The sequence below is a fragment of the Streptomyces sp. NPDC057486 genome (assembly GCF_042802415.1).
Taxonomy (GTDB): Bacteria; Actinomycetota; Actinomycetes; order Streptomycetales; family Streptomycetaceae; genus Streptomyces; species Streptomyces yanii.
Window position 1 is genome coordinate 1 of sequence record NZ_JBHVEE010000093.1, and the last position, 40,464, is coordinate 40,464.

Genomic DNA, 40,464 nt, shown 5'->3' on the forward strand with positions numbered 1-40,464 from the left:
GGCCGTGACACACGCTCGGTGTGCCACGGCCCGCGGCTCTGTCTCTCTGCGGTGTCGCGCGGTCAGGCAGACTTCCTGCTGTCCCGCGGGTGCACGGCGATGTTCATGGCTCCGGAGCGCAGAACCGCCAGCCTTTCGGCCAGCACCTCCTCAAGCTCCTCGCGTGTGCGCCGCTCCATGAGCATGTCCCAGTGCGTACGCGCAGGCTTGCCCTTCTTCTCCTCGGGGCCATCCCCGTCCACCAGGAGTGCCATGGCGCCGCACGCCTTGCACTCCCACTCCGGCGGAATTTCCGCCTCTACCGAGAACGGCATCTCAAATCGATGTCCGTTCTGGCATGCGTACTCCACCGCCTGGCGCGGGGCCAGATCGATGCCGCGGTCCGTCTCGTAGCTGGTAACCACGAGTCGCGTGCCGCGGAGAGCTCGCTCACTCATGAATCGTGCCTCCCGGGCTTGTCGCCCACAGGACAGGTGTCGCTGTCGTCGTCATCCGGTCAACGTCCGGTCGGCGGCAAAGATTCCCGTTGCCGGTCATGCGTCGCCCGTCGTGCCGCTGCTTTTTCAGGGTTGGGTACCCAACATTGCCCGGTTTGTCACATTCGGTAGAAGTTGTCACCCAACGGTTTGGCTTCTTCCACTCGCAGTAACGGTCCTCCGGGCAGGCCAAAGGCGTACACTACCGGCCTTTCACTTCAACGTCTAAATCCGTTCAGGAACGGGATTCCCCGCAGCCGCAACGGCCTGCCGCACGGGCACCCTCGCGAGCAGCACGGAACCGACCGCGAAGAAGATCACCAGAGAGATGATCGCATCCCGATAGCTGCCGGTCAGCTGATACGCGAGACCGAACACCAGTGGCCCCAGCCAGCTCAGTCCGCGGTCGCTCATCTCGTACGCGGAGAAGTATTCCGCCTCCTTGCCGCGGGGCACCAGATGCGAGAACAGCGAGCGGGACAGCGCCTGGCTGCCGCCGAGGACCAGGCCGATCGCCGAGGCCAGCAGATAGAAGAAGACCGGGGCGTCCGAAGGCAGGAAGTATCCGGCGACGAGGATCAGGGTCCAGACGACGAGCGAGGCCAGGATCGTGCGCTTCGCCCCGTACACCCGCGCCAGCCGGCCCATGCCCAGGGCCCCGGCCACCGCCAGCACCTGCACCAGCAGCACGGCCGTGATCAAGGATGTCTGGTCGAGGCCCAGCTCCTCGGAGCCGTACACCGACGCCTGGGAGATCACGGTCTGGATGCCGTCGTTGTAGACGAGATAGGCGAGCAGGAACGAGAGCGTGAGCGGATGGCGGCGCATGTCGCGCAGGGTCGCGAGCAGCTGCCGCCAGCCGGAGCCGACCGCGCCCTCACCGCCCGGCGCCACCCGCCGGTCACGCAGCCGTCGCAGCGGTACGACCGTGAAGGCTCCCCACCAGACCCCCGCCGACGCGAGGCAGATCCGTACCGCGTCGGACTCGGAGAGACCGAATGACTCGTGGCCCGTGTAGAGGACCAGATCGAGGACGAGGACGAGCGCCCCCGACGTGTAGCCGAAGGCCCAGCCCCGGGACGAGACGGCGTCGCGTTCTTCGGGTTCGGCGATCTGCGGGAGATACGCGTTGTAGAGCACCATCGACACCGAGATCGACGCGTTCGCCACGATCAGCAGGAACGCACCCAGCAGGTAGCGGTGGCCGTCCAGGAAGAACATCCCGGTCGTCGCGGCCGCCCCCACGTACGCGGCGGCCGCCAGCAGTGGCTTCTTGCGCCCCGTGCGGTCGGCGGCGGCGCCCGCGATCGGCATCACCACCACCGCCACCACGATGGACATCGAGACCGCGTAGGCGAAGAGCGAACCCGCGCGCACCGGGATGCCGAGCGGGTGCACGAAACCGTCGGCGTCGGCGGCGGCCTTGGCGATCGACGTCAGATAGGGGCCGAGGAACACGGTGAGAACGCTGGTCGAGTAGACCGAACACGCGAAGTCGTAGAAGTACCAGCCGCGTTGTTCGCGTCTGCGGTCCGCGGCGTCGGCACCGTCGTTGGTGCGTTCCGGCGTCGGTTCAGCGGTGTCGGCGGTCTCGGCGCTCAACCCGCACCCCCCTCGTATCTCCCCGTGGGGACGCCGCCGGGCCGGCGTCAGGCCCAGGCCCCCCGCTCGCTCAGCACCGTGCGCAGCGTCTCGATGTGATCGGTCATGATGCCATCCACACCGAGATCGAGGAGAGCTGCCATCCGCTCCGGTTCGTTCACCGTCCAGACATGGACCTGGAGCCCGCGCGCATGGGCCTCCCGGACGAAGCGCCGGTCGACCACCCGGACCCCGTTCTGGCTCTCCGGGACCTGCGCGCACACCGCTCCGGCGCGCAGTGCGGCCGGTATGCCGTACGAGCGCAGCCGCAGGCCCAGGACGCCGCGGACGCCGTACGAGGTGGCCAGCCGGGGGCCCGCGAGGCGGTGCGCCCTGGCGACCCGGGTCTCCGAGAACGAGCCGACGCACACCCGGTCCCAGGCGTCGGTCCGGCGGATCAGGTCGATCAGCGGGACAAGGGCCGGCTCGGCCTTGATGTCCACGTTCCAGCGGGCCTCGGGAAACGCCTCCAGCAACTCCTCGAACAGCGGCAGCGGTTCACGGCCTGCCACCCGGGCCCGCCGCACCTCGCTCCACGGCAGGTCGGCTATCCGGCCACGGGCGTCCGTCACCCGGTCCAGGGTGGCGTCGTGGAAGGCGACCAGACGTCCGTCCGATGTCGTGTGCACATCGGTCTCGAAGTAGCGGTAGCCGGCATCGGCGGCCCGGCGGAACGCGGCCGTGGTGTTCTCGATCCCGTCCGCCGCTCCGCCTCGGTGGGCGAACGGGATCGTCGCGGGATGGTCCAGGTAAGGGTGGCGTGCAGAGGTCACTTCGGCAGTATGGCCTTCTCCGATGACGGGACGGTGACGGCGGTGGTGCCGGACACCGGCGCGGGAGCGGCGGTCTCGTCGGCCGGCTTCGCCCCGGGGACCGCGAAGAAGCGCAGGAACAGCTGGGCGAGCGGGCCGATGGACAGCGCGTACAGGACCGTGCCCACGCCCAGGGAGCCGCCGAGCAGGAAGCCGGTCGCCACCACGGCCACCTCGATCGCCGTACGGACCAGGCGGACGGAGCGGCCGGTACGTCGGTGCAGTCCGGTCATCAGGCCGTCGCGCGGCCCGGGGCCGAACCGTGCCGCGATGTACAGCCCCGTCGCGACACCGTTGAGCGCGATGCCCGCAACCATGATGACGATCCGGGCCGCCAGACCGTGCAACTCCGGGACGAGGGCGAGCGTGCCGTCCATGGCGAGGCCGATGGCGAAGACATTGGAGACCGTGCCGAGCCCGGGACGCTGCCTCATCGGTATCCACAGAAGGAGGACCGCCGCGCCGACGATGATCGCGACGACACCGATGGACAGCCCGGTGCGCTCCGAGAGGCCCTGGTGCAGCACCCCCCAGGGTTCGAGTCCGAGCCCGGCGCGGACCATGAGCGCCGAGCTCGCCCCGTACAGGGCCAGACCGACGTACAGCTGCATCAGCCGCCGTGTGAGGTGCGCCCGGCGGGGGACGGCGGTGATGGACAAGATGTGCTCCCTCGTGTGGTGGTGGTGGACTGCCGCATGACACTCTGTGGCAGGGGATTGGCTGCCAACTATGGCCAATCCGAGGAAGGTGGACTGATTTACATGGCGCAGTGGACTTCGGCCGTCGGTGCCGCGCAGCTCGCCCGGCAGCTCCAGGCCCAGCAGCAGAAGCCGATGGGTCCCGGCGCCCGCAGGCCCCCCGCCTATCGCGCGCTCGCCGACGGAGTCCGGCTGCTCGTCCTCGAGGGCCGGGTGCCGGTCGCCGCCCGGCTCCCCGCCGAACGCGAGCTGGCGCTCGCCCTGTCCGTCAGCCGTACCACCGTTGCCGCCGCCTACGAGGCGCTGCGGGCCGAGGGATTCCTGGAGTCCCGGCGTGGCGCGGGCAGCTGGACCGCGGTCCCGGCAGGCAACCCCCTGCCCGCGCGCGGCCTGGAACCGCTGCCCCCGGAGTCGCTCGGTTCGATGATCGACCTGGGTTGTGCCTCGCTGCCCGCGCCCGAACCCTGGCTGACCCGCGCCGTCCAGGGCGCCCTGGAGGAGCTGCCGCCGTACGCGCACACCCACGGCGACTACCCGGCCGGGCTGCCGGCGCTGCGGCAGATGATCGCCGACCGCTACACCGAGCGCGGCATCCCGACGATGCCCGAACAGATCATGGTCACCACCGGTGCGATGGGCGCGATCGACGCCATCTGCCACCTCTTCGCCGGGCGCGGCGAGCGGATCGCGGTGGAGTCCCCCTCGTACGCCAACATCCTTCAGCTGATGCGGGAGGCGGGCGCCCGGCTGGTGCCGGTGGCGATGGAGGAGGGGATCGGCGGCTGGGACATGAACCGCTGGCGGCAGGTGCTGCGCGACGCGGCGCCCCGGCTCGCGTACGTCGTGGCGGACTTCCACAATCCCACCGGCGCGCTCGCCGACGAGAGCCAGCGGCGGGCCCTGGTGGACGCGGCCCGCTCCGCCGGGACGGTCCTGGTCGTCGACGAGACCATGAACGAGCTGTACCTCGACGTCGATGTCGAGATGCCGCGCCGGGTCTGTGCGTTCGACCCGGCGGGCAGCACCGTGCTCACCGTCGGCTCGGCCAGCAAGGCGTTCTGGGCAGGCATGCGGATCGGCTGGGTGCGGGCCGCGCCGGACGTGATCCGCAGTCTGGTCTCCGCCCGCGCCTACGCCGACATGGGCACACCCGTGCTGGAACAGCTCGCCATCAACTGGCTGATGCGCACGGGGGGCTGGGAGGAAGCGGTGGAGCTCCGCCGCGGTCAGGCGCGGGAGAACCGGGACGCGCTGGTCGCGGCGGTGCGCCGGGAGCTGCCCGAGTGGGAGTTCCAGGTGCCGCGCGGCGGGCTGACGCTGTGGGTGCGCACCGGCGGACTCTCGGGGTCACGGCTGGCCGTGGCGGGCGAGCGGGTGGGGGTGCGGGTGCCGTCGGGTCCGCGATTCGGCGTCGACGGCGCCTTCGAGGGGTACGTACGGCTGCCGTTCACGGTCGGCGGTCCGGTGGCGGACGAGGCGGCGGTACGGCTCGCGGCGGCGGCGGAGCTTGTGGGGTCGGGGGCGAGCGCGGGAGCGGAGGCGCCTCGCACGTTCGTCGCCTGACGGCCGAGGCGCAGCGGAAGGGGTCGTCCTCGTACCGGACGTACTCGGGTGAGCCCGACAACGTGGCGAGCGTGCGTGCCGGGCGTCGCGGGGCGGGCGGGACTTCAGGCATACGCCCTAGTCGCGGAGCGACATCTGCTCGGGGGTCAGGGCGATCTCCGCGGTCAGTGCGTTCTGCGGGGTCAAAGGGGTCGCAGTCGCCGGAGTCGCCGGATTCGCCGGATCCGGAACGGTCGCCTCGATCGGCGTCTGCCCCGTGGGCAGGAGATCGAGCACCGCCTGGCGGTGCGCCTCGCTCGTCGCGTCGTCGTACGGATCGGGCGTGGCCGGAACCTGGAGCCGCAGCACCGGACCGGTACCGAGCCGGACGTACCCCCGGCCGGGCGGGACGTCCGGGGTCGGTGTGGTGTGCGGCTCCAGGCCGAGCACCGTCTGGATCTGGTCGCGGGAGCTGTGACCGAGCACGACGCGGGCTCTGGTGTGGGTCCGTACCGTCTCGCTGAGCGTGTCCAGGCTGTCGAACTGGTCGGCCAGCACCACGGTGACATTGGCCGCGCGACCGTGCCGCAGCGGCACCTGCAGAAGCCCCTGCGGGTCGGGCCTGCCGTCGGCGGCCGCCAGATGACCGAGGACGCTGGGCCGGTCCAGCAGGATCCAGAGCGGGCGCCTGGTGTCCTCGGGTACGGAGTGCCCCGCCTGCCGGGCCCGGTTGGCGGCGATCAGCCGCCGCTCCGTCTCATGGGCCGCCCACTCCAGGCTGGTCAGCGCGCCGGCCGGTCCGCACTCGACGGCCAGCACGCCGGCGCGCCCGGTCAGGCAGGCGTACTCACCGGTTCCGCTGCCTTCGATGATGAGGATGTCGCCGTGCTGGAGCGCCTGGATGGCGATGGAGCGCATCAGCGTGGTGGTGCCGCCGCCGGGCTGCCCGGCGATCAGCAGATGCGGCTCGGTGGAGCGGGCGCCGGTCCGCCACACCACCGGGGGCGCGTCCCGGGTCGTGTCCCCGTCGGTCACCGGCACGGTGCGCTGCACCGCGTCGTTGTCGGTGAACCCCAGCACCGTCTCGCCCGGCGCGGTGACGAAACGCTGTGCGGCGATCGAGGTGGGCAGTGCGTCGAGCACGCTCATGACGAGCTGGTTGCCCTCCTCGTTCCAGGCGAAGTGGTACTCGCGGCCACGGCCCGACTTGGCGTGCAGCAGCTGTTCGATCCGGGTGCGGGAGGCGGCCTCGCCGTCGGTGAAGTATGCGGGGTACGAGACGTGGAGCCGGGTGACGCGCCCGTCGCCGTCGAACTCGTAGCCGCTGAACGCCTTGGCCCAGTCGCCACCGTGGGCGAACAGCGGGCTGGGGTCATCGGCGACGGAGAAGTACGGCACGAGCGCCTCGTACAGCGCCTGCAGTCGCCCCGTCTCGGCCTTGCCGGGACCGGTCCTCGCGGGCGTGCGTTCCCGCCCTTTCCATGCGGCGGCGCCCATCACAGTGACCAGGGCGAGCAGCGGCCCGTACGGGATGAGCACCACCACGAGTACGCAGGCCGCGATGAGGAACAGGATGGGATTACGCCGCTCCTTGGGCGTCGCGGCCCACTTCTGCCGTCCCGCACCTGCCAGCAGCCGCAGACCACGAACGACCCTGATCAGCGGGTGGAGGACGTCGGTGGCGTTGCCGGCGGCCGTGCGCGCGAACTCGCGACTGCGAGTGATCGAAGCGCTGCCGCTGCTCAGAATGCGGGGAAGGGGTCGCCGGGCCACGTCGGTTCTCCTGAAGGGGGTGGGAGCGGTCGCGGCGGGTCAGAACTTGATCCCGCCCAGGAGGCTGGCCAGGCTCGCGCCGCCCGCCGTGATGCTCGGTGCGATGGCGGTGCCTGCCAGATAGAAGCCGAACAGGGCGGTGACGAAAGCGTGCGAGCCCTTCAGACCGTCCTTCCTGAAGAACAGGAAGACGATGATGCCGAGGATGACGACGCCAGACATGGAAAGGTTCATGAGTGGTTCTCCTGTTTGGGGGACAGTCACCATGAGTCCTTCCAGGCTCACAAAAAGTATCTATAGGATAAAAGCTGCAATTGGGTGAAAACTCGTTTTTTTCACTGGACTGGCCGACAGGGGAACGCGGTGCGGACGGAACTTCCGGTTACGCGCACCGTTCCGGCCTCGCGCGACGTGATCCTTTGCCGCGGCCGGGCCGCGGCATGTGCGCCGCGGAGCAGTACCCTGTCGATTCACTCGTACGGCCCCCACGGCGTACCACCCCCCTGGCCGACAGCAGCGAAACCCGTTAATGGAAGGCGGTCCGTCCGATGAGCGAAGCTCCCGACCCCGAGGTCGTCGAGCTGGCGACCAAGGTCTTCGACCTGGCACGCCGCGGGGAGACCGAGGCGCTCGCCGCGTACGTGGACGCCGGTGTGCCCGCGAACCTCACGAACGACCGGGGCGACTCGCTGCTCATGCTCGCCGCGTACCACGGGCACGCCCCCGCGGTCGCCGCCCTCGTGAGCCGGGGAGCCGACCCGGACCGGGCCAACGACCGCGGGCAGACGCCGCTCGCCGGAGCCGTCTTCAAGGGCGAGGGCGCGGTGATCGAGGCGCTGCTCGCCGCGGGCGCCGACCCGGACGCCGGCACACCGTCCGCAACGGACACCGCACGCATGTTCGGCAAGGCCGACCTGCTGGAACTCTTCGGCTCCCGTTGAACGGGTTCGCCGTAAATGTGGTCGCGGTGGCGAAATGGCTGGGTCATCATGACGTCGCGGGCCCGATTCGGGCCACCGACGAGAGGCAGAGGAAGATGGTCTACAGCAAGCAGAAGACGGCGGTCGGCCGATCATGTTGCTGCGCGGCGTAGTGCCCACCCGGCACTTGGAACTGCACAGTCCCGGTTGCGTCGACAGCTTGATGTGAGGCATCTCCCATGTTCGATCCGTTCATAGCGCCGAGCGGCACCCTGCTCGGCCTGCTGCAGAGGGGCCGCGGCGACGGCACGCTCCACGCGCTTGCCGCACCGCGCCCCGAGGCCCTCGCGGCGCTCAACCACTGTGTCCTGAGCGATCCGCGTCACGACTGGCAGGTCGAGAACCGCTCCCTCTACTACGCACGCCTGTATCTCGACCTCGACGGCGGCATCGAAGAGATCGAGCGGCACCTCTGCGATCCCGACGACCACCTCGACACCGACGACTCGCGGACCGGCCTGGCCCTCGCGGTCCTCGGCCACCTCGCCTCGTACGGACGCGGCGACGCCCTGGCCCTCCTGCGGCGGTACGCGGCGACGGGTGCCAACTGGGCGTGGGCCCTCGACGAGCTGGCCCTGCGTGACGACGACGCCGGGCTCCGTTCCCTCGCCGTGCCCGTCCTCGGCCGGTTCCCCGCCACCGAGGAGGGCGCCGCCGAACTCGCGGCCGCCGTACGGGACGCCTTCGAACCCCGGCCCTGGCGGCTGTGGGCCGACGACCCGCGTGAAGCGGTCGGCGCCCGGGTCAGGGCCGCCTCCGAACAGGGCTCGTTCGACCGCTGGCAGCGGCAGATGCGGCCCGGCGGCCCACGCCCCGGCTGGAGCGTCCAGGCCGTGTTCGACTGGGCCCAGCAGGGACTGGACCGCGGCAGCGTCCTTCACGTACCGGCCGCCCGCTGCCTGACTGCCGTCGCCGGTCCCGAGGACCGGCCGTTGATCGTCGAGACCGCCCGAAGCGGTCCGGACGGCGCCCGATGCGCTGCCCTGCACTACCTCTCCGAGGCCAGGGACCCCGCTGTCCTCGACCTCATCGAGGCCGCGGCGGTCAGCCCGTCGAGCACCGTCGCCGACGCGGCCGTCGCCGCCTTCGAGCGGATGTGCGGCGACGCGGCGGTGGACCGGGCCAGGAACTGGGCCCGACGGCCCGACGCTCTCGGCGCCTCCGCCGCCGGCGTGCTCGCCTGCCGGGGCGTCGCCGAGGACGCCTCCCTCGTCCTCGCCGCCCTGCGCGACGCCGTACGCGGCGAAGGACCGGACGCACCGCGCCTGTGGACCCTGGTCGACGGCACGGGCCGACTGGGCATCGCCTGCGCCGCACCCGTCCTGCGCCATGTCTACCGGGAGACGTCCTCCTCCCATCTGCGCGGCCGGGCGGCCCGCGCGCTCGCCGCCACCGACCCCTCCTTCGCCACCGGCTTCGCCGTCGAATGCCTGTGGGACTGCGAGGAGTCCACCCGCGAGGTCGCCGCACTCCATGCGGAGACCGGCGACATCAGGGTCGCCGAACGGCTGCGCCGACTGGCCGCCGACCCGGCCGAGGAGGCCGAGGTGCAGACCGCGGTACGCAGCAGGATCGGGCCTGACGCCCCCGCTGTCTGACCCGCTCCACGCACAGCAGGACGCAGCGCTTCGGGGGAGCGCGGCGTACCCGCCCACGGACGTCCAACGCTCATGGGACGTTCCCCGGGGGGAAAGATCCAAGTCGGCCCAGTCACGTCCGGTGCGACGACAACACGGGTATGCGTGTCGTCATCGTCACCGAATCCTTTCCGCCCGATGTCAACGGCGTGGCCCACTGCACCCTGCAGACCGCTCGGCATCTCGCCGCGCGCGGCCACGAACCGCTCGTCATCGCCCCGGCCACCGCCGGCGCGACGACCACGTCCCGCTCCTCCTCACCCCCGAACCCGGGCACCTCGGGCGGCACCGACCTCTTCACGTCGGCCGCGCCGTGCCCCGTGGTGCGCGTCCCGTCCCTGCCGCTGCCCGGCTACTCCCAGGTCCGGGTGGCGCTTCCCAGCCGTCGGCTGACCGCGGCCCTCATCGCCCACCGGGCCGAACTCGTCCATCTCGCCGGACCGTTCGTGCTCGGCGTCCGCGGCATGGCTGCCGCCGCCCGGCTGGGGCTGCCGACCGTGGCCGTCTACCAGACCGACCTGGCCGGCTACGCCCGTACCTACCTCGGCGCCGGCGAGAACACCGCCTGGCGCCGGATGCGCGCCGTGCACAGCGCCGCCGACCGCACGCTCGCTCCGTCGACCGCCGCCGTCCGCGACCTCACCGACCACGGGGTGGAGCGGGTGCGGCTGTGGCCGCGTGGCGTCGACACCGTACGGTTCCGGCCCGCGCTGCGCGACGAGGCGCTGCGCCGGCGCCTCGCCCCCGGCGGGGAGAAGCTCGTCGGATACGTAGGCCGGCTCGCCCCGGAGAAGCACGTGGAACTCCTCGCCGGGGCCTGCGGACTGCCCGGGGTGCGGGTCGTGGTCGTCGGTGACGGCCCGAGCGGCCCCTCTCTGCGCGCGGCTCTGCCCGGCGCCGTCTTCCTCGGCCGCAGGACCGGGGACGACCTCGCCCGGATCGTCGCGTCGCTGGACATGTTCGTGCACACCGGCCCGTACGAGACGTTCTGCCAGACCGTGCAGGAGGCGATGGCCTCCGGTCTGCCCGTGGTCGCCCCGGCGGCGGGCGGACCGCTCGATCTCGTCGACCACGGGCGGACCGGGCTGCTGGTCCCGCCGCACGACTCCGATGCTGTACGGGCGGCCGTCGGCGCACTCGTTGCGGACCCGGCCCTCGCGGCGGCGTACGGGCGGGCCGGGCGGGCCATGGTCGAGGGCCGCACCTGGGAAGCCGTCGGCGATCAGCTGCTCGGCCACTACGACGAGGTGCTGCGCGACCGGCCGGCGGTGGCCGCATGACCGGGCGCGAGCGGGGAAAGACCATCGTCCGCCTGGCGAACTTCGTCACCCCGTCCTCCGGCGGACTGCGCACCGCCCTGGACGAACTCGGCCGCGGCTACCTCGCGGCCGGGCACGAGCCGGTGCTCGTCGTCCCCGGTGACAGCGCCGACGATGTGCACACCGAGCAGGGCAGGGTGATCACCCTGCCCGGTCCGGTCCTGCCGGGCAGCGGCGGCTACCGCGTGCTGGCCGGCCGCCGCAGGCTCCGCGACCTCCTCGGAACGCTGCGTCCCGACCGTCTGGAGGTCTCCGACCGCACCACCCTGCGCTGGACGGGCGAGTGGGCGCGCCGCGCCAGGGTGCCCGCCGTGATGGTCTCCCACGAGACGGCGGACGGGGTCCTGCGCACCTGGGGCGTACCGCCGGCCGCGGCCGGCCGCGCCGCCGACCGCCTGAACATCCTCAGCGCCCGCGCCTACACGAGGATCGTCTGCACCACGGAGTGGGCGGAGCGCGAGTTCATACGGATCGGCGCCCGCAACGTGGTCCGCGCCCCGCTCGGCGTGGACCTGCGGCGCTGCCGCCCCGGCCGCCGCAGCACGGTCCTGCGCGCCCGCCATGCGCACGGCCGGTCCGTACTGCTTCTGCTCGGCTCCCGCCTCTCGGTGGAGAAACGTCCCGGCCGAGCCCTGGACGCCCTCGCCGTCCTGAACGGCCTGGGCGTACCTGCGAAGCTGCTCGTCGCGGGGGACGGGCCACTGCGCGCGGGGCTGGAGAGCCGGGTACGGGCGGAGCGGCTGCCGGTCGAGTTCCTGGGCCATGTGCGCGACCGGGAGCGGATGGCGGATCTGCAGGCCGCGGCCGACATCTGCCTGGCGCCGGGGCCCGCCGAGACGTTCGGCCTCTCGGCCCTGGAGGCACTGGCCTGCGGCACCCCGGTGGTGGCGAGCACGAGTTCAGCGCTGCCGGAGGTGATCGGCGGTGCGGGAGTGGCCGCGGCGGACACCGGCGACGCATTCGCCGCGGCGGTACGGGAACTGCTGGCGCGCCCGGAGGAGGAGCGGCGCACGGCGGCGCGACAACGTGCCGAACTCTTCGGCTGGGACCGCTCGGTGGCCGCGTTCCTGGCGGCGCACGAGGTGCCGGAGCGGGGCGGGATCCGGGGGGCGCGGACATGACGGGGGTGCAGGCGCGGGCGGGCGGCGCGGAGGATGCCGTGGCGGTGCCGGTCGTGCCGGGGGTGCCCGTGGCCGCGCCGGTCTGCGGGCCGGCTCCGGCGCCGGTCACGGAGGCTCTGCCGGAACCGTCCGCCCCGCCCCGGAGCCCCCACTCCCCGATCCGGTTCGCCGCACTCGGGGACTCGTTCACCGAAGGTGTCGGTGATCCTGTCCCCGGTGGCCGGCGCGGCTGGGCCGCGTTGCTCGCCGAGGGCATCGCCGACAGCCACCGGGGCGTCGAGTTCCGTAACTTCGCCGTCAGCGGTTCGCTCTCCGGCGACGTCCGTGACCGGCAGGCTCCGGCCGCCGCCGCATTCCGGCCCGACCTCGCCTCCGTGGTCGTCGGCGTCAACGACACCCTCCGCCGCTCCTTCGACATCCGGCTCATCGCCCGGCGGCTGGACGAGGTCTGTGCGCTCCTGACCGGCGGCGGAGCCGTACTCCTGACGGCGTGTCTGCCCGATCCCGGTTCCGTCCTCGGGCTGCCCGCACCCCTGGGGCGCCCGTTGGCCCGGCGCCAGGGTGCGGTCAATGCCGTGGTGCACGCCCTGTCCGCCCGCTACGACGCCGTCCATCTGCACGTATCGGACGGGGCATGGGTCTCCGACCGTTCGCAGTGGAGCGTCGACCGGCTCCATCCGGCCGAGCGCGGCCATCGATCGGTCGCGGCCGGATTCCACGCTCTGCTCGCCGCCCGCGGTCTTGCCCTCGGCGCCCCGCCCGGACGCGAGCCGGAGCAGCCGCCGCCCGGCCGTGCCGACTCGCTGTTCTGGCTGGCCACGGCGGGCACCGGGTGGCTGGTGCGGCGGAGCACCGATCTGCTGCCTCAGCTGCTGTGCCTGGCGGGAGCGGAGGTACGGCACTGGGCGCGCGGCACGAGCGGGCAGTTGGACCGGCGGGCCGACCAGGCGTTGCAGGGCGCGCTTGCCGGCGTCACGCCCGAGGGGCGGCACGTCGCGTCCGTGTTGTCCGCGCCGCGCGTCAGTATGGAGGGATGACGGGACGCTGGGAGTTCTGGATCGACCGTGGCGGCACGTTCACCGACGTGGTGGGCCGCGATCCCGACGGGCACCTGGTCAGCCGCAAGCTCCTCTCGGACGACCCGGACCGTTACCGCGACGCCGCCGTCGCCGGGATCCGCCTCATGCTCGGCCTCGGTCCCACCGACCCGGTCCCCGCCGACCGGGTCGGCAGCGTGAAGATGGGCACGACCGTCGCCACCAACGCGCTGCTCGAGCGGCGTGGGGAGCCGACCGTCCTGGTCACCACCACAGGGTTCCGGGACGCCCTGCGCATCGCGTACCAGAACCGTCCGCGCCTCTTCGACCGCCGCATCCTGCTGCCGGAGGCCGTGTACGACCGGGTGATCGAGGTCCCGGAACGGATCGATGCGCACGGCCGGATCCTCACCCCCCTCGATCTGCCTGCGACGGCGGCGCAATTGAGAGCCGCGAGGGCGGCCGGCTTCCGCAGCGCGGCGGTCGTCCTGATGCACGGCTACCGTCACCCCGCCCACGAGGCCGCCGTCGCCGCCGCGGCCCGTGAGGCAGGTTTCACCCAGGTCAGCTGCTCCCACGAGGTCAGCCCGCTGATCAAACTGGTACCGCGCGGCGACACCACCGTCGTCGACGCGTACCTCTCGCCGATCCTGCGCCGGTACGTCGAGGAGGTCGCGGGCGAACTGGAGTCCGTCCGGCTGATGTTCATGCAGTCCAACGGCGGACTGCGGGAAGCCGCGCACTTCCGTGGCAAGGACGCGGTGCTGTCCGGTCCCGCCGGCGGGGTCGTCGGCATGGCCCGTACGTCCGGACAGGCCGGATTCGACCGGGTCATCGGCTTCGACATGGGCGGCACCTCCACCGATGTCTCGCACTACGCGGGCGAGTTCGAGCGTGAGCTCGGCACCCAGGTGGCCGGGGTCCGGATGCGCGCCCCGATGATGAACATCCATACCGTTGCGGCCGGTGGCGGCTCCGTCCTGCACTTCGACGGCCGGCGCTACCGGGTCGGACCCGACTCCGCGGGCGCGGACCCCGGCCCGGCCTGCTACCGCAGGGGCGGACCGCTCACCGTCACCGACGCCAATGTGATGCTCGGCCGGGTACAGCCCGCGCACTTCCCGGCAGTCTTCGGGCCGGAGGGAAACCTGCCGCTCGACGCCGACGTCGTGCGTCAGCGGTTCGAGGCACTCGCCGACGAGGTGGCACAGGCCACCGGCACGCGACGTACCGCAGCCGAGGTTGCGGCCGGATTCCTGGAGATCGCCGTGCTCAACATGGCGAACGCGGTCAAGAAGATCTCCGTGGAGCGCGGCCACGACATCACCCGCTACGCCCTCACCTGCTTCGGCGGCGCCGGCGGTCAGCACGCCTGCGCCGTCGCCGACGCACTAGGCGTCGACACCGTCCTCGTGCCACCCCTGGCCGGGGTGCTGTCCGCGTACGGCATCGGACTCGCCGACGCCACCGCCATGCGCGAACAGTCCGTCGAAGCGGAGCTGGACGCCGAAGGCACCGGGACCACGGTCGACGCGCTCTGTGCGGAACTGGCCGCCCGCACCCGCGCAGAACTGCGCGCCGACGGCCTCGAGGACAGCGCCATCAGCACCCACGCCCGGGTCCTCCTGCGCTACGCCGGCACGGACGCGAGCCTGCCCGTCGACCTGGACACCGCGCCCGCGATGACACGGGCGTTCACTGACGAGCACCGCGCCCGCTACGGCTTCATCATGGACAGACCACTGCTCGTCGAGGCGGTGTCGGTCGAGGCGACCGGCGCGGCGGGCCGGCACGTACCGCACCCGGTGGACCGGACGGTCCGCGAGGGCACACCACAACCCCACGACACGGTACGGATGTTCGCCGAGGGCCGATGGCAGGACACCCCGCTCCACCGGCGCGAGGCCCTGCAGCCGTCGGACACGGTGACCGGTCCCGCCGTGATCGCCGAGGCCGACGCCACCACCGTCGTCGACCCCGGCTGGCAGGTCACCATCGGCGACACCGGCCATCTGCTGCTCACCCGGGTCCGCCCGCGCCCCGACCGGACCGCCGTCGGCACGCGGGTGGACCCGGTCATGCTGGAGGTGTTCAACAATCTCTTCATGTCGATCGCCGAGCAGATGGGCGTGCGCCTGGAGAACACCGCCCACTCCGTCAACATCAAGGAGCGGCTCGACTTCTCCTGCGCGCTCTTCGACGCGGACGGCAACCTGATCGCCAACGCCCCGCACATCCCGGTGCACCTCGGATCGATGGGGGAGTCCATCAAGGAAGTGCTGCGGCGCAACGGCTCCACGATGCGCCCCGGCGATGTGTACGCCATCAACGACCCGTACCACGGGGGCACCCATCTGCCCGATGTGACGGTGGTGACCCCGGTGTTCGACGAACGCGGCGAGAACGGGTCGGGGCTGAGATTCCTGGTGGCGTCACGTGGCCACCATGCCGAGATCGGCGGCATCACCCCCGGTTCCATGCCCGCCTTCAGCCGCACCGTCGACGAGGAAGGGGTGCTGTTCGACAACTGGCTGCTGGTGAGGGACGGCAGGTTCCGCGAGGCCGAGACCCGCGAGCTGCTCACCACCGCCGCGTACCCGTCCCGCGACCCCGACACCAATCTCGCCGATCTGCGGGCCCAGATCGCCGCCAACGAGAAGGGCATCGCGGAACTGCGTCGCACGGTGGACCAGTTCGGCGCCGAGGCCGTCGACGCGTACATGGGCCACGTGCAGGACAACGCCGAGGAATCCGTACGCCGGATCATCGGGCGGCTGCACGACGGTTCGTACCGCTACGAGACCGACAACGGCGCCGTGATCCAGGTCGCGCTGACCGTGGACCGTACCGCCCGCAGCGCGATCGTTGACTTCACCGGCACCTCACCGCAGCAGCCGGGGAACTTCAACGCCCCGAAGTCCGTCGTCATGGCCGCGGTTCTGTACGTCTTCCGGACCCTGGTCGCCGACGACATCCCGCTCAACAGCGGCTGCCTCAAACCCCTGGAGGTCTCGGTCCCGGCCGGTTCGATGCTGGCGCCCGTCCATCCCGCGGCCACCGTCGCGGGCAATGTGGAGACCTCCCAGGCCGTCACGGGCGCGCTGTACGGGGCGCTCGGCATCCAGGCCGAGGGATCCGGCACCATGAACAACCTGACGTTCGGCAACGACCACGTCCAGTACTACGAGACGGTGGCCAGCGGCTCGGGCGCGGGCGACGGCTTCGACGGCACCGACGCCGTGCAGACCCATATGACCAATTCCCGGCTCACCGACCCCGAAGTGCTCGAATGGCGCTACCCGGTCCTGGTCGAGAGCTTCCGGGTACGGGACGGCAGCGGGGGAGCGGGCCGGTGGCACGGCGGCTGCGGGGTCGAGCGCAGACTCCGGTTCCGCGAACCCGTCACGGTGGCTCTGCTCACCGGACATCGCCGCGTCCCTCCGTACGGCATGGCGGGCGGCGAACCGGGTGCGCTGGGCAGCCAGCACATCGAGCGAGCCGACGGGAAGAACACGGTCACCTCGCTGAAAGGGTGCGACACGGCCGAACTGGCGCCCGGCGATGTGCTGGTGCTGTGCACACCCGGCGGCGGAGGATACGGAGTGCGGCAACCGGTCGCTTCTGCGCCGTTTCGACCGTTGTCGGTGTGAGGACCTAATCTGTGCAGCGTGACTTCGCCTGCCTACACGGACAACGCTGCGCCCCAGCTCAGCGCGGGGCCGCGGCCCGCCCCGGGCCCGGCCGCCGACGAGGGGCTCTCCCGGCGGCTGCGCGCGCTCGCCTGCACGGCGCCGCTGCACGACCTCGACGTGCGCAAGGCGAATCTGGCCGGCGAGTACGCGGTCTACGCGATGGCGGAGGTCGCGCTCGCCGCGATCGACCAGGTCACACTGCACATGGACTTCGATACGGGTGCCGACCACGAGCAGATAGTGGCCAAGCTGCTCCCGCGCGTCGCTGCCCAGGCCCCGCGCCGCCCCGTCGCGGAGCACGAGCGGGTCGCCCGTTGGGTGCTCGAGAATCTGATCAACGTCGGAAGCGTGGACCGCGGCTTCCGCGCGGTGTACGGCACGTTCGGCCCCGACGGGGTGTATGTCCGCAGGGACTACGACTTCAAGCTGATCGAAGAGGTCCCCGGTTACGGCGGCAGCGTCTATCTGAGGGCCACCGACGAAGCGGTCAACGTCCTGGTCGGCGCTCTCGACACGGACGTCACCAGCGCCCAGATCGCCGCCGAGGTGAAACTGGAGGTACTGATCAGCCGGGGCCGCCTCGCCGATGCGCAGCTCGCCGCCGAACAGGCCCGATACCGCACCGTGCAGTACGCGGAGACGCTCCGCAAGACACTGGAGGCGACTCGGCGCAACGTCAGAGCCGTCGACTGGCTCAACGCCGTGCCCGACATGATCGCCGAGGCACTCGACCACGTGGCCGACCGCTACCGCCACGAGAACGCGATCCTCACCAACATCCGCAAGGCCCGGGACGAGGCGGAGGACCCCGAGCACAAGCGCCGCGCCGCCGAGCTCGTCGACATAGTCAAGGACTGCATCCGCCGCCACACCCAGCTGCAGTCCCGCCTGCTGGAGGCGGGACCGCTGTTCCGTGCCGAGCAGGACCGGCAGGCCTTCGCCACCCCCACGGCCAGGACCGGCCTCGACCTGTACGGCCAGCTGGTCGCCCCGCTGCTGCCGCTCCCGGTCGAACAGGCCATCCGCGTCACCGACGCGTTCTTCGCCCACGGCACGGGGCTGCGCACGCCCACCTCGGTGCGGGTGGGTGACCTGGTCGACATGCTGCTCACCCCGCCCCTGGAGCGGGAGCATCTGGGGGCCGAGATGCCCGAGCCGGACCTGATCGCCACCCCGGACGACAGCAGGTTCAGCGAGGAGCAGCTGGCGAGCGCCATGAACCTCCTCGATCTGGAGCACGACGCACCGCGCCGGCTCTCCGGGCTCCTCGCCGAGGCCCGGCGGAGCGATCCGGACCTGCCCTATCTGGTCGCCCTGCTTGCGGTGCACGCAGCATCCCCGCCGGTCGGCACCGCGTACCGGCAGGGCGAGCGGCGCCTGCTGTTCGCCGTCGACGACGGGACCCGGCTGGACGACCCGGAGTTCGGCGGTGCGGACCTGATCGTGGGCATGGCGCTGCTGGACGCGGCGGGCATGGCCGCGGACCGCTCGGAGGCCTCATGAGCGGGCGGGGGCACCGGACCCGACGTGGCCCTGGGGCCGCCACCTCCGGATGCGCGGTTCCGCCCGCACCCTTCCGTACGGACGCCGTGAGAACCGGCGCCGCCCACCCCGTACCACCGAGATTCCGCACCGAGGAGCGACCGTCGTGAGCGACCACCGCGCAGAGCACACCGACGCGTGGAGCGAGCCGACCGCCGGGTACGCGACCGCCCGGCCCGCGACCGAGGGCGACGCCGCCCACGAGGCTGCGGCGCCCACGGCCGTCACCCCGGCCGACGCGGCCGACGCCGCCCGGCTCGTCGCCTTCGGGCTGCAGCCCAAGCTGATGCCCGCCCGCGACGCCGAATACGCCGAGCTCCTCCGGCGCTACCGGGAGGAGACCCCCTTCGCCCGGCTCGCCGATGCCGTGGCCACCGGACTCGGTCTCGTCGTCCTGGAGGTCTCCACCCGGGCCGGCATGGCCGTGACGGCGGGCGAGGACTCCGTCTTCGCCGTCCGCATGGGCGACTACGCCCGCCGCGCCTCCTCCGACTCCGCCGACCGCTTCCTGCACGGGCTGGCCCATCTCGCCGTCGCCGCCATGGCCTTCCCGCGCCCCGAGGACCTCGCCGACGACGCGTACATCGGCCGGATCACGGTCAACGGCATCGACGCGTTCGTACGCCAGGCCTGCCACCGTCTGGAGGAGCGGGCCGCGGAACACGGCGACAACACCGACCCGGCCACCGACGTCCCAGGGCTGGAAGCCGCCTGGCGGATCTATGCCCGGCGCAGCGCCACCGGCGCGACGAAGGACGCCCGGCGGCTGGCCGGATCCACCACCGGCATCGTCGGCAAGGCCGTCGCCTTCCTCACCGACTCGGGCTTCCTCCAGCGCACCGGGGACGACTCCGGAGGAGCCTTCCGTACCACTGCCCGCTATCAGCTGCAGGTACGCGACATGGCGGGTACCGCCGCCATGGCCGAACTCCTGGAACTCGGCGTCGTACCCGTCACCGACGGAACGGCGACGCTGCTGCCGCCGCCCGACGGCGACGACCTGGAGCTGGCGGCCGACGCCGGTCTGCCCTTCCACGCCTGAGCACCCCCACCGCCGCCCCACTCCTGCTTTCCGAACGACGAGAGTCCGCCGCCATGTACGAGCTGTCCCGGGTCCGCCTCTACTCCATCGGGCCTGCCGGCGCGCGCTACGCCGATACCGTGCTTGACCTGCGCGGAGTGGGCGAACCCGTGCCCAACCCCGCGCCGGCCCAGGCGGAGTTCTTCGAGGAGGAGCCGGTCGGCCCCCCGCGCCGCCCGGCACCCGCCGGTGTGCTCTTCCTGGAGAACGGCGGCGGCAAGTCCGTCCTGCTGAAGCTGATCTTCTCCGTGATGCTGCCCGGCCACCGCAACACCCTCGGCGGCGCCAGCTCCGGCGTACTGCGCAAGTTCCTGCTCGCCGACGACTGCGGTCATGTCGCCCTGGAGTGGCAGCACACCCTCACCGGCGAGTGCGTCGTCGTCGGCAAGGTCAGCGAGTGGCGCGGACGGCAGGTCTCCAACGACCCGCGGAAGTTCGCCGAGGCTTGGTACTCCTTCCGCCCCGGACCCGGTCTCAGTCTCGACTCGCTGCCGGTCGCCGAGGCCGTCGCCGTCGGCCGGCCCGTCGAAGGCGCGTCCGGTGCCCGGGGCAGGCGCCGCACCATGAAGGGCTTCCGGGACGCCCTCACGGACGCGGGCAAGTTCTACCAGCACCTCGATGTGCACTGGGAAGAGATCCACGACCGGTGGAACGAGCACCTCGGCGACCTGGGCCTCGACCCGGAACTCTTCCGCTACCAACGCGAGATGAACGCCGACGAGGGTGAGGCGGCCGGGCTCTTCGCAGTCAAGAAGGACTCCGACTTCACCGACCTGCTGCTCCGCGCCGTCACGGACACCCGCGACACGGACGGTCTCGCCGACCTGGTCAGCGGCTTCGGCAACAAGCTGGGCCGCCGGGCCGAACTCACCGCGGAACGCGACTTCACCGCAGGCTCCGTCGACCTGCTCGGCCGGATCGTCGAGGCCACCGGCACCCGCTCCCGTACCCGCGACATCCACGCGGGCGCCGAACGCCGCACCCGTACCCTCGCCCGCAGGCTCTCCGCCCGGGCCGCCCAGGAGCGCGGCCGCACCGCCGACCTCGCCCAGCAGGTGACGGGCGCCGCCCACACGGTCACCGCTGCCGAGGAGGCCCGCAGCCGCAGCGCCCTCATCGCCGCCGAACTGGCCTACCGGCACGCCTCCCTGGCCCTGGCCGGAGCCGAGAAGGGCGCGGCCGTCCAGCGTCGCGAGCTGGGCGATGCCCGCACCCTGCACGCCGCCTGGCAGGCCGCCGAAGCCGTGCTGCGTCACCGAGCCGCCGCCGACCGTTCCGCGCGCGTCGCCGTCGCCATCCGCGAGGCCGAACGCGACGCCGCACCCGCGCTCGCCGCCCGCGCCACCGCCGCCGCCGACCTCGTACGCGCTCTGCATACCGCCGCGGAAGCCGGAGAGCAGCTGGCCAACGAGGAGGAGGAGCGCTCCGACACCCTCCAGGCCGCGGGTGAGACCGCCCACCGGGATGCCACCACCGCCGCCACCGAGGCGCAGCGAGCCCGCAGCGAGGCCGGACATCTGCGCCAGCGCCTCGCCGAGGTCGAGCAGGAGACCGCCGAGGCCGTACGGGCGGGCTGGCTGGACAACACCGCGCCGGACGCCGACCCGGCGCGGGCCGCCCTCGCCGCGAGCGACGCGGAGCAGTCCACCGTCGCCGCCTGGAACGCCGCACGGGAAGCGGCCGGAGCCGCAGCCGACCGGGCCAGGGAAGCGGCGGCCGCCGAAAGCCGCGCCGACCTCGCCGCGGCGCGCGCCGCTGACGGTGCGCAGGCGGCGGAACAGTCGTACGAGGCCGAGTCGAGGGCCGCCGAGTCGATCGCCGCCGACCACCGCCTCGCCGACCTGCTGGGCCTCCCCTCGGTCCACGGGGCGGGTGTGCCACGGCCCCGCGGAGCCACCGGTGGCGAACCGGGCACCGCGGCACCGTACGGCGTGGCGCCCCAGGGCGGGCGCGAGGACGGGGCGGGAACACGCACCGGCTCCGGCACCGCCGCGGCCGGTTCCGGCCGGCAGGCCGTCGCCGGCCAGGCACTCGCCACCGACCGCACCGGCGCGGGCGAGCACTCCCCGACCGCCGAAGAACCGCTCACCGCGGAGGAGTTCGACCGGAGCGCCGACGAGCTGAGGGGGCTGCTCGACGAGGGCATCGCCGCCGCCGAACGCCGCCTCTTCGAACTGCGCACCGCCGCGGCCGACGACTCCCGCATCCTCGGCGCACTCGGCGACGGCGGACTGCTGCCGCCCGGACCCGACGTGCTCGCCACCGTCGAATACCTCGGTGAGCACGGCATCCCGGCCCTGCCGGGCTGGCGCTACCTCGCCCAGGCCGTCGACCCCGCCGACCACGCGGCGGTGCTCGCCGCTCGCCCCGAGCTCGTCGACGGCGTGATCATCACCGACGCCGACTCGCACGCCCGCGCCCGCGAAGTCCTGGGCGCCGCGGCCCTGCTGCCGCGCTCCGCCGTGGCCGTCGGCACGACCACCGCACTGCTCGCCCCCGTGCCCACCCCCGGCACCGGCTCCGCCGGGAGCACCGACGGGGTGTTCCTCGTCCCGCCGAACCCGGCGATGCACGACGAGCTCGCCGCCGACGAGGAACGCCAGGCACTGCGGAGCCGGGCCGCCGACCGCGACGAGGACATCCGCACGCTCGCGGCCCGCCTTTCCGGGGACCGGTCCCTCGCCGCCCGCATCGGCTCCTGGCGCGCCGACTGCCCGCCCGGCATGCTCGCGGAGCTTGCCGAGGCCGCCCGTACCGCCCGCACGGCCGCCGAGACGGCCCGGGCCGTGCTCGCCGAGGCCCGTTCGGCGCGCGCCGAGGCCGACGAAGCCGCCGCGGACACCGCCCGAGTCCGCGACGAGCGCCAGGAGGCGGCCCAGCGTGCCCGCCGTGTCGCCGACGCCCTTGCGGGCCTGGCCCACCGGCTCCGCGAACGCTCGCGCTGGCAGGCACGGCTGCGTGAACTGGTCGAGGAGGCGGCCGAGTCCGAGGCCCGCGCCACCGTCTGCCTGGAGCGTGCCCGCGCCGCCGACGAGGACCGCAGGGCTGCCCAACGGGCGGCCGACGACGCCCGCCGCACCGCCCGAGCCCTGCGCGCCGAACGCGCGGAGATCGCAGGCGCCCCGGAGAACCTCCCTGAGCCCGAGGGCGACGCCCCGCGCCCCGCCCTCCCCGCGCTGCGCGAGGCCTACCGGGCCGCATCCCAGCTGTACGAGAAGGTGGGTGTCGGCGCCGACCTGCGCGCCGAACAGGCCCGGGCCGAGAGCGACGAGAGCGCCGCCCTCGCCGAGCTGGACCGGCTCACCAACAAGGTCCGCAGCCGCGCCGGCCAGCTCCTCGAGGGCACCGACGGAGCCGACGGCCCGTCGCGTCAGGCGGCCGCCGCCCGCGCCGAATCCCTGGTCCAGCTCCTGGAGACCCGTGCCTCCGCCGCGAGCGAGCAGCTCGGCCGGCTGCGCGGCGAGGCCGAGCGCCTCGCCCCGGTCGACGGCGAGACCCACCACACCGAGCTCCCCGACGAGCTGGTCCCCGCCGATGCCGAGCAGGCCCAGACGCTCCTGCGTACCGCCACGGCCGAACTCGGCACCGCCACCGGATCCCTGGACACCGCCCGCGCCGCCCACGCCGAACTGCTCCACGCCCACCGCACCGCCGAGGCATCTGCCGGAGGCTTCGACGAGACCGCCGCCCTGCTGCGCGACCTTCTCAGGGACCACGGCGCCGACGACGACCCGGAGGCTCCCGAGCCGTACCCCGGCAGCCTCGACGAGGCCCGGCAGTCCGCAGCCGAGGCCCGTCGCTCGCTGCGCGGCTGCACCGCAGACCTCTCCGCCGCCGAAAGCGCCGTGCGCGAGGCGAGCGACGTCCTCGTACGGCACGCCAACTCCACCCGCTACGAGCAGGTCCGCACCCCCGCCCGGCAGCAGATCCGGGAACTCCCGGCCGCGGCACTGCCCGAGCATGCCGAGAAGTGGGCCGCCGCCTTCGCGCCCCGGCTCCGCGTCCTCACCGACGAGCTCGCCCAGCTGGAGCGCAACCGCGACTCCATCGTCGACCGGCTCCGCGGACTCGTGGAGTCCGCACTCACCACCCTCCGTTCCGCCCAGCGGCTCTCCCAGCTCCCCGAGGGCCTGGGGGAGTGGTCCGGACAGGAGTTCCTGCGCATCCGATTCGAGGAGCCCGACCAGGCGACGCTCACCGAGCGGCTCGGCGACGTCATCGACGAGGCCACTCGCGCCGCCCTCAAGAAGAACTCCGACCTGCGGCGTGACGGCATGTCCCTCCTGCTGCGCGGCGTACAGGCGGCGCTGGAGCCCAAGGGCATCGCCGTGGAGATCCTCAAGCCGGACGCGGTGCTCCGTGCGGAACGCGTCCCGGTCGGACAGATGGGCGATGTCTTCTCCGGCGGCCAGTTGTTGACCGCCGCCATCGCCCTGTACTGCACGATGGCCGCCCTGCGCAGCAACGACCGGGGTCGCGACCGGCACCAGCACCGCCACGCGGGCACGCTCTTCCTCGACAATCCCATCGGCCGTGCCAACGCCACGTATCTGCTGGAGCTCCAGCGCGCGGTGTCGGACGCCCTCGGCGTGCAACTGCTCTACACCACGGGACTGTTCGACACCACGGCGCTCGCCGAATTCCCCCTGGTCATCCGGTTGCGCAACGATGCGGACCTGAGGGCGGGCCTGAAGTACATCAGCGTGGAGGAGCACCTGCGCCCCGGCCTGCCGCAGCAGGATCCGAACGGCGAGACGGTGCACGGAGAGATCACCGCGACCCGCATGTTCAAGCGCACACCGGCGACGCCCGACGCATCAGTGGCAGCCGAAGCCCCCGACGCGCCCCGGGCCCCCGAGTCACCCGGAGGTGCGGGGACACCGGCCGACTAGGGCGTGTGTCGGAAGTGCCGCCGTCCGCCCGAAGGGTGGGCCCGGCGTCCGGTGCGCGCGATCGCAAGGCGGAGGGTCGTCCTCGTACTGGACGTACTCGGACGACCCCGACAACGCAGCGAGCGTGCCGGGCGTCGCGGGGCAGGCGGGACTTCCGACACACGCCCCAGTGTGTGTCGGAAGTGCCGCCGGGGCATGCGCGGTCAAGCCCGAGACAGGTTGCCCGCACCCCGGCGGCGTATCCGAGCCGCCTCCCGGTCCTCGGCCCTCGCCGCCCGACGGGCCGCACGCCGCTCCCGGCGCAGCTTCCGTGCCGAGCTGCTGGGCATGGACACCACGCCATGGCGCTGGTTCCAGACCTGGCGGGTCACCCACACGTCCAGCACCGACCAGGTGGCGACCACCGTGCTGCCCACGCTGCTCATCACCATCGGGAAGGCCAGCCACGAGCCCGTCAGGGTGGCCAGGAACGCCACCATCGCCTGGATGATCGTCAGCGACATGATGAGCACGGCGCGCACGGCCGACGTACGGACCGGATCCGGCATGCGTCGCCGTCCCGCATGCTCCTCCACCCACAGCGGCTGCCGCGGGATCCGTGTCCCGCCCTCCGCCGGCGCCCCGGCGCTCCGACGCTCTTCCGTGTCCAAGGACTTCCAACTCCCCACCAGTGTCCGACTTCAGGGTTGTTGCCCGGCATGCGGCGTTTCTACGCAGGCGGACCTGATCGCCCTGCCGTACGCCCTCTCCGTAATCCCCTACCCCGTGCCGACGCTCGTACAGACAGACGAGTGAATCGTGGTGAAGATTCCCTCGATCTACCACGGAACGAAGACTTCCAGCCAACTGCCAGGTGGGTGAATGCGGCGCTCCGGCGGGGCTCTTCTGCCACTTTCGCGAACTTCATCTCACGGGATACCAGGACAACTCACGCCCACCGCCTGCCAGTCCGGCTGAAAATCGTCCGGACATGCCTTCGAGTTGTCTGTGACGCAGTAGTAGGCTCGCGCCGTTTATTGACGGAACACCGCCCCCGTACGAGGGGCTGAGCTGGGGGAGGCCATGCGCTTTCGCGGGAAGTCCATCCGCAGGAAGATCGTGGCGTTGCTGCTGGTGCCGCTCATCTCCCTCACCGCCCTCTGGGGCTTCGCCACCTATCTGACCGGCCGCGAGGCCAACCAGCTGTTGGGTGCGAGCACGATCGTGGAGAAGGTCGGCCATCCGCTGGAGGACACCGTCCGGGTGGTCCAGAAGGAGCGCCGGCAGACCCTCGTCTTCCTCGCGGACCCTCGCGCCTCCGACGCCCTTCCCCTGCTGCGCCGCGAACGTGCCGCCACCGACCGCGTCGTGGCGGACGTCAAGAAGAGCGCACAGCAGAAGAGTGTTCGCGACGCCCTGAGCACCGACGCCGAAGCGCAGCTCAATTCGATCCTCAGTGCCGTCGAAGGTCTCGGTGCGCTTCGCGACTCGGTCGAGAAGCGCACCATCGACCGTGATCAGGCACTCGATTTCTACAACGGCCTCATCGACCCCTGCTACCGCTTCCTGACCGGTCTCCACACCATGGAAGACGTGGTGCTGGACAAGCAGCTACGTGCTCTGGTCGGCGTCTCGCGGGCCCGCGAATTGCTGTCCCGGGAGGACGCCCTGGTTGCCTCGGCGCTCGTCGCCGGCCGGCTCGACGCCCCTGAACTCCGACGGATCTCCGACCTGGTCGCCAACCGCAAGCTGCTCGTCGAGATCAACAGCGAGGCCCTCCCGGCGGCGGAGCGGCGGCGGGTGGAGCAGTACTGGGCGAGCCCGGAGAGCGAGCCGCTGCGCACCGCGGAGAACAAGATTGTCGCCGCGGGCCCCACCGACGACCCCCGCGCGGTCGACGCCGAACGCTGGCAGGAAGTGGCCCCGCCGGTCCTGGACCGGCTCGCCAACGACTCGACCGAGATGAACAACCGCTTCCAGGACCGCGGCAGGCCCGCCGGATACAGCGTTCTGATCAAGGCCGGTGTCGCGGGCGTTCTCGGATTCCTCGCCCTGCTCGTGTCCGTCTTCGTCTCCGTACGCATCGGCCGTGAGCTCGTCCGGGACCTCTCCCGGCTCCGCAAGGACGCCCACGAGGTATCCGGCGTACGGCTGCCGAGCGTGATGCGCCGCCTTGCCGCGGGCGAGCACGTCGACGTCGAGACCGAGGCCCCGCATCTGAGGTACGAGAAGGACGAGATCGGCCAGGTCGGGCAGGCACTCAACACCCTGCAACGCGCTGCCGTCGAGGCCGCGGTCAAGCAGGCCGACATGCGCCGCGGTGTCTCCGAGGTCTTCGTCAACCTCGCCCGCCGCAACCAGGTGCTGCTGCACCGCCAGTTGACGCTGCTGGACGCCATGGAGCGCCGTACCGAGAACACCGACGAACTCGCGGATCTCTTCCGCCTGGACCACCTCACCACCCGCATGAGGCGGCACGCCGAAGGCCTCGTGATCCTCTCCGGCGCCGCGCCGTCCCGGCAGTGGCGCAAGCCGATCCAGCTGATGGACGTGGTGCGCGCGGCCGTCGCCGAGGTCGAGGACTACGAGCGCATCGAGGTCCGCCGGCTGCCGCGCCTCGGTGTGGGCGGGCCCGCCGTCGCCGACCTCACCCACCTGATCGCCGAACTCCTGGAGAACGCCACCGTGTTCTCGCCCCCGCACACCGCGGTCCAGGTGCACGGCGAACGCGTCGCCAACGGCTTCACCCTCGAGATCCACGACCGTGGTCTCGGCATGCCGCCCGAGGTCCTTCTGGACGCCAATCTGCGGCTCGCCGAGACGCCCGAGTTCGAGCTCTCCGACACCGACCGGCTCGGCCTCTTCGTGGTGAGCCGACTGGCCCAGCGACAGAATGTCCGGGTCTCCCTGCAGACCTCGCCGTACGGAGGCACGACCGCCGTCGTCTTCATTCCGGCGGCCCTGCTCACCGACGCCGCCGATACGCAAGGCTCGGGATTCCGCCTCGACCGGCGGGCCGAGAAGGCGATCGGCAGTGGCGGGAACGGCAAGGAGGGGCCGCACAGCGACAAGAACCGCAGGGACGGCGCAGCGGACCGGCGGTCAGCCGATCGCCCGGGCGAGTCCAGGCCCGGTGTACTCGCTCCGGTCCCCAGCGGGCTCGGGGACCCGACCGTCCTGGACGGACCGGTCGAACTCGAAGGGCCGGTCGACGCACTCGGCTTCATGGCGGATCCCGTAGTCGATTCCGTACTCGGCCCGGTTCTCGACGGAGGGTCCGACATCGAAGACACCGAGAGCGAACGCGGTGGCATCTTCCGCGCCCGCGACCTCCGGCGTGACGCCGACCGCGAACAGCACCAGCAGGCGTCCGACCAGATCTCCGGATCCACGGCCGGTGTCCGGGCGATGCGCTCCGGCGGCCCGGTGCCGCTGCCCCGCCGCAAGTCGCCGACGCTGGTCACCGACCGGGGGCGCCGCATCGACGATGCCGGCCGCGCGCACCCGACGACCACCGACCAGGAGCCCGCGGACACCGGAAGGGACAGCGCCGTGCCCTCGTACGACAAGGGCCGCTCCTCCTCCGCCCCGGGGCAGTCCACCAGCGACGCCTGGGCCTCCGCCGCCGTCACCGGGCGGCCCACCGAACCCCGGCAGCCCACCGGCTTCCGGTCATCCACCGAGCTCGCCGCACCCCCGTCGGCATCCCCCGAAGCGACACCACCGCCCGCACCCTCATCACCCCCGGGAACCGTGGGCGGACTGCCCCGCCGGATCCGGCAGGCCAACCTCGCCCCGCAGCTCCGCGAAACTTCCGGCGGACGTGCTTCCGAGCCGGCCCGCGTGGAATTGTCCGAGGACATCGAGCGGGACGCGGACGAGGTACGCAGCCGAATGGCATCGCTGCAGCGAGGCTGGCAGCGCGGCCGTCGGCAGAACGCCGAGGAAGCGACCGGGCCCGGTGAGACAGCACAAGGAACCACTCCGGGAGGGGACGGTCGATGACCGCACCGAACGCCGCAGCATCCAACGCCACACGCCAGGGATCCGGCGAACTCAACTGGCTGCTCGACGAACTCGTCGAGCGGGTCGGAAGTATCCGCAAGGCGCTGGTGCTCTCCAGCGACGGCCTCCCCACCGGCACGTCCAAGGACCTGACCCGGGAGGACAGTGAGCATCTGGCGGCCGTCGCCTCCGGATTCCACAGCCTCGCCAAGGGCGTCGGGCGCCATTTCGACGCGGGCCGTGTCCGTCAGACCGTCGTCGAGCTCGACGAGGCGTTCCTCTTCGTCACGGCAGCCGGTGACGGCAGCTGTCTCGCCGTGCTGGCCGACTCGGACTCCGACGTGGGGCAGGTGGCGTACGAGATGACACTGATGGTCAAGCGTGTGGGGGCACACCTGGCCAATGCCCCACGGACGCCCGGTCTGCCCGCCGGAGGGTGAGGGGCGGGCATGAGCGCTGACTCGTCCCGGGACACACCCCCCGGATCCCCGGCCGCTCCCACCGACCCGCAGTCGTCGCGGTGGTACGACGCCGATGCGGGGCCGGTGGTCCGTCCGTACGCGATGACCCGGGGCCGTACCAGCAGCGCGTCCCGCCACCGCCTCGACCTGATCGCGATCGTCGTCCCCGAACCGGCGGCCGACGACCCCGGCCGGGACCAGACGCTCTCCCCGGAACACGTGGAGATCGTCGAACTCTGCAGCAACATGCCCCAGTCGATCGCCGAGCTGGCGTCCGGTCTGGATCTCCCCGTCGGGGTGGTCCGGGTGCTGGTCGGCGATCTCGTCGAGGACGAGCTGGTGCATGTGACCCGTCCCGTTCCGCCGGCCGAGCTGCCGGACGTGAACATTCTTCGCGAGGTGATCAATGGCCTTCGGGCGCTCTAGCAGCAGCAGGCGGCCCGTGGAGCCGGTTACCTTGAAAATCCTGGTGGCGGGCGGCTTCGGCGTGGGCAAGACGACGCTGGTGGGCGCGGTCAGCGAGATCAGACCGCTGCGTACGGAGGAGCGGCTGAGCGAGGCCGGCCGCCCGGTGGACGACACGGCCGGAGTCGAGTCCAAGACCACCACCACGGTGGCCATGGACTTCGGGCGGATCACGCTCCGCGAGGACCTGGTGCTGTATCTCTTCGGCACACCGGGACAGGACCGCTTCTGGTTCCTCTGGGACGAACTGGCCCAGGGAGCCCTGGGCGCGGTCGTCCTCGCCGACACCCGGCGTCTGGAGGACTGCTTCGCAGCCGTCGACTACTTCGAGCAGCGCGCGATCCCGTTCGCCGTCGCTGTCAACTGCTTCGAGGGAGCCGACCGGTTCCCGACGGAAACGGTGCAGGCGGCGCTGGACCTCGACCCGGAGGTGCCGGTGCTCATGTGCGATGCGCGCGACCGGTCCTCGGTACGGGACGTGCTGGTGGCGGTCGTCGAGCACGCACTCGCCCGCGCGGACCGGTTCCGCGAGCCGGCCACCACCTGAGCACAGCGGCCGAACGCGGCCCGTACCCCCGCCGACCGGGGTACGGGCCGCGCGTCGTTGGGCCACCGGATGCGGGATCGCGGACGGAACCGCGTACTCCGTAACCGGGCACGGGGACCGTGTCCGCAACCGCCTCCGGGACCGCGAGCGGAGCCGCTACCTGCTGCCGGCGCCCTCCTCCTGCCAGCCCAGGCTCCGCTCCACCGCCTTGCGCCAGTTGCCGTACTCGCGCTCACGGATCTCCGGCTCCAGGTGCGGTTCCCACTCCACGTCGCGCTGCCAGTGCGTCTTGAGCTCGTCGAGCCCCGACCACACCCCGGTCGCAAGCCCCGCCGCGTACGCCGCGCCCAGACACGTCGTCTCGGAGATCTTCGGTCGGATCACGGGAACCCCCAGAACATCCGCCTGGTGCTGCATGAGCAGCCGGTTCGCCGTCATCCCGCCGTCCACCTTGAGCGTGGTGATCGGCACCCCCGAGTCCTGGTACATCGCGTCGACGACCTCACGCGTCTGCCAGCTGGTCGCCTCCAGAACGGCGCGGGCCAGATGGGCCTTGGTGACGTAACCGGTGAGCCCGGTGATGACCCCCCGGGCATCCGAACGCCAGTAGGGGGCGAAAAGACCGGAGAAGGCAGGAACGATGTACGCCCCGCCGTTGTCGTCGACGCTCGCGGCCAGCGTCTCGATCTCCTCGGCGCTCCGGATGATCCCGAGCTGGTCGCGGAACCACTGGACCAGCGCCCCGGTGATCGCGATCGAGCCCTCCAGGCAGTAGACAGGGGCCTGGTCGCCGATCTTGTAGCCGAGCGTGGTGATCAGCCCGCTCTTCGACGGCACGGGCCTGTTCCCGGTGTTGAGGAGCAGGAAACTCCCGGTGCCGTATGTGTTCTTGGCGGTACCCGGCTCGTAACAGGCCTGCCCGAAGACCGCCGCCTGCTGGTCGCCGAGCGCGGAGGCCACCGGCACCCCGGCGAGTGCGCCGACCGCGGTTCCGTACACCTCCGCCGACGACCGGATCTCCGGAAGCACCGCCGCCGGGACGTTCATCGCCGTGAGGATCGACGGATCCCACTCCAGCGTCTCCAGATTCATCAGCATCGTGCGCGACGCATTGGTCACGTCCGTGACATGGACCCCGCCGTCCGTGCCGCCGGTGAGATTCCAGATCAGCCAGGAGTCCATGGTGCCGAAGGCGATCTCGCCCCGCTCGGCTCGGCTCCGCAGCCCCGGTAGGTGGTCCAGCAGCCAGGCGGCCTTGGGACCTGAGAAGTAGCTGGCCAGTGGAAGCCCGGTGCTGTCCCGGAAGCGGTCCTGGCCGTCCGTGCCGCCGAGTTCGTGGCAGAGAGCGGCCGTACGGGTGTCCTGCCAGACGATGGCGTTGTGGACGGGCTGCCCGGTCGCCCGGTCCCAGAGCACGGTCGTCTCGCGCTGGTTGGTGATGCCGAGCGCGCTGAGTTGCTGCGCCCGCAGCCCGGCATGGGCGAGTGCACCTGTCACCACGGCCTGGACCGTGGTCCAGATCTCGCTGGCATCGTGCTCCACCCAGCCGGGTTTCGGGAAGATTTGGCGGTGCTCGCGCTGGTCGACGGCGACAATCGCGCCGTCCTGGTCGAAGATGATGCAGCGGCTCGATGTGGTGCCCTGATCGATGGCGGCGACGAAACTGCCCGTCATGACGTCCCCTTGTCGCAAGGTCGAGAATCCGAAGTGACAGAACCTGGATGACCGGAACCCGGGTGGCTGGTGCCCCTCCCGGCAAGATTTGCGCCGTCGCACTTCCCGGCACGCGCTCCCCCAAGGCCTTGAGGGCCAGGGGAGATCCCATCCGAGGACTTCCGGTCGCCGTGCGATCGCACGCACCGGTCGAAGCTCCTCATGGGGCGGACATGGCCGGTCACGCCCTAGAAGGCGGCATGGAAGACGACACCCGCCAGGAGCCCGCCCACCAGCGGTCCCACCACCGGGATCCAGGAGTAACTCCAGTCGGAGGTTCCCTTGTTCGGTATCGGCAGCAGTGCGTGCACCAGCCGCGGACCGAGGTCGCGGGCCGGATTGATCGCGTACCCGGTGGGTCCGCCGAGCGACAGTCCGATGCCCACCACCAGCAGGGACACCAGGAGTACGGAGATTCCGGAGCCGTAGACCCCAGCCCCTGCCTCCGCCACCGGCCCGATCTCGATCCCGGCGTTCTTTCCGAAGGCCAGGATCGGCAGCACCAGACCGGTTGTCGCGATGATCTCGGTGCCGAGGTTGGCAACCGGACTGCGGATCTCCGGAGCGGTCGAGAAGATCCCCAGCGTCGGCACGGCCGTCTTCTCGTCCGCGTTGGCGCGGAACTGCGCGTAGTACGTGAGCCAGGCCAGCAGCGCACCGATGATCGCGCCCACCATCTGCCCCAGGATGTAGAGGGGGACCTTGTCCCACTTCCCGGTGTCGACGGCGATGCCGACCGTGACCGCCGGATTGAGATGCCCGCCGGACAGCGGGGCCGCGGTGTACGCACCGGCCAGCACACCGAAGCCCCAGCCGAAGGCGATCACCACCCACCCCGCGGCTCTCGCCTTGGAGTGGTGGAGGGTGACGGCGGCGCACACACCCGCGCCGAACAGAATGAGGATCGCCGTACCGATGACTTCCCCGACGAAAATGTCTCCATTGCTCATGGCGCTCCTGGGGGTTGTCCGGCGGGTCTCGCCGGTCGCTTCCATGGCTACGGAGGCCGAGGGCAGGAAGGCTCGCTGCCCCGCCCGGCTGTCCGTGACGAGCGTGGTGACCATGTCGGACTGCCGCAGAGCGGGAGTGGCGGCAGCGACTGAGGAAAAAGTGTTCACCGATGCTGATCGGCCGTCAAGAATGCTGACAGCAAACCCAGTTCACGATGCACGGATCGGATGCTTCCGCGCGTTGCGGATGGGCGCGGGAGATCTCGGTGGACCGCGACGACAGTCGATCCGTGCCCGAGCAGCCCCTGATCGCCGGTCATTCCGGCGCACACCCCCGGAACCTGCCGTTCCGCCGCGCAGCTGCCACGTCGGCTCGCAGACCTCGGTGAGGGACGGTTCGTCGGGACCGACGCACGCCTCCTCGTACGCCGCCCGGGCGATCGAGGCGCGGAAGCTCTCAGGGGCGGGTCCACCGCCACCGCCGGATCGGTCGCGATGTCCGGAAGGTCGGGCACGGCCTTCGGGCAGGTGGGCGTCACCGTGGTGACGGCGCGGATACGGACCGGGTGTGCCGCGCCGTGCAGCCGCGTGCACTGTCCCCGGTGAACCATCCGGTCGCCACGGGTGTGCGTGTGCGACAGGCCCCTTACCCAGCAACAAATCTGGCGGAGCGTCAAAAGTGTTCCACGGTCAGCGGTTCTCGGCGAGCCACTTGGCAGCGATCTCCGCCAGCTCCCCGTCGCGCCCCGCCAGCATCATCCGGATCATCTGCACATCGCCGCGCAGCGACCATGCGGGGTGTCCGAAGGTGGCCGGATTGTTCTTCTCGATCAGGAAGTGCGCGGGCCAGGCCGTGCCGTACCCGATCAGGGGCAGCGCCGCGGCATATCGCTTCCGGCCACGGGCCAGGCCGTAGGCGGTGACCGCGAGCCCGGTCAGGGTCCCCGTCAGATGAACCCACCGGGTCGCCGCCCTGGAGTGCATCGCCACGTAGTAGGGCCAGAACTCTTCGTACGAATCGAACGTCTGCTGTGACATACGGGCACCGTAATGGCTGGGAGCGCAACCGGATACGGCCGGTCCGCGTCCGAGAGGAGGGATGAGTGGCCGGAACCCACGGGGGTGGTCCCGGCCACTCGTTGTTCCACCGCGCGCCGCGGGCTTCAGTGCCCTGCGACGGACCGCCGCGCCACCGGGAAGTCGAAGTAGGTGTCCGGGAACAGCTCAGGCTTGAAGGTGTAGTGCCACCACTCCTCGGCCAGATTCACGAAGCCGGCGTCCGTGAGCGTCGTCTTCAGGAACTGCCGGTTGGCTCGCTGCACACCCTGGATCCGCGGGTCGTCCGTGTGCGACAGCGTGTCGAAGCAGTCGAATCCCGTGCCCATGTCGACCGAGTTGTCCGGGAACCGCTCGGCCTGCGGCGCGTAACAGGGCACCAGTTGCTCGCCCGGCCGGTACGGCCTGGTCGGCGCGGCGGGCAGCCTCACCAGCGTCAGGTCCACCGTGCTGCCGCGGCTGTGTCCGGACTTCTCGGCGATGTAACCGTCCGTGAACAGCCGCGTCTTGTCGACCCGGGGGTAGAACTCGCCCTTCATCGCCTCGTCGTCGAGATCCTCGGCCCAGCGTACGAAGTGATCGACGGCCCGTTGCGGCCGATAGCAGTCGTACACCTTCAGCGAGTAGCCCCGGCGCAGCAACTGCGTCTGTGCCCGGTGCAGGGCCTGGGCCGCGGGCCGGGTCAGGATGCAGAGTGGCTGCCGGTACCCGTCGACCGGCTCGCCCAGGAAGTTGTGGCCGGTGGGATAACGCATCTCCTGGATGATCGTGGGGTCCACCGAACGCAGTGCGACGAACTCATCGGGCGCCTTCGGCTCGGTCTTCGCCTGCGCCGCGGGGGTGGCGGCGGTGACGGCGAGCAGGGCGGCGGCAGTGGCTGCCAGGACACGGAAAGCAGAAGCGATACCTGTCATGGGCGCATCATCCATGACTCACGGGGGCCCCGGAAGCACGATCGGATACAGTCCGCGCGTGTCCGCGCCAGAAAAGAAGACCGAGCGGAGGAAACGGGTGGAGCAACCGACGAAGGGCTCCCACTGCAGCAGTTGCGGAGCGCCGTATCCCTCGCCGGCAACCGAGATGTGGCCCCGCACCTGTACCGCCTGCGGCGACATCGCCTACCGCAACCCCCTCCCGGTCGCTGTCGCCCTGCTCCCCGTCACCGACCGGCAGGGCACCGCGCTCGTCGTCATCACCCGCACCATCGAGCCCCGGCGCGGCGGCCTCGCCCTGCCCGGCGGCTTCATCGACCACGCCGAGGACTGGCAACACGCGGTTGTCCGTGAACTCCGCGAGGAGACCGGCATCGAGGCCGACCAGCAGGACGTCCGCCTCGCCGACGCCCTCAGCGCGCCGGACGGTCACCTGCTCCTCTTCGGCCTCCTCCCGCAACGCCCGACCGCCGAGCTTCCGCCGTCCGTCCCCACCGACGAGACAGCCGGCCACAGCCTGCTCAGGGCCCCCGCCGAACTGGCCTTCCCCCTGCACACCCGGGCCGCCCGCGCCTGGTTCGAGGGGCGCTACCGCTACCGCTGACGGCATCACACCCCGCGCACCCGCACCGGGCAGGTCACCTCACCGTCCCCACCGTCCCGTTCCACCACGACCCGGCCGCCGGACAGCCGTGACGTGTACCGCTCGACCTCCGCCTCCTGCCATCCGTCACCCGCGTCCCGGACCACCAGTCCGCTCCCGGTGCGCCCAGGAGCCGGAGCCCACACCTCCAGTTCCAGCCCGCCGTCCGCGCCGCGCACCGGAATCACCGCACCCGCCCGGGCCAGCACCGGCACCCGGGACAACGGTGCATCGACCAGGACCTGCCCCGGCCCCTCGTGCACCTCGCCGGTCGCCGTGTCGTACCACCGCCCCCGCGGCAGCCGCACCGCCCGCCGATCCGTGCCCCGCTGCAGCACCGGCGCCACCAGCAGTGCGTCGCCGAGCAGAAACGCGTCCTCGCAGTCCCGCAGCGCCCGGTCCCCGGGCGCCCCCCACCACAGCGGCCGCACATACGGCGCACCCGTCAGCCGGGCCAGCTGCGCCAGCGTCACGAAGTACGGACGCAGCCGCTCCCGCTCCTCGAGCGCCGCCCTCGCGTGCTGCAGCACCTCCGGCCCGAACTCCCACGGCTCCCGCCGCCCCGCGTCCATCGCCGAGTGCGTACGGAACAACGGCAGAAAGGCACCCAGCTGGAACCACCGCAGATACAGCTCGGGGGACGGCGACCCGTCGAAGCCCCCCACATCAGGGCCCGAATACGGCACCCCGCACAGTCCGAGCCCCAGCACCAGCGCCAGCGAGGCGCGCAAGCCCGGCCAGCCCGACTCCACGTCGCCGGACCAGGTCCCCCCGTACCGCTGCATCCCCGCCCAGCCGGAACGCGAGAACAGGAACGGCCGCTCGTCGGGACGCAGTCGGCGGAGCCCCTCGTACCCGGCCCGCGCCATCGCCAGCCCGTACACATTGTGGGCCTCCCGGTGATCGCCCCCGAGGCCCTCCAGACAGTGCCGCGCCGACCGCGGCAGTGTCGGATCACCGAACGCCGTGAACGACACCGGCTCGTTCATGTCGTGCCACACCCCGGAGAACCCCTGCGCCAGCCGCTCCTCGTACAGACCGCCCCACCACTCCCGCACCTGGGGATCGGTGAAGTCCGGGTACACGCACTCCCCGGGCCACACCTCCCCGCGCACCGCCCGCCCCCGCGCGTCCCGCACGAACGCCCCGGCACTGCCGACCGCCGAACCGGCATCGAACACCGCGTTCCCCGGCTCCGCCTTCACCGCCGGATCGACGATCGACACCAGCCGCACGCCGTCCTCCTCCCGCAGTTCCTTCGCCAGCCCCGCCAGATCGGGGAACCGCTCACGGTCGACGGTGAACACCCGATGGCCGTCGTAGTGGTCGATGTCCAGATGCAGCACGGACAGCGGCAGCCTCCGCTCCCGGTACCCGGCGACCACCCGCCGGACCTCCCGCTCGCTCCCGAACCCCCAGCGGGCGTGCTGCGGACCGAGCGCCCAGGACGGCGGCAGCGCCGGCGCACCCGTCAGAGCCGTCCAGCCCTGAAGCACCCGGGCAGGCGTCCCCGCCAACGCCCAGCAGCGCAGCGGCCCCCCGTCCATCCGCACCTCGCACATCCCCGGACGGTCATGCCCGGACCCCGCGCCCTCCTCGCCCTCGCTGAGCGTCACCCGCCCCGCCCAGGTGTTGTCGTGGAACACCAGATGCGTCCCCGCGTCCGAGACCACCACCTGCACCGGCATCGTCAGATACAGCGGATCGTCACCGGGTCCGAAGCGCCCGCCCGGATCGGTGTTCCACAGCGCGTACGAACCGTCCCGCAGCCGAGGCCCCGCCCCCCGCCCGCCCAGCCCGAAGAACCTGGCGTCCGCCGGCAGCTCGGACCGCTGCACCCACCGGGCGGAGCCCCCTGCCACCGGCTCCCACCATCGCGGTGGCAGTTCCCGCCGGAGCACCACACCGCCGGGCGTGCGCAGTTCCACCGCCCCGTGCCGGGACACCACCACGGTCAGCCGCTCCGACACCACCTGCCAGCCACCGTCCTTGCCCGGCTCCAGCAGGGCACGCGGATCCGGCTCCGGCGCCGGACCGGGAAGCGCGTACGACGGCAGCGGCTCCGCCCCGTCCCACGCCCAGAACACCGCACCGCCCGCCGAAACCTGGATGCACAGCTCCGAACGGGCGAACCTGACCACACCACCACCGGGCCCGGGCTCGGCCCCGGCCAGCAGACCGGGCACCCTGGCCCGCTCCGGGCCGCGGGGAGACAGCGCCCGCGCATCCGCACGTTGCCGCCGCCAGGCCGAGCGCACCGTGCGCATCCCCCGCACCGAACCCACCATTTTCACCGAGCGCACCAGGTCACGACCGTTCATGCAGTTCACCCTGCCACCCGACGAGGCGTCAGCGGGCTCCGTTCAACTTCCGTTCACCCGTGGCCGGACCACATAGCCGGACAAGTAACCATGGGTGGGGAACCCTGGTGCGGAAGACGATCACGTGGCATCGTCCGTGACACGCCCACCCCGCGTACCCGTACAGCCAGGGAGCCGCCCCATGACCTCAGCAGCGAACGAAGCCCCCCTCTGGCAGCCCGACCCCGAGCGCATCGCCGCCGCGGCGGTCACCCGCTTCCAGAGCTGGGCGGCCGAGCGGTACGGAGCGCCGGCCGAAGGCGGCTACCCGGAGCTGCACCGCTGGTCCGTCGACGAACTGGAGACCTTCTGGCAGGCCGTCGCCGACTGGTTCGACATCCGGTTCTCCACCCCGTACGAGACCGTCATCGGCGACCGCACCATGCCCGGCGCCCAGTGGTTCCCCGGCGCCACCCTCAACTACGCGGAACACGCCCTGCGCACCGCCGAGGACCCCCTCCGCGCCGGCGCGCCGGCCCTCCTCCATGTCGACGAGACCCACACCCAGGTCCCGGTCAGCTGGTCCGAACTCCGCCGTCAGGTCGGCTCCCTCGCCGCCGAACTCCGTGCTCTGGGGGTTCGCCCCGGCGACCGCGTCAGCGGCTACCTCCCCAACATTCCGCAGTCGGTCGTCGCGCTCCTCGCCACCGCGGCCGTCGGCGGCGTCTGGACCTCGTGCGCCCCGGATTTCGGTGCCCGCAGCGTCCTCGACCGGTTCCAGCAGGTCGAACCCGTCGTCCTCTTCACCGTCGACGGCTATCGGTACGGCGGCAAGGAACACGACCGCTCCGAGACGGTCGCCGAACTGCGCCGCGAACTCCCCACCCTGCGCGCCGTCGTCCACATCCCGCTGCTCGGCACCCCCGCCCCCGAAGGCGCCCTCGAATGGTCCGCACTCACCTCCGCGGACACCGAGCCCGTCTTCGAGCAGGTCCCCTTCGACCACCCGTTGTGGGTGCTGTACTCCTCCGGCACCACCGGGCTCCCCAAGGCGATCGTCCAGTCCCAGGGCGGCATCCTCATCGAGCACTTCAAGCAGCTCGGACTGCACTGCGACCTCGGGCCCGACGACCGGTTCTTCTGGTACACCTCCACCGGCTGGATGATGTGGAACTTCCTCGTCTCCGGCCTGCTCACCGGCACCACCGTCGTGCTGTACGACGGAAGCCCCGGCTACCCGGACGTCAGCGCCCAGTGGCGCGTCGCCGAACAGACCGGCGCCACCCTCTTCGGCACCTCCGCCGCCTACGTCATGGCGTGCCGCAAGGCCGACATCCACCCGGGCCGCGACTTCGACCTCTCGCGCATCCAGTGCGTGGCCACCACCGGCTCCCCGCTCCCGCCCGACGGCTTCCGCTGGCTCCACGACGAGGTCGCGGACGACCTCTGGATCGCCTCCGTCAGCGGCGGCACGGACGTCTGCAGCTGTTTCGCCGGGGCGGTCCCCACCCTGCCCGTACACATCGGCGAGCTCCAGGCACCCTGCCTCGGTACGGACCTCCAGTCCTGGGACCCGGCGGGCAAACCGCTCTCCGGCGAGGTCGGCGAACTGGTCGTCACCAACCCGCTGCCCTCGATGCCCATCCACTTCTGGAACGACCCGGACGGCAGCCGCTACCGCGACAGCTACTTCGAGATGTACCCCGGCGTCTGGCGCCACGGCGACTGGATCACCCTCACCGACCACGGCTCGGTCATCATCCACGGACGCTCCGACTCCACCCTCAACCGGCAGGGGGTACGGATGGGCTCCGCCGACATCTACGAAGCGGTCGAACGCCTCCCCGAGATCCGCGAATCCCTGGTCATCGGCCTCGAGGAGCCCGACGGGGGGTACTGGATGCCGCTCTTCGTCCACCTCGCCGACGGTTCCGCCCTCGACGACGGCCTGCGCGACCGGATCAAACAGACCATCCGCGACAACCTCTCGCCGCGCCACGTCCCGGACGAGGTCATCGAGGTACCCGGCATTCCGCACACCCTCACCGGCAAGCGCATCGAGGTTCCGGTCAAGCGCCTCCTCCAGGGAACGGAGCTGGCCAAGGCCGTCAACCCCGGCTCGATCGACAACCTCGGACTGCTCCACTTCTACGAGGAACTGGCCCGCAAGCGCCACTGACGGTCCGCACTGTCAGTGCCCGCGATTACTCTGAGTGAGCAATGTTCGACAGCGCACGGGGGAGTCATGGCGCACACAGGGAACACCAGGAAAACCACGTCCATGCGACGCACGCTGCGCCGCGAAGCACCGAGCACCATCGGCCTCCTGGCCGACGAGCAGGACTTCGCGGCCATGCGGCACTACCGCACCTTCACCTTCGACGACCACACCGTCTATCTGCAGCAGGTCGAGGGTCTGCTGAAAATCCTCGCGGCCCAGGGCATGCACACCACGGTCGCCCTCTTCGACCCCGAGGAATACGCGGAATACTGCGCCGAATCCGGGCTCGCGCCCGACGCGCCGGCCAGCCGCAGTCGTTTCACCGCCGAAGTCGCGGCTGCCGGAGCCACCGTCGCCTACACCGGACAACCCATCGACACCCTGATCCCGCTCCTCGTCTCCCGAGCGGTCCGCCAGGCCACCTGGGAGTACGCCACGGTGCTCCTGGCCGACCTCGGTGAATGCGCCGACTGCGGCCAGGACATCGGCCGCGCCGCTTTCGACCGGGCCTCCCACCTTCTGATGCGCACCCTGGAAACGGCGGGTCCGGGAACCCACCACCTCGTCTGCAGCACCCCCACGGAGAACGAGCAACTGCTCGCCGTCCTCCACACCGAGCGCGGCGCGACGGGGCCGGCCCGACTCGAATCCGGAGAGGGAGCAGAGTTCGTCACCGTCCTCGCCGTCGGCGTCGCCCTCGAAAGCCACGGCGGACTCGTCCTCCGTACGAGCAACCCCGGGACCCCGGACCGGGTTCACGGCTGGCGCCTGACCCGCGGCAGCCTCGTACCGCTCACCGCCGGCGAGGTCTTCAGCGCCTACTGCACCGACGCGGACACCGGCGACCCGGTCTCGCCGGAGTCGGGAGTGGAGTACTGCGCAGGCTTCGACATCGGCGCCGACGAACCGGAGGCCCACCGCTGAGATGAGGAAGGGGCTCCCCGCCACC

At 71.7% G+C, this 40,464-nt stretch carries 29 protein-coding genes and 1 pseudogene; 17 read left to right on the forward strand and 13 right to left on the reverse strand.

Annotation, left to right across the window (positions count from 1 at the left end; all coding sequences use genetic code 11):
* Positions 1-62: 62 nt before the first annotated feature.
* The 4 genes from ACFU6I_RS32710 to ACFU6I_RS32725 form a co-directional block, all read right to left on the reverse strand.
* A complete protein-coding gene (locus ACFU6I_RS32710) occupies positions 63-437 on the reverse strand; it encodes an RNA polymerase-binding protein RbpA (RefSeq protein ID WP_007262928.1) in 375 nt (124 codons plus the stop codon).
* Positions 438-701: 264 nt separating this feature from the next.
* Positions 702-2,078: an MFS transporter gene (locus ACFU6I_RS32715; protein ID WP_384373194.1), complete on the reverse strand. Its 1,377-nt coding sequence runs from the start codon at positions 2,076-2,078 to the stop codon at positions 702-704.
* A gap of 47 nt (positions 2,079-2,125) precedes the next feature.
* Positions 2,126-2,890: a glycerophosphodiester phosphodiesterase gene (locus ACFU6I_RS32720; protein WP_384373196.1), complete on the reverse strand. Its 765-nt coding sequence runs from the start codon at positions 2,888-2,890 to the stop codon at positions 2,126-2,128.
* Positions 2,887-3,588: a YitT family protein gene (locus tag ACFU6I_RS32725; protein WP_384373198.1), complete on the reverse strand. Its 702-nt coding sequence runs from the start codon at positions 3,586-3,588 to the stop codon at positions 2,887-2,889. The genes ACFU6I_RS32720 and ACFU6I_RS32725 overlap by 4 nt, the downstream gene beginning before the upstream one ends.
* Positions 3,589-3,690: 102 nt before the next feature.
* On the opposite strand from ACFU6I_RS32725, the gene ACFU6I_RS32730 reads away from it, so the two are divergent.
* Positions 3,691-5,190 (forward strand): PLP-dependent aminotransferase family protein, encoded by a 1,500-nt coding sequence (locus tag ACFU6I_RS32730; protein WP_345511898.1) that lies wholly within the window; start codon positions 3,691-3,693, stop codon positions 5,188-5,190.
* 117 nt (positions 5,191-5,307) lie between these two features.
* Here ACFU6I_RS32730 and ACFU6I_RS32735 read toward each other — a convergent pair whose 3' ends face one another.
* Both ACFU6I_RS32735 and ACFU6I_RS32740 read right to left on the reverse strand, forming a co-directional pair.
* Positions 5,308-6,942: a hypothetical protein gene (locus ACFU6I_RS32735; RefSeq protein ID WP_384373200.1), complete on the reverse strand. Its 1,635-nt coding sequence runs from the start codon at positions 6,940-6,942 to the stop codon at positions 5,308-5,310.
* A gap of 39 nt (positions 6,943-6,981) precedes the next feature.
* The gene (locus ACFU6I_RS32740; protein ID WP_266988092.1) at positions 6,982-7,176 is read right to left on the reverse strand and encodes a hypothetical protein; all 195 of its coding nucleotides are present in this window, start codon (positions 7,174-7,176) and stop codon (positions 6,982-6,984) included.
* 314 nt (positions 7,177-7,490) lie between these two features.
* Here ACFU6I_RS32740 and ACFU6I_RS32745 point away from each other — a divergent pair, with 314 nt between their 5' ends.
* The 9 genes from ACFU6I_RS32745 (at position 7,491) to ACFU6I_RS32785 (ending at position 24,243) form a co-directional block, all read left to right on the forward strand.
* On the forward strand, positions 7,491-7,883 hold the full coding sequence (locus ACFU6I_RS32745) for an ankyrin repeat domain-containing protein (RefSeq protein ID WP_345511895.1): 393 nt from the start codon (positions 7,491-7,493) through the stop codon (positions 7,881-7,883).
* Positions 7,884-8,101: 218 nt separating this feature from the next.
* Positions 8,102-9,520 carry a HEAT repeat domain-containing protein gene (locus ACFU6I_RS32750; protein WP_384373203.1) on the forward strand — a complete coding sequence of 473 codons (1,419 nt, stop codon included), beginning with the start codon at positions 8,102-8,104 and terminating at the stop codon, positions 9,518-9,520.
* A gap of 140 nt (positions 9,521-9,660) precedes the next feature.
* Positions 9,661-10,839, forward strand: coding sequence for a glycosyltransferase family 4 protein (locus ACFU6I_RS32755; RefSeq protein ID WP_384373205.1), 1,179 nt, complete (start codon positions 9,661-9,663; stop codon positions 10,837-10,839).
* Positions 10,836-11,999, forward strand: coding sequence for a glycosyltransferase (locus ACFU6I_RS32760; RefSeq protein WP_384373207.1), 1,164 nt, complete (start codon positions 10,836-10,838; stop codon positions 11,997-11,999). The genes ACFU6I_RS32755 and ACFU6I_RS32760 overlap by 4 nt, the downstream gene beginning before the upstream one ends.
* Entirely contained in the window at positions 11,996-13,036 is a 1,041-nt protein-coding gene (locus ACFU6I_RS32765; RefSeq protein ID WP_384373209.1) for an SGNH/GDSL hydrolase family protein, read from the forward strand. Before ACFU6I_RS32760 ends, ACFU6I_RS32765 begins: the two co-directional genes overlap by 4 nt.
* On the forward strand, positions 13,033-16,686 hold the full coding sequence (locus tag ACFU6I_RS32770) for a hydantoinase B/oxoprolinase family protein (protein ID WP_384373211.1): 3,654 nt from the start codon (positions 13,033-13,035) through the stop codon (positions 16,684-16,686). The genes ACFU6I_RS32765 and ACFU6I_RS32770 overlap by 4 nt, the downstream gene beginning before the upstream one ends.
* An 18-nt stretch (positions 16,687-16,704) precedes the next feature.
* The gene (locus ACFU6I_RS32775; protein ID WP_384373213.1) at positions 16,705-18,231 is read left to right on the forward strand and encodes a hypothetical protein; all 1,527 of its coding nucleotides are present in this window, start codon (positions 16,705-16,707) and stop codon (positions 18,229-18,231) included.
* A 145-nt stretch (positions 18,232-18,376) separates the two neighbouring features.
* A complete protein-coding gene (locus ACFU6I_RS32780; protein ID WP_384373215.1) occupies positions 18,377-19,312 on the forward strand; it encodes a hypothetical protein in 936 nt (311 codons plus the stop codon).
* Between the two features lie 53 nt (positions 19,313-19,365).
* Positions 19,366-24,243 carry a hypothetical protein gene (locus ACFU6I_RS32785; protein ID WP_384373217.1) on the forward strand — a complete coding sequence of 1,626 codons (4,878 nt, stop codon included), beginning with the start codon at positions 19,366-19,368 and terminating at the stop codon, positions 24,241-24,243.
* Between the two features lie 203 nt (positions 24,244-24,446).
* Here the strand turns inward: ACFU6I_RS32785 and ACFU6I_RS32790 are convergent, their stop codons facing one another.
* Complete coding sequence (locus ACFU6I_RS32790) at positions 24,447-24,893, reverse strand: hypothetical protein (protein ID WP_384373219.1); 447 nt, start codon at positions 24,891-24,893, stop codon at positions 24,447-24,449.
* A 412-nt stretch (positions 24,894-25,305) separates the two neighbouring features.
* On the opposite strand from ACFU6I_RS32790, the gene ACFU6I_RS32795 reads away from it, so the two are divergent.
* Genes ACFU6I_RS32795 through ACFU6I_RS32810 form a run of 4 tightly spaced genes read left to right on the forward strand, consistent with a single transcriptional unit; the run spans position 25,306 to position 29,700 of the window.
* Positions 25,306-28,227 carry a nitrate- and nitrite sensing domain-containing protein gene (locus tag ACFU6I_RS32795; RefSeq protein ID WP_384373221.1) on the forward strand — a complete coding sequence of 974 codons (2,922 nt, stop codon included), beginning with the start codon at positions 25,306-25,308 and terminating at the stop codon, positions 28,225-28,227.
* Positions 28,224-28,667, forward strand: a complete 444-nt coding sequence (locus ACFU6I_RS32800) for a roadblock/LC7 domain-containing protein (RefSeq protein WP_327247502.1) — start codon at positions 28,224-28,226, stop codon at positions 28,665-28,667. The genes ACFU6I_RS32795 and ACFU6I_RS32800 overlap by 4 nt, the downstream gene beginning before the upstream one ends.
* Before the next feature lie 9 nt (positions 28,668-28,676).
* On the forward strand, positions 28,677-29,114 hold the full coding sequence (locus ACFU6I_RS32805) for a DUF742 domain-containing protein (RefSeq protein ID WP_384373223.1): 438 nt from the start codon (positions 28,677-28,679) through the stop codon (positions 29,112-29,114).
* On the forward strand, positions 29,095-29,700 hold the full coding sequence (locus tag ACFU6I_RS32810) for an ATP/GTP-binding protein (protein ID WP_384373225.1): 606 nt from the start codon (positions 29,095-29,097) through the stop codon (positions 29,698-29,700). Before ACFU6I_RS32805 ends, ACFU6I_RS32810 begins: the two co-directional genes overlap by 20 nt.
* A gap of 156 nt (positions 29,701-29,856) precedes the next feature.
* Here ACFU6I_RS32810 and glpK read toward each other — a convergent pair whose 3' ends face one another.
* From glpK to ACFU6I_RS32835, 5 genes and pseudogenes are all read right to left on the reverse strand, one after another.
* Positions 29,857-31,374 (reverse strand): glycerol kinase GlpK, encoded by a 1,518-nt coding sequence (gene glpK, locus ACFU6I_RS32815; protein WP_384373227.1) that lies wholly within the window; start codon positions 31,372-31,374, stop codon positions 29,857-29,859.
* Between the two features lie 227 nt (positions 31,375-31,601).
* Positions 31,602-32,363 carry an MIP/aquaporin family protein gene (locus ACFU6I_RS32820; protein WP_384373229.1) on the reverse strand — a complete coding sequence of 254 codons (762 nt, stop codon included), beginning with the start codon at positions 32,361-32,363 and terminating at the stop codon, positions 31,602-31,604.
* A 269-nt stretch (positions 32,364-32,632) separates the two neighbouring features.
* Positions 32,633-32,950 (reverse strand): annotated as a pseudogene (locus tag ACFU6I_RS32825) (lipid-transfer protein); the annotation flags it as partial.
* 103 nt (positions 32,951-33,053) lie between these two features.
* Entirely contained in the window at positions 33,054-33,401 is a 348-nt protein-coding gene (locus tag ACFU6I_RS32830; RefSeq protein WP_384373232.1) for an Mpo1-like protein, read from the reverse strand.
* Positions 33,402-33,526: 125 nt separating this feature from the next.
* Complete coding sequence (locus ACFU6I_RS32835; RefSeq protein WP_384373234.1) at positions 33,527-34,333, reverse strand: M15 family metallopeptidase; 807 nt, start codon at positions 34,331-34,333, stop codon at positions 33,527-33,529.
* Between the two features lie 166 nt (positions 34,334-34,499).
* Between ACFU6I_RS32835 and ACFU6I_RS32840 the strand changes: the two genes are divergently transcribed.
* A complete protein-coding gene (locus tag ACFU6I_RS32840) occupies positions 34,500-34,955 on the forward strand; it encodes an NUDIX domain-containing protein (RefSeq protein ID WP_384373242.1) in 456 nt (151 codons plus the stop codon).
* A gap of 5 nt (positions 34,956-34,960) precedes the next feature.
* On the opposite strand, the gene ACFU6I_RS32845 is transcribed toward ACFU6I_RS32840, so the two are convergent.
* Positions 34,961-37,315, reverse strand: a complete 2,355-nt coding sequence (locus ACFU6I_RS32845; RefSeq protein WP_384373236.1) for a glycoside hydrolase family 31 protein — start codon at positions 37,313-37,315, stop codon at positions 34,961-34,963.
* Between the two features lie 181 nt (positions 37,316-37,496).
* Between ACFU6I_RS32845 and ACFU6I_RS32850 the strand changes: the two genes are divergently transcribed.
* Both ACFU6I_RS32850 and ACFU6I_RS32855 read left to right on the forward strand, forming a co-directional pair.
* Entirely contained in the window at positions 37,497-39,473 is a 1,977-nt protein-coding gene (locus ACFU6I_RS32850; protein WP_384373238.1) for an acetoacetate--CoA ligase, read from the forward strand.
* A gap of 66 nt (positions 39,474-39,539) precedes the next feature.
* Positions 39,540-40,439 (forward strand): hypothetical protein, encoded by a 900-nt coding sequence (locus ACFU6I_RS32855; RefSeq protein ID WP_384373240.1) that lies wholly within the window; start codon positions 39,540-39,542, stop codon positions 40,437-40,439.
* Positions 40,440-40,464 lie beyond the last annotated feature (25 nt).

What these genes read in the sequence shown, in the direction of transcription:
- ACFU6I_RS32710 (WP_007262928.1), bottom strand. Translation starts at nt 437, where the DNA reads ATGAGTGAGCGAGCTCTCCGCGGCACGCGACTCGTGGTTACCAGCTAC.
- ACFU6I_RS32730 (WP_345511898.1), top strand. Translation starts at nt 3,691, where the DNA reads ATGGCGCAGTGGACTTCGGCCGTCGGTGCCGCGCAGCTCGCCCGGCAG.
- ACFU6I_RS32740 (WP_266988092.1), bottom strand. Translation starts at nt 7,176, where the DNA reads ATGAACCTTTCCATGTCTGGCGTCGTCATCCTCGGCATCATCGTCTTC.
- ACFU6I_RS32745 (WP_345511895.1), top strand. Translation starts at nt 7,491, where the DNA reads ATGAGCGAAGCTCCCGACCCCGAGGTCGTCGAGCTGGCGACCAAGGTC.
- ACFU6I_RS32750 (WP_384373203.1), top strand. Translation starts at nt 8,102, where the DNA reads ATGTTCGATCCGTTCATAGCGCCGAGCGGCACCCTGCTCGGCCTGCTG.
- ACFU6I_RS32755 (WP_384373205.1), top strand. Translation starts at nt 9,661, where the DNA reads ATGCGTGTCGTCATCGTCACCGAATCCTTTCCGCCCGATGTCAACGGC.
- ACFU6I_RS32760 (WP_384373207.1), top strand. Translation starts at nt 10,836, where the DNA reads ATGACCGGGCGCGAGCGGGGAAAGACCATCGTCCGCCTGGCGAACTTC.
- ACFU6I_RS32765 (WP_384373209.1), top strand. Translation starts at nt 11,996, where the DNA reads ATGACGGGGGTGCAGGCGCGGGCGGGCGGCGCGGAGGATGCCGTGGCG.
- ACFU6I_RS32770 (WP_384373211.1), top strand. Translation starts at nt 13,033, where the DNA reads ATGACGGGACGCTGGGAGTTCTGGATCGACCGTGGCGGCACGTTCACC.
- ACFU6I_RS32785 (WP_384373217.1), top strand. Translation starts at nt 19,366, where the DNA reads ATGTACGAGCTGTCCCGGGTCCGCCTCTACTCCATCGGGCCTGCCGGC.
- ACFU6I_RS32795 (WP_384373221.1), top strand. Translation starts at nt 25,306, where the DNA reads ATGCGCTTTCGCGGGAAGTCCATCCGCAGGAAGATCGTGGCGTTGCTG.
- ACFU6I_RS32800 (WP_327247502.1), top strand. Translation starts at nt 28,224, where the DNA reads ATGACCGCACCGAACGCCGCAGCATCCAACGCCACACGCCAGGGATCC.
- ACFU6I_RS32805 (WP_384373223.1), top strand. Translation starts at nt 28,677, where the DNA reads ATGAGCGCTGACTCGTCCCGGGACACACCCCCCGGATCCCCGGCCGCT.
- ACFU6I_RS32810 (WP_384373225.1), top strand. Translation starts at nt 29,095, where the DNA reads ATGGCCTTCGGGCGCTCTAGCAGCAGCAGGCGGCCCGTGGAGCCGGTT.
- glpK (WP_384373227.1), bottom strand. Translation starts at nt 31,374, where the DNA reads ATGACGGGCAGTTTCGTCGCCGCCATCGATCAGGGCACCACATCGAGC.
- ACFU6I_RS32820 (WP_384373229.1), bottom strand. Translation starts at nt 32,363, where the DNA reads ATGAGCAATGGAGACATTTTCGTCGGGGAAGTCATCGGTACGGCGATC.
- ACFU6I_RS32830 (WP_384373232.1), bottom strand. Translation starts at nt 33,401, where the DNA reads ATGTCACAGCAGACGTTCGATTCGTACGAAGAGTTCTGGCCCTACTAC.
- ACFU6I_RS32835 (WP_384373234.1), bottom strand. Translation starts at nt 34,333, where the DNA reads ATGACAGGTATCGCTTCTGCTTTCCGTGTCCTGGCAGCCACTGCCGCC.
- ACFU6I_RS32840 (WP_384373242.1), top strand. Translation starts at nt 34,500, where the DNA reads ATGTGGCCCCGCACCTGTACCGCCTGCGGCGACATCGCCTACCGCAAC.
- ACFU6I_RS32845 (WP_384373236.1), bottom strand. Translation starts at nt 37,315, where the DNA reads ATGAACGGTCGTGACCTGGTGCGCTCGGTGAAAATGGTGGGTTCGGTG.
- ACFU6I_RS32850 (WP_384373238.1), top strand. Translation starts at nt 37,497, where the DNA reads ATGACCTCAGCAGCGAACGAAGCCCCCCTCTGGCAGCCCGACCCCGAG.
- ACFU6I_RS32855 (WP_384373240.1), top strand. Translation starts at nt 39,540, where the DNA reads ATGGCGCACACAGGGAACACCAGGAAAACCACGTCCATGCGACGCACG.